General features: G+C 67.9%; 61 protein-coding genes and 3 pseudogenes. 32 read left to right on the forward strand and 32 right to left on the reverse strand.

Features of this window, described 5'->3' with window-relative positions:
* Positions 1 to 1,100: 1,100 nt before the first annotated feature.
* The 4 genes and pseudogenes from J2X36_RS22340 to J2X36_RS22360 all read left to right on the forward strand — a co-directional run bounded on the left by J2X36_RS22340 (position 1,101) and on the right by J2X36_RS22360 (position 6,022).
* Entirely contained in the window at positions 1,101 to 1,580 is a 480-nt protein-coding gene (locus J2X36_RS22340) for a MucR family transcriptional regulator (RefSeq protein WP_405029839.1), read from the forward strand.
* 1,322 nt (positions 1,581 to 2,902) lie between these two features.
* Positions 2,903 to 3,069 (forward strand): annotated as a pseudogene (locus tag J2X36_RS22350) (IS630 family transposase); the annotation flags it as partial.
* Positions 3,070 to 3,711: 642 nt separating this feature from the next.
* The gene (gene selB, locus J2X36_RS22355) at positions 3,712 to 5,616 is read left to right on the forward strand and encodes a selenocysteine-specific translation elongation factor (RefSeq protein WP_310353940.1); all 1,905 of its coding nucleotides are present in this window, start codon (positions 3,712 to 3,714) and stop codon (positions 5,614 to 5,616) included.
* Between the two features lie 154 nt (positions 5,617 to 5,770).
* Positions 5,771 to 6,022 (forward strand): hypothetical protein, encoded by a 252-nt coding sequence (locus tag J2X36_RS22360; protein WP_310353943.1) that lies wholly within the window; start codon positions 5,771 to 5,773, stop codon positions 6,020 to 6,022.
* 94 nt (positions 6,023 to 6,116) lie between these two features.
* On the opposite strand, the gene J2X36_RS22365 is transcribed toward J2X36_RS22360, so the two are convergent.
* Positions 6,117 to 6,359, reverse strand: a complete 243-nt coding sequence (locus J2X36_RS22365; RefSeq protein WP_132255608.1) for a hypothetical protein — start codon at positions 6,357 to 6,359, stop codon at positions 6,117 to 6,119.
* A gap of 201 nt (positions 6,360 to 6,560) precedes the next feature.
* Here J2X36_RS22365 and J2X36_RS22370 point away from each other — a divergent pair, with 201 nt between their 5' ends.
* Together J2X36_RS22370 and J2X36_RS22375 are read left to right on the forward strand one after the other, a co-directional pair.
* Positions 6,561 to 6,839, forward strand: a complete 279-nt coding sequence (locus J2X36_RS22370; RefSeq protein WP_132255607.1) for a hypothetical protein — start codon at positions 6,561 to 6,563, stop codon at positions 6,837 to 6,839.
* A gap of 186 nt (positions 6,840 to 7,025) precedes the next feature.
* On the forward strand, positions 7,026 to 7,571 hold the full coding sequence (locus tag J2X36_RS22375) for a PAS domain-containing protein (RefSeq protein WP_310353945.1): 546 nt from the start codon (positions 7,026 to 7,028) through the stop codon (positions 7,569 to 7,571).
* A 288-nt stretch (positions 7,572 to 7,859) separates the two neighbouring features.
* Here J2X36_RS22375 and J2X36_RS22380 read toward each other — a convergent pair whose 3' ends face one another.
* Together J2X36_RS22380 and J2X36_RS22385 are read right to left on the reverse strand one after the other, a co-directional pair.
* Entirely contained in the window at positions 7,860 to 8,039 is a 180-nt protein-coding gene (locus tag J2X36_RS22380) for a CsbD family protein (protein ID WP_132255605.1), read from the reverse strand.
* A gap of 85 nt (positions 8,040 to 8,124) precedes the next feature.
* Positions 8,125 to 8,999 (reverse strand): annotated as a pseudogene (locus J2X36_RS22385) (methyl-accepting chemotaxis protein); the annotation flags it as partial.
* Between the two features lie 194 nt (positions 9,000 to 9,193).
* Between J2X36_RS22385 and J2X36_RS22390 the strand changes: the two are divergent.
* The gene (locus J2X36_RS22390) at positions 9,194 to 10,456 is read left to right on the forward strand and encodes a diguanylate cyclase (RefSeq protein ID WP_310353947.1); all 1,263 of its coding nucleotides are present in this window, start codon (positions 9,194 to 9,196) and stop codon (positions 10,454 to 10,456) included.
* Between the two features lie 100 nt (positions 10,457 to 10,556).
* On the opposite strand, the gene J2X36_RS22395 is transcribed toward J2X36_RS22390, so the two are convergent.
* The 8 genes from J2X36_RS22395 to J2X36_RS22430 form a co-directional block, all read right to left on the reverse strand.
* Complete coding sequence (locus J2X36_RS22395) at positions 10,557 to 10,799, reverse strand: hypothetical protein (protein ID WP_132255603.1); 243 nt, start codon at positions 10,797 to 10,799, stop codon at positions 10,557 to 10,559.
* Between the two features lie 137 nt (positions 10,800 to 10,936).
* Complete coding sequence (locus tag J2X36_RS22400; RefSeq protein WP_310353950.1) at positions 10,937 to 11,665, reverse strand: sulfite exporter TauE/SafE family protein; 729 nt, start codon at positions 11,663 to 11,665, stop codon at positions 10,937 to 10,939.
* 90 nt (positions 11,666 to 11,755) lie between these two features.
* Positions 11,756 to 12,889 (reverse strand): branched-chain amino acid ABC transporter substrate-binding protein, encoded by a 1,134-nt coding sequence (locus J2X36_RS22405; protein WP_310353951.1) that lies wholly within the window; start codon positions 12,887 to 12,889, stop codon positions 11,756 to 11,758.
* A 50-nt stretch (positions 12,890 to 12,939) separates the two neighbouring features.
* Positions 12,940 to 13,305, reverse strand: coding sequence for a DUF6867 family protein (locus J2X36_RS22410; RefSeq protein WP_405029840.1), 366 nt, complete (start codon positions 13,303 to 13,305; stop codon positions 12,940 to 12,942).
* On the reverse strand, positions 13,302 to 14,111 hold the full coding sequence (locus J2X36_RS22415) for an ABC transporter ATP-binding protein (protein WP_132255601.1): 810 nt from the start codon (positions 14,109 to 14,111) through the stop codon (positions 13,302 to 13,304). The genes J2X36_RS22410 and J2X36_RS22415 overlap by 4 nt, the downstream gene beginning before the upstream one ends.
* Entirely contained in the window at positions 14,108 to 14,983 is an 876-nt protein-coding gene (locus J2X36_RS22420; RefSeq protein ID WP_310353953.1) for an ABC transporter ATP-binding protein, read from the reverse strand. Before J2X36_RS22420 ends, J2X36_RS22415 begins: the two co-directional genes overlap by 4 nt.
* The gene (gene livM / locus J2X36_RS22425) at positions 14,983 to 16,383 is read right to left on the reverse strand and encodes a high-affinity branched-chain amino acid ABC transporter permease LivM (protein WP_310353955.1); all 1,401 of its coding nucleotides are present in this window, start codon (positions 16,381 to 16,383) and stop codon (positions 14,983 to 14,985) included. Before livM ends, J2X36_RS22420 begins: the two co-directional genes overlap by 1 nt.
* 5 nt (positions 16,384 to 16,388) lie before the next feature.
* Positions 16,389 to 17,306 (reverse strand): branched-chain amino acid ABC transporter permease, encoded by a 918-nt coding sequence (locus J2X36_RS22430; RefSeq protein ID WP_132255598.1) that lies wholly within the window; start codon positions 17,304 to 17,306, stop codon positions 16,389 to 16,391.
* Positions 17,307 to 17,731: 425 nt separating this feature from the next.
* On the opposite strand from J2X36_RS22430, the gene J2X36_RS22435 reads away from it, so the two are divergent.
* Entirely contained in the window at positions 17,732 to 17,875 is a 144-nt protein-coding gene (locus J2X36_RS22435) for a hypothetical protein (protein ID WP_165937930.1), read from the forward strand.
* A gap of 61 nt (positions 17,876 to 17,936) precedes the next feature.
* Here J2X36_RS22435 and J2X36_RS22440 read toward each other — a convergent pair whose 3' ends face one another.
* On the reverse strand, positions 17,937 to 18,845 hold the full coding sequence (locus J2X36_RS22440) for a metallophosphoesterase (protein ID WP_132255597.1): 909 nt from the start codon (positions 18,843 to 18,845) through the stop codon (positions 17,937 to 17,939).
* An 84-nt stretch (positions 18,846 to 18,929) separates the two neighbouring features.
* A pseudogene (locus J2X36_RS22445) lies at positions 18,930 to 19,418 on the reverse strand (VIT family protein); the annotation flags it as partial.
* 324 nt (positions 19,419 to 19,742) lie between these two features.
* Here J2X36_RS22445 and J2X36_RS22450 point away from each other — a divergent pair.
* The 3 genes from J2X36_RS22450 (at position 19,743) to lpxK (ending at position 22,914) form a co-directional block, all read left to right on the forward strand.
* Entirely contained in the window at positions 19,743 to 20,483 is a 741-nt protein-coding gene (locus tag J2X36_RS22450) for a lysophospholipid acyltransferase family protein (RefSeq protein ID WP_310353959.1), read from the forward strand.
* A complete protein-coding gene (locus J2X36_RS22455) occupies positions 20,480 to 21,784 on the forward strand; it encodes a 3-deoxy-D-manno-octulosonic acid transferase (protein WP_310353961.1) in 1,305 nt (434 codons plus the stop codon). The genes J2X36_RS22450 and J2X36_RS22455 overlap by 4 nt, the downstream gene beginning before the upstream one ends.
* 143 nt (positions 21,785 to 21,927) lie before the next feature.
* On the forward strand, positions 21,928 to 22,914 hold the full coding sequence (gene lpxK / locus J2X36_RS22460) for a tetraacyldisaccharide 4'-kinase (RefSeq protein WP_310353963.1): 987 nt from the start codon (positions 21,928 to 21,930) through the stop codon (positions 22,912 to 22,914).
* On the opposite strand, the gene J2X36_RS22465 is transcribed toward lpxK, so the two are convergent.
* Positions 22,911 to 23,129 (reverse strand): DUF2093 domain-containing protein, encoded by a 219-nt coding sequence (locus tag J2X36_RS22465; RefSeq protein ID WP_132255611.1) that lies wholly within the window; start codon positions 23,127 to 23,129, stop codon positions 22,911 to 22,913. The genes lpxK and J2X36_RS22465 overlap by 4 nt on opposite strands.
* 161 nt (positions 23,130 to 23,290) lie before the next feature.
* On the opposite strand from J2X36_RS22465, the gene J2X36_RS22470 reads away from it, so the two are divergent.
* From J2X36_RS22470 to J2X36_RS22490, 5 genes are all read left to right on the forward strand, one after another.
* Complete coding sequence (locus tag J2X36_RS22470; protein WP_310353965.1) at positions 23,291 to 23,701, forward strand: cytidine deaminase; 411 nt, start codon at positions 23,291 to 23,293, stop codon at positions 23,699 to 23,701.
* Positions 23,688 to 24,515 carry a purine-nucleoside phosphorylase gene (locus J2X36_RS22475; RefSeq protein WP_310353968.1) on the forward strand — a complete coding sequence of 276 codons (828 nt, stop codon included), beginning with the start codon at positions 23,688 to 23,690 and terminating at the stop codon, positions 24,513 to 24,515. Before J2X36_RS22470 ends, J2X36_RS22475 begins: the two co-directional genes overlap by 14 nt.
* Before the next feature lie 10 nt (positions 24,516 to 24,525).
* A complete protein-coding gene (gene deoC, locus J2X36_RS22480; protein ID WP_405029841.1) occupies positions 24,526 to 25,290 on the forward strand; it encodes a deoxyribose-phosphate aldolase in 765 nt (254 codons plus the stop codon).
* Positions 25,287 to 26,579: a thymidine phosphorylase gene (deoA, locus tag J2X36_RS22485; protein ID WP_310353970.1), complete on the forward strand. Its 1,293-nt coding sequence runs from the start codon at positions 25,287 to 25,289 to the stop codon at positions 26,577 to 26,579. The genes deoC and deoA overlap by 4 nt, the downstream gene beginning before the upstream one ends.
* Positions 26,580 to 26,720: 141 nt before the next feature.
* A complete protein-coding gene (locus J2X36_RS22490; RefSeq protein WP_310353972.1) occupies positions 26,721 to 26,975 on the forward strand; it encodes a hypothetical protein in 255 nt (84 codons plus the stop codon).
* A gap of 144 nt (positions 26,976 to 27,119) precedes the next feature.
* Here the strand turns inward: J2X36_RS22490 and J2X36_RS22495 are convergent, their stop codons facing one another.
* From J2X36_RS22495 to dnaK, 3 genes are all read right to left on the reverse strand, one after another.
* On the reverse strand, positions 27,120 to 27,755 hold the full coding sequence (locus J2X36_RS22495) for a class I SAM-dependent methyltransferase (protein WP_132249746.1): 636 nt from the start codon (positions 27,753 to 27,755) through the stop codon (positions 27,120 to 27,122).
* 172 nt (positions 27,756 to 27,927) lie between these two features.
* Complete coding sequence (dnaJ, locus tag J2X36_RS22500; protein ID WP_132249748.1) at positions 27,928 to 29,073, reverse strand: molecular chaperone DnaJ; 1,146 nt, start codon at positions 29,071 to 29,073, stop codon at positions 27,928 to 27,930.
* 126 nt (positions 29,074 to 29,199) lie between these two features.
* Positions 29,200 to 31,113, reverse strand: coding sequence for a molecular chaperone DnaK (gene dnaK / locus J2X36_RS22505; RefSeq protein ID WP_310353979.1), 1,914 nt, complete (start codon positions 31,111 to 31,113; stop codon positions 29,200 to 29,202).
* A gap of 405 nt (positions 31,114 to 31,518) precedes the next feature.
* On the opposite strand from dnaK, the gene J2X36_RS22510 reads away from it, so the two are divergent.
* Positions 31,519 to 32,520 (forward strand): hypothetical protein, encoded by a 1,002-nt coding sequence (locus J2X36_RS22510; protein ID WP_310353982.1) that lies wholly within the window; start codon positions 31,519 to 31,521, stop codon positions 32,518 to 32,520.
* A gap of 3 nt (positions 32,521 to 32,523) precedes the next feature.
* On the opposite strand, the gene J2X36_RS22515 is transcribed toward J2X36_RS22510, so the two are convergent.
* Positions 32,524 to 32,940 carry a GNAT family acetyltransferase gene (locus J2X36_RS22515; protein ID WP_310353984.1) on the reverse strand — a complete coding sequence of 139 codons (417 nt, stop codon included), beginning with the start codon at positions 32,938 to 32,940 and terminating at the stop codon, positions 32,524 to 32,526.
* Between the two features lie 22 nt (positions 32,941 to 32,962).
* The gene (locus J2X36_RS22520; protein ID WP_132249756.1) at positions 32,963 to 33,565 is read right to left on the reverse strand and encodes a YqgE/AlgH family protein; all 603 of its coding nucleotides are present in this window, start codon (positions 33,563 to 33,565) and stop codon (positions 32,963 to 32,965) included.
* 183 nt (positions 33,566 to 33,748) lie between these two features.
* Here J2X36_RS22520 and J2X36_RS22525 point away from each other — a divergent pair, with 183 nt between their 5' ends.
* Positions 33,749 to 34,231 (forward strand): peroxiredoxin, encoded by a 483-nt coding sequence (locus tag J2X36_RS22525; RefSeq protein WP_132249758.1) that lies wholly within the window; start codon positions 33,749 to 33,751, stop codon positions 34,229 to 34,231.
* Positions 34,232 to 34,295: 64 nt separating this feature from the next.
* Here the strand turns inward: J2X36_RS22525 and rnhA are convergent, their stop codons facing one another.
* The 3 genes from rnhA to ispH form a co-directional block, all read right to left on the reverse strand.
* Positions 34,296 to 34,754: a ribonuclease HI gene (rnhA, locus tag J2X36_RS22530; protein WP_132249760.1), complete on the reverse strand. Its 459-nt coding sequence runs from the start codon at positions 34,752 to 34,754 to the stop codon at positions 34,296 to 34,298.
* A complete protein-coding gene (gene thrB / locus J2X36_RS22535) occupies positions 34,751 to 35,716 on the reverse strand; it encodes a homoserine kinase (RefSeq protein ID WP_310353991.1) in 966 nt (321 codons plus the stop codon). Before thrB ends, rnhA begins: the two co-directional genes overlap by 4 nt.
* A 113-nt stretch (positions 35,717 to 35,829) precedes the next feature.
* Complete coding sequence (gene ispH, locus J2X36_RS22540) at positions 35,830 to 36,840, reverse strand: 4-hydroxy-3-methylbut-2-enyl diphosphate reductase (RefSeq protein WP_132249764.1); 1,011 nt, start codon at positions 36,838 to 36,840, stop codon at positions 35,830 to 35,832.
* Between the two features lie 311 nt (positions 36,841 to 37,151).
* Here ispH and J2X36_RS22545 point away from each other — a divergent pair, with 311 nt between their 5' ends.
* From J2X36_RS22545 to J2X36_RS22570, 6 genes are all read left to right on the forward strand, one after another.
* Positions 37,152 to 38,375, forward strand: a complete 1,224-nt coding sequence (locus tag J2X36_RS22545) for a phage integrase central domain-containing protein (RefSeq protein WP_310353995.1) — start codon at positions 37,152 to 37,154, stop codon at positions 38,373 to 38,375.
* A gap of 99 nt (positions 38,376 to 38,474) precedes the next feature.
* Complete coding sequence (locus tag J2X36_RS22550; RefSeq protein ID WP_310353996.1) at positions 38,475 to 39,326, forward strand: hypothetical protein; 852 nt, start codon at positions 38,475 to 38,477, stop codon at positions 39,324 to 39,326.
* A 100-nt stretch (positions 39,327 to 39,426) separates the two neighbouring features.
* The gene (locus tag J2X36_RS22555) at positions 39,427 to 39,642 is read left to right on the forward strand and encodes a helix-turn-helix domain-containing protein (protein ID WP_310353998.1); all 216 of its coding nucleotides are present in this window, start codon (positions 39,427 to 39,429) and stop codon (positions 39,640 to 39,642) included.
* A gap of 247 nt (positions 39,643 to 39,889) precedes the next feature.
* A complete protein-coding gene (locus J2X36_RS22560; protein ID WP_310354000.1) occupies positions 39,890 to 40,123 on the forward strand; it encodes a transcriptional coactivator p15/PC4 family protein in 234 nt (77 codons plus the stop codon).
* Positions 40,120 to 40,410: a hypothetical protein gene (locus tag J2X36_RS22565; protein ID WP_310354001.1), complete on the forward strand. Its 291-nt coding sequence runs from the start codon at positions 40,120 to 40,122 to the stop codon at positions 40,408 to 40,410. The genes J2X36_RS22560 and J2X36_RS22565 overlap by 4 nt, the downstream gene beginning before the upstream one ends.
* Entirely contained in the window at positions 40,407 to 41,720 is a 1,314-nt protein-coding gene (locus J2X36_RS22570) for a helicase RepA family protein (RefSeq protein ID WP_310354003.1), read from the forward strand. Before J2X36_RS22565 ends, J2X36_RS22570 begins: the two co-directional genes overlap by 4 nt.
* A gap of 267 nt (positions 41,721 to 41,987) precedes the next feature.
* Here the strand turns inward: J2X36_RS22570 and J2X36_RS22575 are convergent, their stop codons facing one another.
* From J2X36_RS22575 to J2X36_RS22590, 4 genes are all read right to left on the reverse strand, one after another.
* Complete coding sequence (locus tag J2X36_RS22575) at positions 41,988 to 42,260, reverse strand: hypothetical protein (RefSeq protein ID WP_310354006.1); 273 nt, start codon at positions 42,258 to 42,260, stop codon at positions 41,988 to 41,990.
* A 259-nt stretch (positions 42,261 to 42,519) separates the two neighbouring features.
* Positions 42,520 to 42,762: a DUF6522 family protein gene (locus tag J2X36_RS22580; protein ID WP_310354009.1), complete on the reverse strand. Its 243-nt coding sequence runs from the start codon at positions 42,760 to 42,762 to the stop codon at positions 42,520 to 42,522.
* A gap of 39 nt (positions 42,763 to 42,801) precedes the next feature.
* On the reverse strand, positions 42,802 to 43,026 hold the full coding sequence (locus J2X36_RS22585; RefSeq protein WP_310354011.1) for a hypothetical protein: 225 nt from the start codon (positions 43,024 to 43,026) through the stop codon (positions 42,802 to 42,804).
* 24 nt (positions 43,027 to 43,050) lie between these two features.
* Positions 43,051 to 43,404 carry a DUF6522 family protein gene (locus J2X36_RS22590; protein ID WP_310354097.1) on the reverse strand — a complete coding sequence of 118 codons (354 nt, stop codon included), beginning with the start codon at positions 43,402 to 43,404 and terminating at the stop codon, positions 43,051 to 43,053.
* Between the two features lie 160 nt (positions 43,405 to 43,564).
* Between J2X36_RS22590 and J2X36_RS22595 the strand changes: the two genes are divergently transcribed.
* The 7 genes from J2X36_RS22595 to J2X36_RS22625 all read left to right on the forward strand — a co-directional run bounded on the left by J2X36_RS22595 (position 43,565) and on the right by J2X36_RS22625 (position 47,913).
* On the forward strand, positions 43,565 to 44,131 hold the full coding sequence (locus J2X36_RS22595) for a hypothetical protein (RefSeq protein ID WP_310354014.1): 567 nt from the start codon (positions 43,565 to 43,567) through the stop codon (positions 44,129 to 44,131).
* A gap of 68 nt (positions 44,132 to 44,199) precedes the next feature.
* Positions 44,200 to 44,628 (forward strand): DUF5681 domain-containing protein, encoded by a 429-nt coding sequence (locus J2X36_RS22600; protein ID WP_310354016.1) that lies wholly within the window; start codon positions 44,200 to 44,202, stop codon positions 44,626 to 44,628.
* Positions 44,625 to 45,233: a hypothetical protein gene (locus J2X36_RS22605; protein ID WP_310354018.1), complete on the forward strand. Its 609-nt coding sequence runs from the start codon at positions 44,625 to 44,627 to the stop codon at positions 45,231 to 45,233. The genes J2X36_RS22600 and J2X36_RS22605 overlap by 4 nt, the downstream gene beginning before the upstream one ends.
* Positions 45,230 to 45,460 (forward strand): hypothetical protein, encoded by a 231-nt coding sequence (locus J2X36_RS22610; protein WP_310354020.1) that lies wholly within the window; start codon positions 45,230 to 45,232, stop codon positions 45,458 to 45,460. Before J2X36_RS22605 ends, J2X36_RS22610 begins: the two co-directional genes overlap by 4 nt.
* Positions 45,457 to 45,708 (forward strand): hypothetical protein, encoded by a 252-nt coding sequence (locus J2X36_RS22615; RefSeq protein WP_310354022.1) that lies wholly within the window; start codon positions 45,457 to 45,459, stop codon positions 45,706 to 45,708. The genes J2X36_RS22610 and J2X36_RS22615 overlap by 4 nt, the downstream gene beginning before the upstream one ends.
* A 149-nt stretch (positions 45,709 to 45,857) precedes the next feature.
* Positions 45,858 to 46,241: a VanZ family protein gene (locus J2X36_RS22620; protein ID WP_310354025.1), complete on the forward strand. Its 384-nt coding sequence runs from the start codon at positions 45,858 to 45,860 to the stop codon at positions 46,239 to 46,241.
* A 190-nt stretch (positions 46,242 to 46,431) separates the two neighbouring features.
* The gene (locus tag J2X36_RS22625) at positions 46,432 to 47,913 is read left to right on the forward strand and encodes a PAS domain-containing methyl-accepting chemotaxis protein (protein ID WP_310354026.1); all 1,482 of its coding nucleotides are present in this window, start codon (positions 46,432 to 46,434) and stop codon (positions 47,911 to 47,913) included.
* Positions 47,914 to 48,061: 148 nt separating this feature from the next.
* Here the strand turns inward: J2X36_RS22625 and J2X36_RS22630 are convergent, their stop codons facing one another.
* The gene (locus J2X36_RS22630; RefSeq protein WP_310354028.1) at positions 48,062 to 48,631 is read right to left on the reverse strand and encodes a DUF6894 family protein; all 570 of its coding nucleotides are present in this window, start codon (positions 48,629 to 48,631) and stop codon (positions 48,062 to 48,064) included.
* On the opposite strand from J2X36_RS22630, the gene J2X36_RS22635 reads away from it, so the two are divergent.
* A complete protein-coding gene (locus tag J2X36_RS22635) occupies positions 48,630 to 49,379 on the forward strand; it encodes a Crp/Fnr family transcriptional regulator (protein ID WP_310354030.1) in 750 nt (249 codons plus the stop codon). The two genes, J2X36_RS22630 and J2X36_RS22635, sit on opposite strands and share 2 nt — an antisense overlap.
* A gap of 230 nt (positions 49,380 to 49,609) precedes the next feature.
* Here the strand turns inward: J2X36_RS22635 and J2X36_RS22640 are convergent, their stop codons facing one another.
* From J2X36_RS22640 to J2X36_RS22660, 5 genes are all read right to left on the reverse strand, one after another.
* Positions 49,610 to 49,810 carry a hypothetical protein gene (locus J2X36_RS22640; RefSeq protein WP_310354033.1) on the reverse strand — a complete coding sequence of 67 codons (201 nt, stop codon included), beginning with the start codon at positions 49,808 to 49,810 and terminating at the stop codon, positions 49,610 to 49,612.
* A gap of 264 nt (positions 49,811 to 50,074) precedes the next feature.
* Positions 50,075 to 50,317: a DUF6894 family protein gene (locus J2X36_RS22645; protein ID WP_310354035.1), complete on the reverse strand. Its 243-nt coding sequence runs from the start codon at positions 50,315 to 50,317 to the stop codon at positions 50,075 to 50,077.
* Positions 50,318 to 50,454: 137 nt separating this feature from the next.
* Positions 50,455 to 51,219, reverse strand: coding sequence for a Crp/Fnr family transcriptional regulator (locus tag J2X36_RS22650; RefSeq protein WP_310354037.1), 765 nt, complete (start codon positions 51,217 to 51,219; stop codon positions 50,455 to 50,457).
* Positions 51,220 to 51,339: 120 nt separating this feature from the next.
* Complete coding sequence (locus J2X36_RS22655) at positions 51,340 to 51,726, reverse strand: hypothetical protein (protein ID WP_310354039.1); 387 nt, start codon at positions 51,724 to 51,726, stop codon at positions 51,340 to 51,342.
* 535 nt (positions 51,727 to 52,261) lie between these two features.
* Entirely contained in the window at positions 52,262 to 52,528 is a 267-nt protein-coding gene (locus J2X36_RS22660) for a hypothetical protein (RefSeq protein ID WP_310354041.1), read from the reverse strand.
* Positions 52,529 to 53,436: the final 908 nt, after the last annotated feature.

Raw genomic sequence — 53,436 nt, forward strand, 5'->3', positions numbered from 1 at the left:
GGCCGGCCGCTGAGCCCGCTAAGCCGGAGCCTCTGCTCGGGTCTCGCACCCTCTAACCCCGGCCTCAGACCCCGTTACTCGGACAGGCTCCTAGCTGTCGAAAACATCGAATGTCTCGATGATGGTAGACTCTTGTCGGAGGTAAAATGGGTCTTTGCACAAGCGCAATCGTTGCTTGGAGACCGCGCTTTTGTTGCGGTGGCGTTCTGAAAAATGAGGTTGGCCTTGGGGGTCACTGGTCTGTTGAGGCGGGCTTTGGACCCTGTGCCCTTGGAACGCCTGCGGCTGTTCTGGAGAGCACAGAAGTGGTCCGAGCCTGGGTCACGGGACGTTTCCGCGGAGAGCAGAGTTGCTTGAGCTTCGTCAGCGTGTCCTGGCCGACGCAGCCTATACCCTGCACGATAGACACCTGAGCTAACCAGCCTTCGCACGATCGCGCGGACTGCGCCCAGTCCCGGCGGCCGATATATGATCCCGAGAGCCTTCGCGCATCGCCTCCGGCCTCACAGAAACTGATGCATTGTCTTGGACGGCGCGGGGATGCTCGACGGGCGGGAAGATGCGCTCTAAGCCGCAAGCCACGCCGTACAGCACCGGATCAGAAGTTGGCCCGTCGATGGGGGGACAATCGCTGACTTCTCGCATCGCACTCTCGTTTTACAATCGGCACCCTCGCCAAACGCCGCCAGTTGCCTGGCAGCAAGCGATTGCTCTTAATCCTTGTTAATTATGCGAGATGAAAATTGTTTCAGATGCCGTGTTGTCATTTTTGTTGACCAGGCAACCATCCGTCTCTCCCACATGAGCGCGCCGCAGCTTCAGGATCTTGGTGCCGCCGCTTGCGATGGAGATGGGGCGGTGGCTAGGCAGCCATCATTCGCTTGGAGTTCGCTGCCACATGCTCGCTGTAGCGGTTGACCAGCGTCTCACAGGAGCCACCCGTCATCAGCGTGCGACGGCCCCTCAGTCGCCAGAAAGCCTGCACTCGCCCCGAGACCTTGGCGATCTGTACAAGGACCGAGAACCGTCACCTGCCGAACAGTTGACATATGAACCACCTGCAATCATGTGTGCGCCCTTCATGTAGACCGGAGACAAACGTGCAGGACGAGGGTGGAATTTTTCGTAGCGATCTAGTGGAGATGACGGCCGAGATCGTTTCAGCTTACATTGCGCGCAATCACGTTGCCGTCAGCGACATGCCTGCACTCATCGTCAGCGTTCATTCTACGCTTAATAGCCTCACCAGCGGTGCCGCCGTTTCCGCTGTAGCAGAGGAGGTCGAGAAGCCGACGCCGGCTCAGGTCCGCAAGTCGATCACGCCGGACGCGCTGATCTCGTTCATCGACGGCAAGCCCTACAAGACGCTCAAGCGCCATCTTTCGACCCACGGGCTCGACCCCTACAGCTACCGCCAGCGCTACGGCCTGCCCAACGACTACCCGATGGTGGCCGCGGCTTACGCCGCCCAGCGCTCGGAGCTTGCGAAAGCGATCGGTCTGGGACGGCCCGGCTCATTGGCCGATGCATCCGCTGAGGCTGGCCAAGCCACAGAAGGCCGTGGGCGCAAAAACGCCTGAGGCTCCGAGATTAGCAGCCATGATCGTGGTCTGGATGCAAATCCCGGCATGAGCCCAAGGATGTGGCCTACGGAACATGTCGCCGGACGTTTTCCTGTGGAACAGCGTGCCCCACCGCCGCAGTCGATGCTCCGACCGGTCGTGAATCATGGGGCATCGCTGGCACAGCGCATAGAGATTGCCGTTCTCGTCGTTGCTCGTGTCATGACCCCAATGGGCGGTCGCGAGCACGGCTCGCGTCATGTGGGCGAGCCAGATCGGCCGACCGGCCCTTGCAGAAGGGTGGTAAGCTCAACGCTCGCTCCTAAGCATTTTTGCCTATGACAGCCTGCATGCCGGCGGCGCAGCGCGGAGATATGCAATCCATGGAAAGGCATAATTTCCACTCTCATGCCTGTCATTTCAGTTTGCTTGTCTTATTGTAAATACCGTACATATATTATTTGATTTGTACTATTATTTGTTTGGGACTGCGTGCCGCTTTTGATGAATAAATAGCAGTGCAGATGCGAGCGTCCTCAGGGTGGGCTGGGTGCCGCAGATGTCATCGTGCGAGTTGCTGGCCTGTTCCGGGCTGAATGCGGGCAGGCACATAGAGGCTATGCCCTGTGCGAGCGTCCGAGATCCGCCTTTGAGCGGTGACGCTGAAGACAAAATCGGGAGCAGGAGGCCTAACAACGCCGCCAATTGCACACTTCAGCATGAGAGCCGGGTGCTCAGGAGACTTTCCCTCTGAGAAAAACATGGAGGTGAGGCCGTGCGAAACATTGCCATGATCATCGGCGCACTTGTGCTGGCCACCGCCGCGTTCTGGTCGGTCATTCTGACAAGCCCACCGACTTCACATGCTGCGATGGTCTCCCCTCCTGCCCAAGCAGAGACCTCGACAGCTGACCATTGCGTCCCGTTCAGCGCTTGCCCGTAGAGGGACAAAGGGGCGTTTTGCAACGAGACAGGTCATAGATTGGGGCCAACGGCTGTTCTCAGTCGTCATCTCCCCTCTGCCCGCAGCTTTCGCGGGCTCCACTCCAGTTCGCTGACGCCTCCGTCTCGAAGGAGCAAAATGGAGTGCGTGCTCCGCGCGCAGAGACCGAGTTCGCTCAACCCCCGCATCCTTGCTCCCGCAGCGCTCCTCCACGTAGTCGATCTCACGAGCCTCGTGGCGCGCTTCGTCCCCATGCGTGACCCGGACGCACGCGTACCAGGCACCCCGACCCGTCCGGTAGCGCGCCGCAACTCCGCTTCCGCCCCTGCCGCCTCGCAGTAGGGCCGCTCACTCACGTACAGCCGTGCGCAGCGGCGCAACTCGTACGCCAAGCCCTTTCCAGCGGCACGGGATCACCTGGGAAAGGGGGCGACGCACGCAGCCGAGCAGGAGCGCGCCGACGTAAGGGCTGCCCGCGAGGCTTGGTTCGAGGCCCAGCCCGAGCTCGACCCGGACCGGCTGGTGTCCCTCGACGAGACGGCCGCAGCCACCAACCTGGCGCGCGCCGAGCCGCGCGCGATCTCGAGAGAACCGGGATCCATTGGTCCGTCAGTTGGAAGACGCAGATGGACGCGAACTCCAAGCCGCTCAATCTGCCGGCCTCCTAGTTATTGGAGGAGGGTCTCCCTCCGCCGAGGGATCTGCCAGAGCCGGAGCCGATCCGACCACGAAGGATCGCTCCGGCTCGGGAATGATCCGCTCCGGCGCTGGTTTCGTTCCTTCGTGGCCGATGCTCTCCCATTCCGAGGCGGACCAACCTTTTCCAGGCTTCCGGTCGGACTGGCCGCCGGTGCAATTGCAGGCGGCGGAGAGGTGTCAGAAGTGGGATCTCAGAAACGGAAAGCACTGGAACGGCCGAGGCTCCCACGTTCCGGCAACCCTTTGAAATGGATGACTTTATGGAGTCCCCTTGGGAGCGCCAGTTGGCTCGATGCCGCTGGGTCGGCCCACGCTTCCGATATCCCTCCGCCGCTCGTCGCCGAGACCCGCCGCCTGAGCGCGTGCCTCGCTTTGGATGCCCATGCGCCCTCGCTGGCTGCCACGGCGGCCCCGATTGCGGCACGGTGAGAGGCGGACGCCGCTTCGCGGGCGCGGGCTCTGCGGTTACGAAGGCGGAGCTTCGAGGTTGATCGCGACGGCGGCGCTGTGACCGAAACTCTCCTCATCGGCGTGATCGGCCATGTCGATCACGGCAAGACCTCCCTCGTCCGCGCGCTCACCGGAACGGATACGGATCGGCTCGCCGAGGAGAAGGCGCGCGGCGTGTCGATCGTGCCGGGCTTCGCCGTGCTGCGCGTGGCCAATGGGACGGTCGGCACGATCGATCTCGTCGATCTTCCGGGCCACGAACGTTTCGTCCGCGCCATGATCTCCGGCGCGACGGGCATGCGCGCCGTGCTCCTGGTGGTCGACGCGCGGGAGGGCATCAAGCCGCAGACCGTCGAGCATCTCGACATCGCCCGGCTGATCGGCGTCCGTCGCGGCGTCGTGGCCCTGACGAAGTGCGACCTCGTCGGCGTGGACATGCTCGCGGCCTGTGCGGAGGAGGTCGGCGCGGTCGCGGCGCGGGCGGGCATCGAGGATGCCCGCGTCGTGCCGACCTCGACCCTGACGGGCTCGGGGATCGGCGAGCTGTCGGCCGCGCTCGCCGAACTCCTCGCGGCCGCCCCCCAGGCGGCCGACGACGGACTTCCCTACCTGCCGATCGACCGCGTCTTTCCGCGCCCCGGCTTCGGCGTCGTCGTCACCGGCACCCTTCGGCGGGGGCGGCTGAGTGTCGGCGACCGGGTCGAGATCGTGCCGGGCGGGCGGGCAGCGACGGTGCGCAGCCTGCAGATTCACGGTGAGACGGTGCGCAGCGCCGAGCCGGGGCGGCGCACGGCCGTGGCGCTCCGCGGCGTCGAACTGGCCGAGATGTCCCGCGGACTGGCTCTGTCCGCGCCGGGCATGGTGCCGGCCGGGCGTTGGATCGACGTGGCGCTGAGCGCGGTCGCCGGGGCCAAGCCGCTCGTTGGCGGGACGACCTGCCGCCTCCTCTTCGGCACGAGCGAGGTGGCGGCGCGGTTGCGGCTCCTCGACCGGGACGTGCTGGAGCCCGGCGACACGGCGCTGGCACAGCTTCACGCGGATGCCGATATCGCCGTGCCGGCGCGCGAGCCTTTCATCCTGCGGCTCGACTCGCCCGCGGCCACGATCGCGGGCGGGCGCGTCCTCGATCCCTGCTCGCGCCGCCGCAAGCGGCACGATCCCCGCACCCTGTCGGAACTGGCCGGGATCGCGGAGGGGCGGCCGCGGGAGATCCTGGCGGCGCGCCTCGCCCGGAATGCCGCCGCAGGCACCCCCTTGATCGACCTCGCGCGAATCGTGGCCGTCGCGCCGGACCGGGTCCGGCGCGCCCTCGCCGATCTCGGCGCCCGCGAGATCGGGGACCGCTTCATCGGCGGGGACGCCTTCGAGGCCCTGCGCGTGGGGCTCCTCGCGGCGCTCGATTCGCATCACCGCGCACACCCGATCGATCCCGGCCTCCCTCTCGACCGGCTCGCCCACGCCGTCCGGCAGGACGAAGGCACGGTTACGGCGGCCTTGAAGGACCTCGTCGCGACGCGCGACGTCGCCCAGGCCGGCGCGCTCTACCGGCGTGCCGCATTCGACCCGGCCCGCAACGAGACGGAGCAGGTGCGCGCCCTCGAAGCCCTGTTCCGGAAGGGCGGCCTAACCCCGCCGGACGAGGCCGAGGCGGTCGGCCGCGATCTCCGCCGCGGGCAAGCCCTGACGTATCTCCTCTCCTCCGGAGCCCTGGTCCGGACGATCGACCGGGTCCAGAAGCGCTCGATCCTGTTCCACCGGGACGCGATCGCGCGCGGCAAGGCGGTGCTCGCCGAGCGCTTCGCGCGGGACGAGGCCGGCTTCCTGGCCAAGGAGGCCGGCGCGGCGCTGGGCATCTCCCGGAAATTCTCGATCCCGCTCCTCGAGCACCTCGACGCGATCCGCTTCACGCGGCGGCTGGGCGACCGTCGGGTTCTCGTCCCGGCTCAGGAGGAGGCGCGCTGAACGCGCCGCGCCCCGGCTCCGCCGGTGGTCGGGCGGCCGGATCCCCTCACAAGTCCCTCATGAGATCGCCCGGTCGTCCCGCTCGATTCCTCATGCGACCCGGCCCAGCTTGGGCTCGCGGTTCCCGGAGGATCGCGCGGAGCCCCTGCACCCGATGCCGACCCCTGCCGCAATCGCCGTCCGACCCGCTCTCGAAGTCGCCGCCACCGAGGCCGATGCCGGCGGCGTGACGCGCTTCCTCGTCGCCCAGGATCCCGAGGGACATTGGATCGCCGTCGAGATTCACGGGCGTTCCGGCGGCCTGTTCCGCGATCGGCAAGCTGCGCTCGCCTACGCGGAGGACGAGACGGACCATCGGCCCGATGCCGTTCTCCTCTCCCGCGAGCGCATCGCGCTTCAGCTATGAAGCTCAGGGCCGGCGGCCCGGAGGGGCCGATGCCGGCTCTGCTCGGCCGCGCCGATCAACCGGGCCGTTTCACGGCGCTGCCGAGCCCGATCGGTCACTGCGCCTGACCCTGCCCCTGCTGCTGGCCCTGAGACCCGCCCTGCTGCTGGTCCTTCTTGTTGGCGCGGTGATGCCCCACGGCGCAGCCCGCGGCCGCGCCCATCTTCCCGTGGCCGGCCATGCTGCCGGCCGCCCCGCCGACGACGGCACCCTTGATGCAGCCCTTGGCCTGCGCGGCCGGGCCGCCGGCGAGGACGGAGAGCGCGAGCGCGGCGCCGAGCGTGATCATGGCCTTCATGGTGGCCTCCTTGCTTTGTCACAGGTCACGATCAACCGGGGGCGCCGGCCGGTGTTCCGGCAGGCTCTCTGGCTCCGGGCAGGCGCGCCGGAAGGCGGCCCGGCGCCTCGTCCGGTGCCCGGCCGATCCTGTGCCGGAACGCCGCATCCCGCCTCGCGTTGCCGTCAGCGTGTTCAGCGCCAACCCCAGGGAGACGCCCCGATGAAGATCTTGACGCTCGCCATCGCCGCAACCCTCGCGCTCGGCTCGGCCGCCATCGCCGCCGAGGGCGGCTCATCCGGCACCAGCCGGTCCGGCACGATGAACAGCACGGGCCCGCAAGATGCGGGCGCGGGCTCCTCGCCGGGCGCCGCGGGAAGCGGACCCTCCACCGGCGACAAGAGCCGTTCGGGCACGGCCAACAGCACGGGCGCGAACGATGCCGGATCGGGCTCCACGCCCGGCGCCGCGGGCAAGGGCAGCAGTCACGGCGCCCATTGACCTCGGCCAGCCGGGCCGGAGCGCGGGCACTCCCCCTCGGGCGCCCCGCTCCGGCCCGTGCGGTTCCCGACCAACAGGGCATCTGTGCCGCCCCTCACGGCCTCCCCCCGGCTGCCGCATATTTTTCGTTGCAGATGTGTGCAGATGCACGCAAAGGTTGGAAATTCTCGCAGCCGACCTCGAACGATGATCTTCACCACCAACCACGCCGGCACGCTTGCCTATCTGAGCCCGGGCTGGGCCGAGATCACCGGCCAGGATGCCGAGGCGGCCGCCAATTACGGTTGGGTGCAGGCGGTCCATCTCGAGGATCGGGAGACCGTGCGCGCGGTGGTGTCGCGCGCCATCGCCGAGCAGCGGGAATTCAGTGTCCGCTATCGCCTGATCGACACGGCAGGCCGTCCCGTCTGCGTCGCCGCGGCCGCAATGCCGCGCCACGAGCCGCATGCCCACACCTTCCTGGGATTCCTCGGATCGGTGAGCGAGATCGTCGAGCGGAGGCCCACCGCATCGGCCGACGGTCTCGTCGGCCGGCTCGCTCCGCTCCCGCCGGGGATCCGCCGCGTTCCGACCTCGTTCCAGGAGACGGCAGCGGAGCACATCCTCGCCGCCCAGGCGCATACCCTGCAGGCGAGCAGCGGGTCGACGCGCAGGGCGCTCGAACTCGCCGCCTTCGAGGTCGGCCGCCAGCTCGCGCAGGAGTGCGGCGTCGCGAGCATCGAGCTGCACTGAGCCCGGGCGGCTTCAGGATTCGTTGACCATGTCCGGATCGCCCCCTCCCTGAGAGGGCTTCGATGTTCGCCCGGGCGCGTGGTGCCGGCGGTAGGAGCGGTCTCCGCCAGCTGCACACCGAGCACGGACGCCATGCGCCGTGTTTCGAGACCCGAGACCGCTGCCGCCCTTCTGACCCTCTCCTCTACGCCTGCGTGAGCGGGGTCTTCGTGACGGCCTTCGCGCTGGTGTCGCTCGGGTATTGAGGAGCCCCTCGCGCGCCGTGCGCGAGGGGCCGAATGGCTGGGCTTACTTGCCCTTGAGGGTGTCCTTCACGCTGCCGACGATGTTCTGGACCTTGCCCTTCACCTGATCGGCGATGCCCTCGTTCTTGAGCTTCTCGTCGCCCGTCAGGCGGCCGGCCCCTTCCTTGACCTTGCCGCCGAGATTGGTTGCAGAGCCTTCGACGCGATCCTGATCGACAGCCATGGAATCCTCCAGAGGTTGAGCTGCGGCGCGCACGGCGCCCGTGGCAAGCGAACGAAGGGGACGGCTCGACGGTTCCGGTCGCGCCTCAGGCCGCCCGGACGTTCTGGAGGAAGCGCCCGACCTCCGTGCCGAGCTGCTCGGAGAGGCGGGACAGATCGGAGGCCGAGGCGAGAACCTGGGCGGCGGCTGCGCCCGACTCCTCGGCCGCCCCCGCCACGCCCGCGATCTTCGAGGTGATCTCGCTCGTCCCCGTAGAGGCCTGCCCGACGTTGCGCACGATCTCGTGCGTCGCCGCCCCCTGCTCCTCGACCGCCGCCGCGATCGTCGCGGCAACCGCGTTGATTTCCAGGATCCGGCCCGTAATCCCGCCGATGGCCGAGACCGCCTGCCCGGCCGCCGACTATATCTGTGCGATCTGCCCCACGATCTCGTCGCTCGCCCCGGCGGTCTGGGACGCGAGCTCCTTCACCTCGCTCGCCACGACCGCGAAGCCCCGCCCCGCCTCGCCGGCGCGGGCCGCCTCGAACGTCGCGTTCAGCGCCAGCAGGTTCGTCTGGCCCGCGATCGCGGAGATCAGGCCGACCACGTTGTCGATCCGCGCGGAGGCCTGGCTGAGATCGTTGACGAGGCTCGCCGTCTGGTCGGATTCGACCACGGCGAGCTTGGCGATGTCGGCCGAGCCCAACACCTGCCGGCCGATCGCGGCGACGGAGGTGCCGAGCTCCTCGGCGGCGGCCGCAACCGTATGGACGTTGGCGGAGGCGTGCTCCGCCGCGGCGGCTACGGTCGTCGACTGGGACGACGTCTCGGTCGCCGTCATGGTCTGCGCCGCGGCCTGCAGCTCGGTGGCGGAGGAGGAGACGAGGCCGACGATGCCCCGACGGCGCTCTCGAACCAGTCGGCCATTTTCAGCATGGATCGGCGTCGCTCGACGGCGGCCGCCTCATCGGCGATGCGGCGACGATACGCGTGGAGAGGATCCTTCCCGCGCGGACGGCCGCGCTCACACCTGAACATGACGAGCGGGGCTCGATGATTGGACTCGGTTCCGGCGGCCCGCTCCCGCAGGTTGTGTGTTCTTGCCGTTCTTTACCGCTGGTGAGGGAACGGAAGCGTAGAATGCCGGCGCAGCAGAAGGTCGAGCCATCCGTCGCATGCATGCGCTGATTGAGGCCGGCCTGAACCGGCGCTGGTACGAACTCCGCCTCCCGGAGGGGCTGGAGGGACGCTACCACGCCGAGGTCGAGGCGCCGGCCGGGTGGTACCTCCAGTCTTGGATGCTGATCTTCATCGCGTTCAACCTTCTATCCCTGAAGGTCGATCTCGACGCCTTCGGCGCGGACGCCATGGCCGTGCCCGCCGGCCTCACCCTCGGCGTCTTCGTGCCGCTGGCCCTCGGCTCGATCGCCCTGCTGCGCGGGCGCCCCTCCGCGCGCCTGCAGGCCGGGACGGTGCTTGTGACGGGGCTCGCCGACATGGCGGTGGTGCTGAACAGCGCCCGGATCGCGCCGGCCGAGCACGCGCACACCTACCTCATCCTCGCCGCCATCGTGCCCCTGGTCGTGGGGATGATCGCGCCGCTGTCCTTCCGGCACAGCCTCGCCTTCTGCGGCGCCAGCTTCGCGCTCTACGTGACCTCCATCCTCAGCCTGGGCCTGGGCGGGACGGGCGGCAGCGGCGTCCCCCTCCTCGTGGCGAGCCTGATCCTGGTGCCGCTCAAGCTCGCCTATTCGCGGGAATGGGAGACCAAGCGCAGCTTCCTCCTCGGCCTGCGCGAGAGGGCGCAGTCCGGAGCCCTGGCCGAGGCGAATGCCCGGCTCACGATCCTCTCCGAGACCGACCCGCTGACCGGCGTGGCGAACCGGCGCCTGTTCACGGAGCGCCTGGAGAGCGCCTGGCGCGACGACGGGCCGGAGAACGGCTGGCTCTGCCTCCTCCTCGTCGACATCGACCGCTTCAAGCTCCTCAACGACACCGCCGGCCATGCGGCCGGCGATGCCTGCCTGGTCCGTGTGGCGGAGGCCCTGCGCGGGCCGGTCGCGGCGCGGGGCGGCCTGATCGCCCGCTACGGCGGCGAGGAGTTCGTCTCCCTTCTGCCCGGCGTCGGGGAGGCCGAGGCCCGCGAGATCGGGGAGCGCATGCGCCGCGCCGTCGCCGGCCTGTCGATCCCGCATCCCGGGCTCGGGACGCACGGCTTCGTCACGGTGAGCGTCGGCGCGACGGCCGCGCGAATTGCGGACGGGCTCGAGCCGGGTGCGCTTCTGAAGGCCGCCGACGAGGCCCTCTACCGCGCGAAGGAGGGCGGCCGCGATCGGGTCGAGACCGCCCGGGCCCTGCCGCTGCCCGGCACCCGGGCCTCGTCGCGGAGCGCGGTGGCGGCAACGCGCCTCGTCAGCGTCGCGGGGCGTGCGGCGTAGTGCAGCCTCAAGCGACGCAGGGTGCGGCTCGCGCGGCGGCCCCGCGCCGAATCAGTCGGCCAGGGCAGGTTTCCTGCGCCAGAGGACCGGGCAGAATCCGCTAGCTAGCCGCGTCGTCGTGTTGTGCGAAGACGGTGGCCTCCAGCTGGCCGCGCTCTTCCAGGGCGCGAATGGCGTGGTGGCGGCTCAACCCCTCGAAGAGTTCCACGGCCGAGGGGCGGCCATCCTGCGCCATATAGGCCGCGAGCCGCGCGTAATCGGTGGCGAGCCGCTCGTCGCGCGCCGCCGCCCGGGCCAAGCCCGACACGGTGACCTGAAATTCGGAAAGCTGATTCTGGGGCACGGCCGTCACGCTGTCTGGGGCCGAAGCCCCCTCTCGCCGCACGAGTTTGCCGAAGCGCGGCCGGAAGGCAATGCCCCAGGCGCCGGGACCCTTGGCCGCGCACGAAACCGGGATGAATCGTACATCCTCCAGTATCGTCAGCCGGAGAGAAGACCACTCCAGATCATGCTGAGACCGGCAAGGAGCATCAGCCCGTCCATCAGGAGCCGGAATCGCTCGGGCGACAGGCTCAGCACGAAGGGCTTGGCGAGGAACGCGCCTGCCATCAGCGAGGCACCGACCACGAGCCCCTTCGCCAGTTCCTCCGTCGGCAGCGCGCCCGCCCCCTGGAAGGTCAGCGTCTTGCTCGCGTAGACGGCGAAGGAGCCTGCGGCCTCGGTGCCGATGAAGGCGCCCTTCGACAGCCCGTAGGCCACGAAGAGCGGCACCGAGATCGGCCCCGTCGAGACCACGATGCCGGTCAGAAAGCCGATCACGGCCCCGCCGAGCGCGAGATGCGCGAGGTTCAGGCGCACGAGATGCCGGGCGAGCCAGTGCCGGGCCGGAATCATCGCGAGCAGGAAGGCGCCGATGGCGAGGTCGACGGCGCGCGCGGGCAGGACGAGCAGCGTCCGCGCGCCCGCCACGGCGGCGAGCGCGCCCGGCACCGCGTAGGCCGCGAAGGCCCGCCGGTCCACGGCCTGCCACCACGCGAGCACCCGCGAGACGTTCGCCATCACGGCGGCCACGGCCATGATCGGCACGGCCGCCTTCGGCCCGTAGACGGCAGCGAGCACCGGCACGAGCATGATCGAGGAGCCGGTGCCGACGATGCCGCTGACGACGCCCGCGACGAGACCGACGGCGAGAACGAAGAGAACCCCCATCCGGACTTTCCGCCCGCTATCGGCCTCTCACGGGCATTCCGGAGCCCGACCGCCGACGTCTCGCCCGGAGGTCCTGCTCACCCCTCGCCCCTACTGCGTCACCTCGTTGCCGCTGTAGTCGATGGCACCGGCGGCGTTCTTCTTCCAGACGTACATCACGTAGTCCGGCCGGGTGATGTCGCCCTTCTTGTCGTAGGCGATCTCGCCGATCACGGTCTGGGTCGGCTTGCCCTGGTGGAGATAGTCGGCGAGCGTCTTGCCATCCGTCGAGCCCGTCGCCTCGATCGCCTTGGCCAGGATCTGGACCGCCGCGTAGGAATAGAGCGTGTAGGCTTCCGGATCGATCCCCTTCGCCTTGAAGGCCGCCACCACGTCCTTGGCGTCCGGGTTCTTGCGGGCATCGGGGGAGAAGGTCATCAGCGTGCCCTCGGCTCCGGGGCCGGCGATCTGCACGAACTCCTTGTCGGTGATACCGTCGCCGCCCATCAGCGTCGCCCGCAGGCCCTGGTCGCGCATCTGGCGGATCAGGAGCCCGGCCTCCGTGTGGATGCCGCCGAAATAGACGATGTCGATGCCCGCCTGCTTCAATTTCGAGACGAGGGCAGTGAAGTCCTTCTCGCCGGGATTGATGCCCTCGTAGACGGCGTCCTTGCCGCCCTTGGCGCGGAAGACCTTGCGGGTCTCGTCGGCGAGGCCCTTGCCGTAGGGGGTCTTGTCGTGGACGAAGGCGACCTTCTTGGCCGCGAAGTGCTTGGCGAGGTACTCGCCCGCCACCGCGCCCTGCTGGTCGTCGCGGCCGCAGGTGCGGAAGGTGTTCCAGTTTCCGCGCTCGGTGAACTTCACCGCCGTCGAGGCCGGGGTGATCTGGATGATGCCGGCATCTTGGTAGACGTCGGAGGCCGGGATCGAGACGCCGGAATTGAAGTCGCCCACCACCATGGTGACGCCCTCGGAGGCGAGCTTGTTGGCGACCGAGACGCCCTGCTTGGGGTCGGAGGCGTCGTCGCCGCTCGAGAGCTCGAACTTCTTGCCCTTGATGCCGCCGGCCCGGTTGATGTCCTCGACCGCCTGCACGGCGCCGTTGCGGATCTGCGCCCCGAAGGCGGCGGAGCCGCCCGTGATCGGGCTCGCGACGCCGATCTTGATCTGGGCCGCCGCTCCCGAGAGAGGCGCCCCCGAGACCAGAAAGCCGAGCGCGAGGCCCGCCAGCACCATCGTCCTCATCTCACGTCCCCTTCCTGTCGTCGGAGCCCCGGAGGGCGAGAACCGGTATCCTACGGCATCTCCGCACGCGGGCGCTCCCGCCATGTGAGCGGCGAGGTGCGCTCGTAGAGCCAGCGGTACTGGGTGGTCATCTGCCGGGTTCGGGTGACCCGGAAGGCGACGGCCCCGATCATCAGCACGACCGCGGCGTCGGCGAGATAGCGGGGGCCGGAGGCGAGCGTGCCCTCGAACAGAGCGAAGTGGATGAAGCGCACGGCGCCTGCGACCGCCAGCAGCGCCGGCACGCTCTGCCAGAACGGGCGCCAGGTCCGGGCGATGCCGCGCGCCGTCATCCAGGCGGCCCAGCCGCCCATCACCACGGTGACGAGAAGGAACAGGAGGGGCGAGCCCTCGAAGAGGCCGGCCGGCACGCTCACGCCTTCGCCTCCGCGATCGTCGACGCCTCGACGATGCCGCCCTCCAGGTAGGCCGCCTTGACGGCCGGGTCGTCGAGGAGGGCGCGGCCGCTGCCGCTCAGGGTGACGCGACCGTTGACGAGGACGTAGCCCCGATGGGCGAGCTTGAGGGCGTGGTAGGCGTTCTGCTCCACGAGGAAGATCGTCATCCCCGCCTCCCGGTTGAGGTCGCGGATCGCCCCGAAGATCTGCTTCACGACGAGGGGTGCAAGCCCGAGCGAGGGCTCGTCGAGGAGGAGGAGGCGCGGCCGGCTCATCAGGGCGCGGGCGATGGCGAGCATCTGCTGCTCGCCGCCCGACATGGTGCCGGCGCGCTGCTGCAGGCGCTCCTTCAGGCGCGGGAACAGGGTGCAGACCCGCTCCAGATCCTCGGCGAAATGGCGCCCGCCGTGGAGGCTCGCGCCCATCTGCAGGTTTTCCTGCACGCTCATGCGGGGGAAGACGCGCCGCCCCTCCGGCGACTGGGCGATGCCGAGCCGCGCGATGGCGTGCGTCGGCAACCGGGTGATGTCCTGCCCGGCGAAGCGGATGCGGCCGGTGCGGGCCTGGGGCGCGCCGAAAATGGTCATCATCAGGGTCGACTTGCCGGCGCCGTTGGCGCCGATCAGCGTGACGATCTCGCCCTCGCCGACCGCGATGTCGACGTCGCGCAGGGCGGCGACGCTGCCGTAATAGGCCGAGACGCCCTCGACCGCGAGGAGGGGGGCCGCAGCCGCCTGCCGGGCGCGGGTCTCCTCGACGAGGACGTTGATGCCGGCGACGCTCATGCCCCGGCCTCCGCGTTCGGAAGGACGAGCCCGACCTCCGCCTCGACCGCCTCCACCTCCTCGTCCTCGACGCCGAGATAGGCGGCCACCACCCGCGGGTCGGCGCGTACGGCGCCGGGGGTGCCGTCGGCGATCTTCACGCCGTAATCGAGCACCACGACGTGGTCGGAGATCTCCATGACCACCGACATGTCGTGCTCGATGAGGAGGACGGAGGTGCCGTCGTCGCGGATGCGGCGCAGGAGCTCGGTCAGCTCGGCCGATTCCCGCGGGTTGAGGCCGGCGGCCGGCTCGTCGAGGCAGAGCAGGACCGGCTCCGTGCACATCGCCCGCGCGATCTCGAGGCGTCGCTGCGCCCCGTAGGGCAGGTCTCCGGCGGGGTCGTCGGCACGGGCGATGAGCCCGATCCGCTCGAGCCAGAGGCGGGCCCGCTCGATCGCGGCGCGCTCCGCCGCCCGGTAGCCGCCGAGACCGAGGAGGCCGAGGACGGTGAAACCTGAGGCGCGCATGAGCGGCGCGTGCTGCGCCACGAGCAGGTTCTCCAGCACGGTCATGCCCGAGAACAGGCGGATGTTCTGGAAGGTGCGGGCGACCCGCGCGCGCCGGTTCACGGCGTGGTTCGGCAGCCGCTCCAGGAGATGGCGGGCGCCGTCCGCATGCGCCAGCGTCAGGCGCCCCTCGGTCGGCTTGTAGAAGCCGGTGATGCAGTTGAAGACCGTGGTCTTGCCGGCCCCGTTCGGGCCGATCAGCGCGGTGATGTCGCCGCGGAAGACCTCGAAGGAGAGGTCGTCGACGGCGAGCAGGCCGCCGAAGCGCATCGAGAGGTGCTCGACGCTGAGAACGGCCTCGCGCGGCCCGGTCAGGCCCGTCATCAGCCGTGGCCCTCGCGCACGAGGGCGCCCGAGACGGCGCGGCGCTCCTTCAGGGCGACGGAGGGCATCCGCACCGAGATCAGTCCGCGCGGGCGCCACACCATCATGGCGACCATGGCGAGGCCGAACAGGAGGAGGCGGTACTCGTTCGGATCGAAGCCCTCGCCGAACACCGCCTTCAGGAAGCCGAGGTTGCGCAGGAGCTCCGGCCCGCCCACCATCGCGACGGCGGCGATCGCGACGCCGATCTGGCTGCCCATGCCGCCGAGCACCACGATCGCCAGGATGATCGCGCTCTCCAAGAAGTTGAAGCTCTCGGGGCTGATGAAGCCCTGGCGCACGGCGAAGAACGAGCCCGCGAAGCCGCCGAACATGGCCCCCAGCGCGAAGGCGGTGAGCTTCGTCGTCGTCGTGTTGATGCCGAGCGAGCGGCAGGCGATCTCGTCCTCGCGCAGGGCCTCCCAGGCCCGGCCGATCGGCAGGCGCCGCAGGCGCAGCGTCACCCCGTTGGTGACGAGCGCCAGCGCCAGGATCAGGTAGTAGAGGAAGACGTTGCGGTGCATCGCGTCGAAGCTCAGCCCGAACGTCGCCGCGAAGCCGTTCGGCCCGGCCGTGAAGGGGATCCCGAAAAAGGTCGCCCGCGGAATCGAGGAGATGCCGGCCGAGCCGCCGGTGAGGTCGACCCAGTTGATCAGGACGAGGCGGATGATCTCGCCGAAGGCCAGCGTCACGATGGCGAGGTAGTCGCCGCGCAGGCGCAGGACGGGAAAGCCCAGCAGCATGCCCCAGAGCCCGGCGGCGAGCCCGGCGAGCGGCAGGCAGAGCCAGAAGGACAGGCCGAAGGTGGTGGCGAGGAGCGCGTAGGTATAGGCGCCGACCGCGTAGAAGGCGACGTAGCCGAGGTCGAGCAGGCCCGCGAGCCCGACCACGATGTTGAGCCCCCAGCCGAGCATTACGTAGGTGAGGATCAGGATGCCGAGGTCGATCCAGTAGCGCGCGGGCCCGAGCCCGCCGCTCGCGAGCGCGGCGACGAGGGGCAGGGCCACGGCCGCACCGAGGAAGAGGGGCAGCGCGAGGGAGGGGATCCGCTGGCCGGCATTCGGCGTCGCGTCGACGGCCTCGGTCGCCTGCCGCGGCGAGGGCGTGAGTGCGCGCCGCGCGTCCCGCCGCATCAGGATCAGGCGCTGGGCGACGCGGACGCAGAAGATCGCCGCGCAGAGGCCCGCGACGAGACCCCAGCGCGGGGTGAGGTCGAGGGCGCTCGTCTGGCTGAGGTCGGTCCGATAGCTCACGATCGGGATGCAGAGCCCGAGCGTGACGAGGGCGTAGAGCCCCGCGTCCCGCAGGACCTCCGCGAGATCGGAGCCCCGCACCGTACCGTCCCGCCTCGTGCCGGCCATGCCGCTCAGACCTTCTCGACCTCGGCCCGGCCGAGGATGCCCGAGGGCATGAAGATCAGGACGATGGCGAGGATCGAGAAGGCGGCGACGTCCTTGTACTCGATCGAGAAATAGGCGGACCAGAAGGTCTCGATGAGGCCGATGATGAGGCCGCCGAGAACGGCGCCAGGCAGGGAGCCGATGCCGCCGAGGACGGCCGCGGTGAACGCCTTCACCCCGGGCACGAACCCGTCCGAGAAGGAGACGACGCCGTAATAGAGCAGGTAGAGGACGCCCGCGACGGCCGCGAGCGCCGCGCCGAGGACGAAGGTCAGCGAGATGGTCCGGTCGACGTCGATGCCGAGCAGAGCGGCCATGCGCCGGTCCTGCTCGCAGGCGCGCTGCGCACGGCCGAAGGCGGTGCGCTGGACGAGATACCAGAAGCCGGCCAGCAGGATCACGGTCACGGCCATGATCAGGCACTGCTTGTAGGAGAGGGTCACGGCGTAGCCGTCGCGCTCGAACAGGGTGAAGCCGCCGTTCAGCATCGGGGGCGTCGGCTTGTTGCGCGCGCCCTGCGCCACCTGCACGAAATTCGACAGGAAGATCGAGACCCCGATCGCGGAGATCAGAGGGGCGAGCCGGAAGGAGCCGCGCAGGGGCCGGTAGGCGACGCGCTCGATCGCCCAACCCCAGAGGGCGGTGAGCGGCATCGTGACCAGAAGCACGACGATCAGCGCGAGCGGCACCGAGGCGATCCCGAGCCAGGTGGTGAGGATGAGGAAGCCGATCAGCGCGATGAAGGTCGAGACCATGAAGACGTCGCCGTGGGCGAAGTTCACCATCCCGATGATGCCGAAGACCATCGTGTAGCCGATCGCGATCAGACCGTAGATCGCCCCGAGCGTGAGCCCGTTGATCAGCTGCTGTACAAACACATCCATTCGGCGCTGTCTCGCGTCGTTCCGGGCCTGAAGGCGGCAGCCTCCCCGAGCGCGGGAGCCAGGGCAAGTCCCGTACCGGTCGCCGTCGCCGGCGCACCGCGGATCCCTTTCCCGGCCCCGTTCCCGGCCGCCTGGGCCGGACCATAGCGGATCGGTCGGCAAAATGCGCGTGGTGATTGCCGCCCGTCCTGCGCCGCAGCACGCGGCGGGCGGCTCCGCTTTTCTCTTGTTAATTCAGTCGAGGCGCCGAAGCGTGGCGGGCTCCGGGCGACACCTCCATTTCGCAGTGCAGCGGAAATACTTACGTAGAACGTACTGCGGAGGTCTTGCGCCGGATGAACGGCCGGTTAACGTCAGGCGCATCGTAACCGCGTTCGACGATCAACCTCCAAGGCAGGGTGGCTCCCATGTCCGAGATGATTCGTGTGAAACCGACCCAGGACGGCACCTACACCGTTTACCGCGGGCCCACCGCCCTCATCGCCGGGCTGACGCGCCTCCAAGCCGAGCGCTACGAGGCCACGATCGCCCGTCAGCGCCGCGACGCCCTGCTGCCTCCGGAGGCGTGAAAGCCCGGACCTGGCACCCACAGCAATATCCCCTCCCCGCACGGGGCGGGGACATCCTCGGCTACCCTGCGAGATTGATCGGCCCCAGATCCTCGACCTGTCCGCTGCCGTTCAGGCCGCGGCTCGTCGCGGTGATGCGGTGGCGCCCGCCCTCGCGCGTGACGGCGTAGAGGTAATAGGCAGCGCGGCGGGCCGGGAGGTCCGCGTGCGTGCCAACCCGCGCCGAGGCCGAGGGGCCGCCGACGACCGGCACGCTCAGACCACCCGGTCCCGGAACCCGCGCGACGCTGCCGATATGGTTGTGGCCGTGCAGGATCAGCTCCGCGCCGGCCCGGCCGATCATCGCCGTGAAGGCCGCCGCGTCCTTGAGGTCTCGGCCCGGCGCGGCGCCACCCGGATGCGGCGGGTGGTGGATCATCACCACGCGGCAGGGCCGCTCGGGCTCGCTGCCGAGGGCGACGAGCAACGCTTCCGCGGCCGCGACTTGCGCCTCTCCGAGCCGCCCGCTCGCGACGAAGGGCTTCGTCGGGATCGCCGAGGAGAGGCCGACGAGGGCGAGCGGACCGCGCCGCCGCAGATAGGGGAAGCATCCGCTCCGCCCCGCATCGTCCGCCGTCCAGGGTCCGCAGGTCCCGAGCAGCCCGTCGAGGGAGCCGCGGACATAGGCATCATGATTGCCGGGCACGAAGCTGACGCGCTCGGGCGCGCCGAGCGCCTCGAGGAAGACGCGGGCCGTCTCCCACTCGCTCGGCAGGCCGATGTTGCAGAGATCGCCCGTGCAGGCGACATGGTCGGGCGCCTGCGTCCTCATATCCGCGACGAGGGCCGCTAGGACCTCCATGTCGTGGCTGCGCGAGCGCCCGCGCCGCCAGTTGGCGTAGCCCGTGGCCCGCTTGCTGAAGAGCTGCCGCAGCCGCGGCCGCGCCAGCGGGCCGACATGCGGGTCGGTGAGATGGGCGAGACGGAACATGGGGCCGGACGATCACCGCGCGCATCGCGCGGGCTCCGCATCGCGGCTCGGGCCAGCCGCGTCAAGCGCGGCGGGCCGCCGATGTCAGGCACTCCCGATCACGACACCCGCCAGCAGCACGAGCGCCCCGCCGATGACGACCTGCAGGGAAGCCCGCCAGAAGGGCGTCGCCATGTAGCGGGTCCGGATCGCGGAGATCACCAGAAGTTCCAGTACCACCACCGCCAGGGCGAGCCCCGTCGCGAGGAGGAAGGCGTTCGGCCAGGAATCGGGGATCGCATAGGGCAGCGTGTGGCCGAGCCCACCGAGCGCCGTCGCGGCACCGCAGACCGCACCGCGGATCGTGGGCGAGCCGCGCCCCGTCACCTGCCCATCATCCGACAGAGCCTCGGTGAAGCCCATGCTGATTCCGGCACCGACCGAGGCCGCGAGGCCGACGAGGAAGGTGGCGCCGTTGCTGTGCGTGGCGAAGGCGGCCGCGAAGATCGGCGCCAGCGTCGAGGCGGAGCCGTCGATCAGACCTGCCAGCGCCGGCTGGACATATTGCAGGACGAAGCTGCGGTGGCGCTCGTCGGCGGCATCGGGTGCGGCAGGGCTCTGCACGGCGATCGGCATCGTCTAGTCCTTTTTGGATTGATTCCAATCTATAGTTTGGAATCAATCCAAACAAGTCGGACGCCGCTTTTTCGCCCCCTCGCACGCCTAGAACCCACGGCTCTGTGAAGGCCGACGGGTGGCGTTCCGGTTGCCGCTCGGAGGGGATCGGAGCTAGACAGCCGCCTACCCGGACAGCCTGTCCTCAAGCCCGGCGCCCCCGACCCGGTGGAGCCGGTCCGACGTTCAGGTCAGGATCCCGGCAGCGCCATCGGGCGTATGCCGGGCTTTCAGAAGCAGGACATGAGCCTCGTCAAACGCATCAGCCGGTTGCCGGCCGTCCAGGGCGCGTTGGGCCACCTCGCCGCCGATTACCTGCGGCTCGTGCGGGCCACGAACCGCTTCACCGTGGTTCCCGCCGAGGACACCGACGCGTGGATCGACCGGCTCACGCCCTTCATCGCCGGCATGTGGCACGGCCAGCACATCATGGTCCCCTACCTGCGCCGGCCGCAGGATCGCGTCGCGACGATCATCTCCCGCAACCCGGACGGCAACATCAACACGATCGCCCTGGAGCGACTCGGCATCCGCGTGATGCGGGCCTCGGGCGCGCGCGGTCGCGTCGTGCGCGACGCGCGGGCCAAGGGCGGTGCCGAGGGTCTGCGCGCCATGCTGCGGGCGCTGAAGAACGGCGAATCCGTCGCCTTCAGCGCCGACGTCCCGAAGGTCTCCCGCCGCTGCGACGCGGGCATCATCACGCTCGCCCGCTTCTCGGGCCGGCCGATCGTGCCCGTCGCCGTGGTGACCAGCCGGCATCTGCGCTTCAATTCCTGGGACCGCGCCTGCCTCGGGCTGCCCTTCGGGCGGGGCGCGATGGTGTTAGGCGAGCCGATCCCGGTTCCCCGCGAGGCCGATGCCGAGACCTTCGAGGGCTTGCGGCGGCGGGTCGAGGCGGAGATGAACCGCGTTCACGACCATGCCTACGGCCTCGTCGGACGGCCGGACCGGGTCGGCCTTCCCTCCTGGGGGTTGCCGGCGTGAGGGCGCCCCCCCTCACCCTCGCCCTGCGGGCCTACCGGGCCGGGCTCTACCTCGGCGAGCCGGCCCTGGCGGGCCTCCTCGCCGTCAGGGCGCGCCGCGGCAAGGAAGATCCGGGCCGGCTTCCGGAGCGGCGGGGCCTGCCCGGCCGGGCGCGCCCGGTCGGATCCCTCGTCTGGATGCACGGGGCCAGCATCGGCGAGGCGCTCTCCCTCGTCGGGCTCGTCGACGGGATGATCCGGCGTGGCTTCTCGGTCCTCGTCACGACGGGCACCAAGACCGCGGCGGAACTCATCGGCAGCCGCCTGCCGCCGGGCGCCGTGCACCAGTACATGCCCCTCGACGCACCCCGATGGATCGAGCGCTTCCTCGACCATTGGCAGCCCGACCTCGCCCTCGTGGCCGAATCCGAGATCTGGCCGAACACCATCCTGGCGCTGCACGCCCGCGCGATCCCGCTGCTCCTCGTCAACGGCCGGATGTCGGAGCGCTCGTTCAAGGGATGGGAGCGCTCGCCGCGCACGGCGCAGGCGCTCCTGGCCCGCATCGCCATCTGCCTCGCGCAGACCAAGGAGGATGCGGAGCGCTTCGCCCGCCTCGGCGCACCGCGGGTCAGCGTTGCCGGGAACCTCAAATACGACGCGGCCGTGCCGCCGGCCGACCGGCAGCAGATCGCCTATCTCAGCGACATGATCGGCGAGCGGCCGGTCTGGGTCGCGGCGAGCACGCATGCGGGCGAGGACGCCCTGGTGGCGCGCACCCACGCCGCCCTGAAGGACCGCCTGCCGCGGCTCCTCACGATCATCGTGCCGCGCCACCCCCAGCGGGGGGAGGAGGCGGCGGCCTGCGCCGCGGCGGAGGGGCTGCGCACGGCCCGGCGGGCGGCCGGCGGGCGCCCGCACCCCTCGGTCGAGGTCTACGTCGCGGACACGGTCGGGGAGCTCGGCCTGTTCTACCGCCTCAGCCCGCTCGTCTATCTCGGCGGCTCGCTGGTTCCGCATGGCGGCCAGAACCCGATCGAGCCCGTGCGCCTCGACACCGCGGTGGTGCACGGCCCCCACACGCACAATTTCGCGCAGGTCTACCGCGCCCTCGACGAGGCGGGCGGCGCGGTCGCCGTCGCGGACGGGGCGGAACTCTCGGCCACGGTCGGCGAGCTTCTGGAGGATGAGCACCGCATCCGCGCGATCGCGGCCTCCGGCCAGCGGGCGCTGCGCCCCTTCGAGGGCGCGGTCGAGCGAACCCTCGCGGTGCTCGACCCCTTCATCGCGCAGATGAAGCTCGCGGCGCTGAACCCCTCCTGATACCCTCGCCGTGTGATGGACGGGTCGGCTGGAAGCGCAATGAGACACGCGGCGCGGACGCCTGCGGAGGCGGCGCTGCGCGCTGACCGGGGACTCTCCGGAAGCGCGGGCGCTTCGACCGGGCCGCGGCCGGCTCTCGCCTGATGCGGCCACCCGGCTTCTGGTCCGCCGATCCCGGCCACCCGGCGGCGCGGCTCCTCGCTCCCCTCGGGCGCGCCTACGGGGCGCTTACCGCCGCGCGCATGGACCGTCCGGGCGAGCGGCCCCCCTGCCCCGTCCTCTGCGTCGGCAACTTCACCCTCGGCGGCGCCGGCAAGACGCCGACCGCACTCGCCCTCGCCGCCCTGCTCACCGAGATGGGCTTGCGTCCCGCCTTCCTCAGCCGAGGCTACGGCGGGCGCCTCGCCGGCCCGGTCGCGGTGGACCCGGCTCGACACGGGGCGGCGGAGGTGGGCGACGAGCCGCTCCTCCTCGCCCGCCTCGCCCCGACCATCGTCGCCCGGAACCGGCCGGCGGGGGCGCGCGCCTGCCTCGCGGCGGGCGCCGATTTCATCGTGATGGATGACGGCCTGCAGAACCCGAGCCTCGCCAAGGACCTGGCGCTCGCCGTGGTCGATGCCGGCGCCGGCATCGGCAACGGCCTGCCCTTCCCGGCCGGCCCCCTCCGGGCGCCCCTCGACCGGCAGTGGCGCCATGTCGGCGGGCTCGTGCTCGTCGGCGCGGGCGCGGCCGGCGAGCCCCTGGCGCGAGAGGCGGAGCGGCGGGGCCTGCCGGTGCACCGGGCTACCCTGGCGACCCCGGGCGATGGCTTCGCCGGCCGGCGCGTCTACGCCTTCGCCGGGATCGGTCGCCCCGGGAAATTCTTCGACAGCCTGTGCGCGGCGGGCGCGGAGATCGCGGGGCGACGCGCCTTCCCCGATCACCATCCCTACGAGGCGGCCGATCTCGCGGCCCTGGAGGAGACCGCGCGGAGGCTCGGGGCCGACCTCGTCACCACCGAGAAGGATGCGGTCCGCCTGCCGCCGGATGTCCGGGCGCGGGTGCGCACGCTGCCGGTGTCGCTGCGTCTTGCCGATCCGGCGCCCCTGCGGCGGCAACTCGCCGGGCTCGTCGGCGCGCGCCGAGCCTAGCGCGCGCCCGCCTCCCTCAGGCGCTGCATGGCGGCGTCCGGGGTCGAGTAGGCTTCCTGCCGCTCGACGCTCCAGTAGCGGAGGGCGTCGAGGTGGATCGGCTCGCCGGTCACCGCGCAGCGCACGTAGCTGCCCGGCTTGATCACCCGCATGGTGCCGTCGCCGTATTCTACCACCGCCTCGCCGCTCGCCCCGCGCTCGTAACGGCCCAGCATCCCGCTCTCCCGGTTCGCGACATCACTCGTCCCGCTCATAGGAGCCTCGCCGGCCCTTGTCGATCTCGCCCCTCGACGGGCCGGCTGCCCGGTGCCAATGATCGCGGTATGTGTGCTGAGACGATGGAGCGGGACGAGCCTTGGGACGGGGGCCTCCTCGCATGAGCCCGGCGATCGAGGACCTGTTCGAGGCGGCGTCGGCCGCTCGGGCGCTGGCGCACGCGCCCTACTCGGGCTTCGCGGTGGGCGCTGCGCTGCGCGACGAGACCGGCGCGGTCCATGCCGGCTGCAACGTCGAGAACGCGGCCTACCCGGTCGGGACCTGCGCGGAGGCCGGGGCGATCGCCGCGATGGTCGCGGGCGGCGGGCGACGGATCCGGGCCATCCTGGTGCTCGGCGCGGGAAGTACCCTCGTGACGCCCTGCGGCGCCTGCCGCCAGCGCATCCGCGAGTTCGCGGAGGGCGCGACGCCGGTCCACGTCGCCGGGCCGGAGGGCCTGCGCCGCAGCTTCAGCCTCGACGAACTCCTGCCCGCCTCCTTCGGCCCGGAGAACCTCGGTGACGCGCGCTGAGCCCGACGGGGACCGCGCCCTCGCGGCGCTGAGCGCGGCGGGGTTCGCCGGCCCCTGTTCCTGCGCGATCGTGACCGGCACCGGGCTCGGCCTCGTGGCCGAGAGCCTCGCGGAGCGCGAGAGCCTGCCCTACGCCGCGATCCCCGGCTTCCCCGAGCCCGGCGTCAGCGGCCATGGCGGCACCCTGCACCGGGGCCGCCTCGGCGGGCGGCCCGTGCTGGTGCTGGAGGGCCGCGCCCACGCCTACGAGCGGGGTGATGCGGCCGCCATGCGCGGCGCGATCGGCACGATCGCGGCGCTCGGGGCCGGCGCGCTCCTCCTCACCAACGCCTCCGGCTCGCTGATGCCCGAAGCGGGACCCGGCAGCCTCGTCATGCTCGCCGACCACCTCAACCTCTCCGGGCTCAACCCCCTGATCGGCGAGGCGAGCGAGGCGCGCTTCGTGCCGATGACGGAGGCCTACGACCCCGCCCTGCGGGACCTGCTGCGCGCGGCCGCGCGGACGTCCGGGCTTACCTTGCACGAGGGCGTCTACGCGTGGTTCTCCGGCCCGAGCTTCGAGACGCCGGCCGAGGTGCGCATGGCCGGCCGTCTCGGCGCCGATCTCGTCGGCATGTCGACGGTGCCGGAGGTGATCCTCGCCCGCTTCTTCGGCCTGCGCGTCGCCGCCCTCTCGGTGGTGACGAACCGGGCCGCGGGCATCGGGGGCGGCGACCCGCATCACGCCGAGACGAAGCAGGCGGCGGCGGGCGCGGCCGCGGATCTCGCGCGGCTGATCACGGCCTTCGTCGAGCGCCTCGAACCGCTGCCGTGAGGGTGACACCATGACGGACGACAGCATGACAGAGCCGACGCCCGACGAGGCGGAGATCGCCCGGCGCGCCCTCCCGCTCCTCGATCTCACGAATCTCGCCGACATCTGCACGACGAGCCACATCGAGGCGCTCTGCCGCGACGCCCGCGCCGGCGGCGTCGCGGCCGTCTGCGTCTGGCCGCAATTCGTCGGCGAGGCCGCACGCGCGCTGAAGGCCACGCCGGTCCGGGTCGCCACCGTCGTCAACTTCCCGGCCGGCGGCGAGGATGTCGAGCGCGCGGTCGAGGATGCGGCCGAGGCGATCGCGGACGGCGCCCACGAGATTGACCTCGTCCTGCCCTACCGGGCCGTCCTCCGGGGCGACGCGCAAGCCGCGCGCAGCCTCGTCGAGGCGGTGCGCGACGTTTGCCACAAGACCTGCCTCAAGGTGATCCTGGAGACCGGCGCCCTCGGCGAGCCGGAGCGGATCACGGAAGCCTCCCACCTCGCGATCGAGGCCGGCGCCGATTTCCTGAAGACCTCGACGGGCAAGATCCCGGTCTCGGCGACGCCGAAGGCGGCCGAGGCGATGCTCGGCGCGATCCGAGCCCGGGCGGGCGGGCGGCGCGTCGGCCTCAAGGTCTCGGGCGGCCTCCGCAGCGTTGCGGATGCCGCCACCTATCTCGTTCTCGCCGACCGCGTCATGGGGCCGGGCTGGGCGGAGCCGGCGACCTTCCGGCTCGGGGCGAGCAGCCTCTACGGCGAACTCACCGCGGCCCTGGCTCGCGCCTCGTGACGCTTCCGCAGGAGACCATCCGGCGCAAGCGCGACGGGCTCGCCCTGACGGAGGCGGAGATCGCGTCCTTCATCGCGGGGATCACGGACGAGACCGTCACAGAGGGACAGGCCGCGTCCTTCGCGATGGCGGTGTTCTTCCGCGGCCTGACGCTTCCCGAGCGCGTGGCGCTGACCCGGGCGATGACCGATTCCGGCGCGGTGCTCGCCTGGGACCTGCCCGGCCCTGTCCTCGACAAGCACTCGACCGGCGGCATCGGCGATACGGTCAGCCTCGCTCTCGCTCCAATGGTCGCGGCCTGCGGCGGCTACGTGCCGATGATCTCCGGCCGCGGGCTCGGCCATACCGGCGGCACCCTCGACAAGCTCGCGAGCATCCCGGGCTACGATGTGGCGCCGGGGCTGGAGCGCTTCCAGGCGGTCACGCGGTCGGTCGGCTGCGCCATCATCGGGCAGACGGGCGATCTCGCCCCCGCGGATGGCAGGCTCTACGCGATCCGGGACGTCACCGGCACGGTCGAATCCCTCGACCTGATCACCGCCTCGATCCTCTCGAAGAAGCTCGCGGCCGGGCTCGGCGGCCTCGTGATGGACGTGAAGGTCGGCTCGGGCGCCTTCATGGCGGAGCGCGATGCGGCCCGGGCACTGGCCGGGAGCATCGTCACGGTGGCGAACGGGGCCGGCCTGCCGACCCGCGCCCTCATCACCGACATGGACGCGCCGCTGGCCTCCGCGGCCGGCAACGCGGTCGAGGTCGCCTACGCGATCGACTATCTGACCGGGCGCCGCCGCGAGCCACGCTTCCACGCGGTGTCGCTGGCGCTCGGCGCCGAGATGCTGGTGCTCGGTGACCTCTGCGCCGACGCGGGCGAGGCCGCGGCGCGGCTGCAGGATGCCCTCGCCTCGGGGCGCGCGGCGGAGATCTTCGCCCGGATGGTCGCCAAGCTCGGGGGACCGGCGGATCTGCTGGAGCGGCCCGAACGGCACCTGCCGCGGGCACCGGTCGTCCGAGAGGTCCGCGCCGGGGGCGTCGTCGCCGGTGTGGCGACCCGCGAGATCGGGCTCGCCGTGATCGGCCTCGGGGGAGGCCGGACCCGGCCCGGGGACGGGATCGATCCGGCGGTCGGCTTCACCGATCTGGCGCGGCCCGGAACGGCCGACGGCCTCCTCGGGATCGTGCACGCCCGCGACGCGGCGGCGGCGGATGCGGCGGAGGCGGCTCTGCGCGCGGCCTACAGGCTGGGAGCAGCGCCGTCAGCGGGGCCGGCCGTGCTGGAGCGGGTGGGATAGGACCCCTATGGAGCCGGCCTGACGATGCAGAGGGTGCGCTGGGAATGGAGGGGCGGACCGGCGTCCGCCGGCGCACGGCCCCTCCCCGCGAGGGGGAGGGGACATGCAGTCCGGCCCGAGGCCTTACCAGCGATAATGCCGGTGATGGTGCCGGTGGTGGCGGTGATGATGGTGGCGCCAGCCATGGTGGCGGTGACCCCAGCCGTGATGGCGATGGCCCCAGCCGTGGTGGTGATGGCCCCAGCCGTGGTGATGGCCACCGCGGACTTGGATCAGCGCGCCGTCGGCCTCGCCGGCGACGGCCGGTGCGGGGGCGAGCGGCGCGGCCTGCGCGAGGGGGGCACCGAGGACGAGGCCGCCGGCGAGGGCGAGGGCGGCGGCGAGGCCGCGGCCTGACCAGCGCGAGCTCAGGGACATGAACGATCTCCTGCTTCCGGTGGGCCGGCGTTGATGCCGGTTGGTGCAGAACTAGGCACTTCGGCCTGAATGCCCACTGACGGAGATCGCAACACTTCGTTGCAATTCGTGACGTCGCGCCCCTCAGGGCCGGCGATAGACCCACACGCGGGCGGGCGGCAGGTTGAGCCAGACCCGGTTCGAGCGGCTCGCCGTGTAGCTTCCCGCCTCGCAGCGGGCCGGGATCGGCGGCACGACGGCGTAGGTGAATTGCACGAACGGCGCTCCGGGCTGCATCAGATCATGGGCGCAGTTCAGGAGGTCGAGGCGCTGCTCCAGGGGCTTCGTGAAGAGCGGCAGGCTCGAGATCGTGGCGGCAGCGGGCCTCTGCAGGATGCCGCCCACCGTCTGACGGATGTTATAGGCGTCACCCTGGATCACGCTGACGCCGGGGAAGCGGCGCCGGAGCAGTTCACAGAAGCCGGGGTTGAATTCAACGAGGACGAGGCGCTCCGGCGCGATGCCCCGCCGGATCAGGGCCTCGGTGACCGGCCCGGTCCCCGGACCGAGTTCCACGACCGGTCCGTCGATCCGCGGATCGACGTAGGAGGCCATGGTGCGGGCCAGCATCTTACCGGAGGGCGTCACGGCGCCCGTCACGAGGGGCCGCTCGAACCACGAGCGCAGGAATCGCGCCTCGTCCTCCAGCGGATCGCGCCGCTCGCGCACCACACCGGTTGCAACCATGGCTTTCGCCCTGGAACGACGTAACGGCGGCAAGACCGAAGTCCCTCGAATTGGCAGGCGTGTGAACAGGCTAGACGACGAAAGCCCGACCGCAGTCAAGCCGCGCCGTGCGCATGGCGCACAGGCGGCCGCCCGGCGGAGTGCCGGACGCACCCCGCTGCAAAGTCCATAACCGGGCCGTGGCTGGATTGGATCCCGGCTGCTCTCACTGCCGGGCCGCGCCGCTGAGGCCGCCCAGGAAGTCCCGAACCTTCGAGAAGAATCCGGCGCTCTCGGGGTGGTTCTCGTCGGAGGCGGTCTGGTCGAATTCCTGCAGGAGTTCGCGCTGGCGCTTGGTCAGGTTCTGCGGGGTCTCGACGAAGACCTGGATATAGAGATCGCCGACGTCCCGCGAGCGCAGGACCGGCATGCCCTTGGCCTTGATGCGGAACTGCTTGGCCGTCTGCGTGCCCGCCGGGATGCGCACCTGCGTCTGCGAACCGTCGATCACGGGAACTGTGATCTCGCCGGACAGGGCCGCGGTCACCATCGAGATCGGGACGCGGCAGAACAGGTCCGCCCCGTCGCGCTGGAAGAACTCGTGCGGCCTGATCGACAGGAAGACATAAAGGTCGCCGGCCGGGCCGCCGCGCATGCCGCTCTCGCCCTCGCCGGCGAGCCGGATCCGCAGGCCGTCGTCGACGCCCGCCGGCACGTTGATCGAGAGGGTGCGCTCGCGGCTGACACGGCCCGCGCCCGAACAGTTCGGGCAGGGATCATCGATCACCTCGCCGCGCCCATGGCAGTTCGGGCAGGTTCGCTCGATGGCGAAGAACCCCTGCGCCGCCCGGACCCGGCCGTAGCCCGCGCAGGTCGGGCAGGGGCGCGGCTTCGAGCCGGCCTTGGCGCCGGAGCCCGCGCAGACATCGCAGGTCACGGTGGTCGGGATCTTGATGGTCTCGGTCTTGCCGGTGAAGGCTTCCTCCAGCGAGATCTCCAGGTTGTAGCGCAGGTCCGCGCCGCGCTCGCGCCCGGGCTGGCCGCTGCGCCCGCGCGCGCCGCCCCGGCCATCCCCGAAGAAGTTCTCGAAGATGTCCGACATGAAGTCGCCGAACTCGTTGCCGAACCCGGGGCCGCCCCCGCCCTGGCTGAAGGCGGCGTGGCCGAACCGATCGTAGGCCGCGCGCTTCTGGCCGTCGGACAGGCACTGATAGGCCTCGTTGATCTCCTTGAACTTGATCTCGGCTTCCTTGTCGCCCGGGTTTCGGTCCGGGTGAAAGGTCATGGCGAGCTTGCGGAAAGCCACCTTCATCTCGCCGTCGCTGGCGGTCTTCGAGACGCCCAGAATCTCGTAGTAATCCCGCTTCGACATACGTGAGGCCCCAAGGTCCTTCATAAGCCGATCCCCGAGCCTTCCGCCCGGGGACCTCGCCGTCACCGAATCAAATGTTGACGAAGATTACGGGACCGGATCGCTCCGGTCCCGTGCACGCGCGCATCAGGCGCGCTTCTTCTGGTCCTTGTCGTCGACTTCCTGGAAGTCGGCGTCGATGACGTCGTCCTTCTTCTCGGCGCCGGCCTCCGGCCCCCCCTCGGGACCGCCGGCCTGGCTCGCGGCGTACATCGCCTCGCCGAGCTTCATCGAGGCCTGCATCAGGTCGGTGGTGCGGGCCTTGATGGTCTCGACATCCTCACCCTCGAGCGCGGTGCGAAGCGCCGTGATCGCGGTGTCGATGGCGCCCCGATCGGCCTCCGAGACCTTGTCGCCGAAATCCTTCACCGACTTCTCGGTGGAGTGGATCAGGCTCTCGCCCTGGTTCCTCACCTCGACGAGCTCGCGACGCTTCTTGTCGGCCTCGGCATTCGCCTCGGCGTCCTTGACCATCCGGTCGATATCCGCGTCGGAGAGGCCGCCCGAGGCCTGGATGCGGATCTGGTGCTCCTTGTTCGTCGCCTTGTCCTTGGCCGTCACGTTGACGATGCCGTTGGCGTCGATATCGAAGGTCACCTCGATCTGCGGCATGCCGCGGGGTGCGGGCGGGATACCGACGAGATCGAACTGGCCGAGCAGCTTGTTGTCGGCCGCCATCTCGCGCTCACCCTGGAAGACCCGGATGGTGACCGCGTTCTGATTGTCCTCGGCCGTCGAGAAGACCTGGGACTTCTTCGTCGGGATCGTGGTGTTGCGGTCGATGAGCCGCGTGAACACGCCGCCCAGCGTCTCGATGCCGAGCGAGAGCGGGGTGACGTCGAGGAGCAGCACGTCCTTGACGTCGCCCTGGAGCACGCCGGCCTGGACGGCCGCGCCGATCGCCACGACCTCGTCCGGGTTGACGCCCTTGTGGGGCTCCTTCCCGAAGAAGGCCTTCACCACCTCCTGTACCTTCGGCATGCGGGTCTGACCGCCGACGAGCACGACCTCGTCGATCTCGTTGGCCGAGACGCCGGCATCCTTGAGCGCCTTGCGGCAGGGCTCGATCGTGCGCTGCACGAGGTCGTCCACGAGGCTCTCGAACTTGGCGCGCGAGAGCTTCAGCGCGAGGTGCTTCGGCCCGGTGGCGTCGGCCGTGATGTAGGGCAGGTTGATCTCGGTCTGCGTCGCGGAGGAGAGCTCGATCTTGGCCTTCTCGGCGGCCTCCTTGAGGCGCTGGAGGGCGAGCTTGTCCTTCGTCAGGTCGATGCCCTGCTCGCGCTTGAACTCGCTCGTCAGGTACTCGACCACGCGGTTATCGAAATCCTCGCCGCCGAGGAAGGTGTCACCATTCGTCGACTTCACCTCGAACACGCCGTCGCCGATCTCGAGGATCGAGACGTCGAAGGTGCCGCCGCCGAGGTCGTAGACCGCGATCGTGCCGGTCTTCTTCTTGTCGAGGCCGTAGGCGAGCGCCGCGGCGGTCGGCTCGTTGATGATGCGCAGCACCTCAAGGCCGGCGATCTTGCCGGCATCCTTGGTGGCCTGGCGCTGGGCGTCGTTGAAGTAGGCCGGGACCGTGATGACCGCCTGCGTGACGGGCTGGCCCAGGTACGACTCGGCCGTCTCCTTCATCTTCTGCAGGGTGAAGGCGGAGATCTGCGAGGGCGAGTACTTCTTGCCGTCTGCCTCGACCCAGGCGTCGCCGTTGTCGCCCTTGACGATCTTGTAGGGCACGAGGCCCTTGTCCTTCTGCGTCATCGGATCGTCGTAGGTACGGCCGATGAGGCGCTTGATGGCGAAGAAGGTTCGCTCCGGATTGGTCACGGCCTGCCGCTTGGCGGGCTGGCCGACGAGGCGCTCCCCATCGTCGGTGAAGGCGACGATGGAAGGGGTGGTGCGGGCGCCTTCCGCATTCTCGATGACCTTGGGTTGCGTGCCTTCCATGACGGCCACGCAGGAATTGGTGGTGCCCAAGTCGATGCCGATGACTTTACCCATGGTGGGATCCCTCTGTTGTTCTGATCAAGCAGACCGCCGAGCCCCGAAGCAGCTCGGCCCATGGCGGTGTGGAATGGAATTGTGAGGTGGGGACGAGGGCCGGACGACCGGCCGGAGACGGCCGGATCCGGCGCTTAATCCCGCGCCTCGCCGGATATAAGAAGGTCAAAGCGGGCTCGCAAGGCAAAGTCCGACGATCGCTGCGAACTCAGCTATGTCCTTGCCGATGTTGGGTTAAGCTGCGGGCCGTGCGGTACCGTCGCCACCCGTGGGGCCCAGATTTTGTTGCGCCGCTGCCACGCCCGCGCCATCGATCGCGTGCTAGACTTGATCTTGACGAGACGGACCTGCCGCCCGATGCCGGCGGGGCGGTGTTCATTGCAAGTCCCAGGCCCGAAAGACCCGATGCGTCCGACCCGCGTTCTCCTCGCTCCCCTCCTCGCGCTCGCGAGCCTCTCTGCCCTCGCCGAGGAGGCGGCTGCGCAGAACTTCTTCGAGGAGCTGTTCGGGATCGGACGCGCCGCGCGCCCGCCGGTGCCGCCGCGCGGGGTGCCGAACGCCCCGCCGGCCCAGCCCGGCGCGGTGCCGCCCGGGGCGCCGGGCGTGCCGGGAGCCCCGGTCGATCCAAATGCCGAGGCGCAGAAGCCTGCCGCGCCCGCGCCGACGCGCCCGGTCGTGCTGAAGGCGCCCGCCGACGACAACGTGGTCGGACAGGACCTCCTGCTGAACGGCCTGAACGGGACCCTCAAGATGGAGCGGGCGGGCGCCAACATGACGGCGCGCCTCACGCTGCCGGGCACCAAGGTCTCGCAGCCGACGGAATCCTGCTCGGTCCCGCTCTCGGGCGGCCAGCCGGTCACCCTGACCTCGGCGGGCAAGCCCGAGGGCGTGGCCCGGTTCGAAGCCGCGGCGGCCGAGTGCCCCCTGCGCTTCGAGGTGCTGGAGGGCAGCGTGCTCGTCACCCCGCTCGGCGGGAATCCGGTCTGCACCTTCTCCGCGGCCGATTGCGCGACGACGCCGGCCGGCCTGTGGGGGCCGGGCGCGGCGGGCCTGATCCCCCGTTCGGCCGAGTTCGACACCGGCCGCGGCGTGGCCGACAAGGCCGTGCGCGAGAACTACAAGGTGATGACGCAGCGCGCCCGCCGCGAGGACGTGCGCCCGATCGTGACCGAGCAGGCGGCCTTCTCCTCGGACCGCGAGCAGGTCTGCCGGACCTACGCCCGCGAAGGCTCGCACGGCTTCTGCCACCTGCGCTTCTCGGAAGCCCGCGCGCTGGCCCTCGCCGCCCGCCTCGGCGCGAACAGCGCCGCCCCGACCGCCGCCGTGGCGCCGCGCCCGCGGCGCAAGCCCGTCGTCGACGGCATGAACCCGGATGCCGGCGGCGCGCCGCAATCGGTGGCGGAATAGGGCTCAGTCGGAACCGGGCTCCTCCTCGCCGATCCATTTCTGCAGGCAGACGGTGCGGGACTCGCCGAAGCCGAGATGGGCGTAGAAGTCCTGCACCGCGGCATTGTCGGCCCGCACGAGCAGCTGCATCTTCCAGACGCCGCGGGCCACGAGCCAGCGTTCCGCCGCGGCCATGATGGCGCGGCCGTAGCCCTGGCCCCGGCAGCCTGGATCGACGGCGACGTAGTAAACCCAGCCCCGGTGGCCGTCCTCGCCGACCATGCAGGTCGCCAGGATCCGGCCCTCGGCCTCGGCGACGAGCACGGCCGCATGGGCGCCGCGGCGGGCCAAGGCGAGATCCTTGCGCGGATCGTTCCAGGGCCGGGACACGCCGGCCGCATGCCATAGGCCGATGACCGCCTCGGCGTCGGCATCGCGCATCGGCCGGATCACGGGCGCCGTCTCAGGCCCGGCCGGCGCTCAGGGAGAGCATCGCGGGATCGATGCCGTTGCTGCGCAAAGCCCGCTCGTACTTGGTCTCGAGAGTGGGGTGGAAGATCAGCTCTGGATCGGCCGGGCAGTTGAGCCAGCCATTCGCCATGATCTCGCTCTCGAGCTGGCCGGCCTGCCAGCCGGCATAGCCGAGCGCCAGCACCGCGCTCGCCGGGCCGTCGCCGTTTGCGATGGCGCGCAGGATCTCGACCGTGGCGGTGAGGCAGATGCCGTCGTCGATCATCAGCGTCGACTGGTCGATATGGAAATCGTCCGTGTGGAGGACGAAGCCGCGCTTGCCCTCGACGGGGCCGCCCATCAGCACCGGCATGTGCCCGACCCGCTCGCGCAGGCGGATCGCGTCGGCGGCGGGTGCCACGTCGAGCTGCACCAGCAGGTCCGGCATGCTCAGGTCGCTCACCGGCTTGTTGACGATGATGCCCATCGCGCCGTCCGCGGAATGGGCGCAGACGTAGATGACGGAGCGGGCGAAGCGGCTGTCCGCCAGTCCCGGCATGGCAACCAGGAACTGACCGTCGAGATACGCGCTGCCACCGTGCCGGGGAGTGTGCATGGCCCTATGCTACGCCCCCTCACCCCGTTGTCCAGCGGACAAAGCGCCCGAGCTGATGCCATCGTGCGGTCCGGTGCGGATCGCCTCGACAGGGGGAGACCGCCACGCTAGACGGGCGGCACCCCGAACCCGGCCGAGCCGGCGGATGCGCGGCCCCGACGACCCGATCGAGGAGAACAGCGGATGACGATTCAGGTTGGCGATCACCTGCCCCAGGCGACCTTCCGCGTGAACGGCCCGGACGGTCCGCAGGCCAAGACCACGGACGACGTGTTCAAGGGCCGCCGCGTGGTGCTCGTCGGCGTGCCGGGCGCCTTCACGCCGAGCTGCCACCGCAACCACCTGCCGGGCTTCGTGCAGAACCTCTCCGAGATCAAGGCCCGCGGCATCGACGCCGTCGCCGTCACCGCCGTCAACGACGTGTTCGTGCTCGACGCCTGGGCGAAGGCCTCCGGCGCCGAGGGCATCGAGTTCCTGGCGGACGGCAACGCCGATTTCGCCAAGGCCACCGGCCTCGACATGGACGGGACCGGTTTCGGCCTCGGCACCCGCTCGAAGCGCTACGCGGCCCTGATCGAGGACGGCGTCGTGCGCGTCCTCAACATCGAGGAATCGCCCTCGAAGGCCGAGGCGTCCGGCGCCGAGGCGCTGCTGAAGGTGATCTGACGGCGAGCGTCCGGACGACAAACCGTCAAGGCCCTCTTCCGGCTCGGGAGCCGCGCTCCCGGGCTCATGCCCCCACCTTGAACGGCGCCATCGCCGCCACCGCGAGGGCGTCGACCCGGTTGTTCAGCGGGTCGGCGGCGTGACCCTTGACCCAGTGCCACTGGACATCGTGGCGCTCGCGGGCAGCGTCGATGCGGCGCCACAGATCCTCGTTCTTCACGGGCTTCCTGTCGGCGGTGCGCCAGCCCCGCGCCTTCCAGCCGTGGATCCACTCGGTGATGCCCTGGCGCAGATACTGGGAATCCGTAAACAGGTCGACGCGGCAGGGGCGCTTGAGCACCTCCAGCGCCTCGATCGCGGCGAGGATCTCCATGCGGTTGTTGGTGGTGTGGGCCTCGCCGCCCGAGAGCTCGCGCTCCGTGTCGCCGTAGATCAGGATCGCGCCCCAACCGCCGGGCCCCGGATTTCCGGAGCAGGCCCCATCCGTATAGATCGTGACCCGCCTGCCGGGGGATGCGCTCACGGTGCCCAACCGTAGTCGCGGGCATGGCTCGCGCTGCGGTGGAAGGTCAGGCGCCGATCATACTCGCGCGGGTCCTTCGGCTGGACCAGCGCGCCCGCGGGCACGTTGAGCCAGTCGACGAGACGGGTGAGCATGAAGCGCAGGGCCGCCCCCCGGGCGAGGATCGGCAGCGCCTCGACCTCGGCCGGCTCCAGCCGCCGCACCGCCTCGTAACCGGCGATGAGCGCGGCGGCCATGTCCCGGTGGAAGGTGCCGTCGGCCTCGAAGCACCACGCATTCAGGCAGATGGCGAGGTCGTAGGCGAAGGCGTCCGTGCAGGCGAAGTAGAAGTCGATCAGGCCGGACAGGTCGTCGCCGATGAAGAACACGTTGTCGGTGAAGAGATCGGCGTGGACGACGCCGCCGGGCAGGCCGCGGGGCCAGCCGGCCTCCAGCACCGCGAGATCCTCCCGCGTGCGCTCGGCCAAGCCCGGCGAGACCGTGTCGGCCTGGGCCTCGGCCTGTGCGAAGAGTGGGCGCCACGCGCCGACCGAGAGGCTGTTCTCCCGCCGCATGCCGAAATCGGCGCCCGCCGCGTGGAGGCGCGCCAGCGCGCCGCCGAGGGCCCGGCAATGATCCGCGCCCGGATGCTTGACCGAGACGCCTTCGAGGAAGCTGACGATGACGGCGGGCCGCCCGCACAGGCGCCCGAGGGCCGTGCCGGCACGGTTGCGGACCGGCTGCGGGCAGGCGAGGCCGCGCGCGGCCAGATGCTCCATCAGGTTGAGGAAGAAGGGCAGGTCCGCCTCGCGGACCCGCTTCTCGTAGAGGGTGAGGATGTAGGAGCCCTGCGTCGTGTGCAGGAAGAAATTGGTGTTCTCCACCCCCTCGGCGATGCCCTTGTAGGAGAGCAGGCCGCCGATGTCGTAGGCGGAGAGGAAGGCGGTCAGCGCCTCGTCGGAGACCTCGGTGTAGACGGCCACGTGTCGCGCTCGGGATGTCTCTGGTTTTCAGACGCGGGCCGGGAACACGGCAAAGGGGCGCCCCGCGGGCGCCCCTGCCGAAATCCTCGGATCGGTCGGAGCGGGCTGCTTCCCTACTCCGCGGCCTCGCTGCGCAACTCGCGCGGCAGCGGGAAGGACATGTCCTCGACCACCGTCGAGACCGTGTCGACCGTCACCTCGTAGCGGGCGGCGAAGGCGTCGATGATCTCCTCCACCAGCACCTCCGGTGCCGAGGCACCCGCGGTGAGGCCGAGCTTGCGCACGTTCGTGAAGGCCGGCCAGTCGATCTCCTCGGCGCGCAGGACGAGACGGGTGATGGGGCAGCCGACCCGCTCGGCGACCTCGCGCAGGCGCTGCGAATTCGAGGAGTTCGAGGAACCGACAACAATCAGCGCGTCGACGAGCGGCGCGATCTGCTTCACCGATTCCTGGCGGTTCGTCGTCGCGTAGCAGATGTCGTCCTTGTGCGGCCCGGTGATGTTCGGAAACTTCGCCTTCAGGGCCTCGACGATGTGGCGGGTATCGTCCACCGAGAGCGTCGTCTGCGTCACCCAGGCGAGGTTGTTCGGATTGTCCGGGGTCAGGGCAGCGATCTGTTCGAGGTCCTCGACGAGGGTGATCGACCCCTTGGGCAGCTGGCCCATCGTGCCCACGACCTCCGGATGACCCGAATGGCCGACGAGCAGCACGTGGCGCCCGCGCTTGTGGTGGATCTCGGCCTCGCGGTGGACCTTCGTCACCAGCGGGCAGGTCGCGTCGATGGTCGTCAGGCCGCGGGCATCGGCGTTGGCCGGCACCGTCTTGGCGACGCCGTGCGCGGAGAAGATCACCGGGGCGTTCCCGTCCGGAACCTCGTCGAGTTCGCGGACGAAGACCGCGCCCTTCCGCTTCAGGCTCTCGACCACGTACTTGTTGTGGACGATCTCGTGCCGGACGTAGACCGGCGGCCCGTAGATGGCGAGCGCACGCTCGACCACGTCGATCGCGCGCACCACGCCGGCGCAGAAGCCGCGGGGGGCTGCGAGGAGGATCTCGAGGGGCGGCTTGGCCCCCGTGGCGGCGGCCGCGTCCGAGGCGGAGAGATTCGTGTTGTCGGCGCTCATGATCCAGCGGATGTGGCGAGGTGGGGGCTGCCCTGTCAACCGTGCGGCCGGTCGAAACCGCCGAGGCAGGGGCGTCCCATATCACATTTGGCGGCTTTGTTGACCCGTGAGGCACGGGAGAGCGCCGTGGCGTCGGCGTGGATGACTGGCGGAGGGAGCGTCCGCCAAATTATCGGCTGCTGACGTCTGTGATCGTCCGCCTGCCCATTGTTATCATTGGGATATCCGAGTTGCGGCAGCTTCCGAGGTCCGCAGTTGTTTGCTACGATCCACGCCGAATGTTGGGGTAAAAGTTGGGGTGGGCCTAGCCGATGGCGCGAACGGTGAAGAAGCTGAGTGCACGCTCCGTCGCTACCCTAAGCAAGCCAGGGCGTCACTCGGACGGGGAAGGCCTCTACCTCGTCGTAGATGCCAGCGGTGCCAAGCGGTGGCTCTTCCTGTTCCGCTGGCAGGGCAAGTTGAAGGAGATGGGGCTCGGCGGCCTCGCCACTGTCTCGTTAGCTGACGCGCGGGAGAAGGCTGCGGCAGCACGCCGCACCCTGAGCGCTGGGCAAAACCCAATCGAAGTGAGGCGCACTGCCAAGGAGGAGCGAGAGGGCGCTGTCACCTTCGGCGCCTTTGCTGACGAGGTAGTGGAAAGCCTGAAGAGCGGCTTCCGCAACGATAAGCACAAGGCGCAGTGGACCTCGACCCTCAACACCTATGCTGCGCCGCTGCGGAGCATCCCGGTCGAGGCGATCGGCACGGACGACGTGCTTCGTGTGCTCACCCCAATATGGCAGACGAAGAACGAGACCGCATCGCGACTGCGCGGTCGCATCGAACGCATCCTCGACGCTGCCAAAGCCAAAGATCTGAGGACGGGTGAAAACCCAGCCCGCTGGCGCGGGCACCTCGACAAGCTGTTGCCGGCTCGCCGCAAGCTCACGCGCGGGCACCATGCCGCTATGCCGTTCGAGGATGTGCCGGCTTTCATCGCGGATCTGCGCGAGCGTGAGGCGGTCGCCGCGATGGCTCTGGAGTTCTGCCTCCTGAATGCCTCCCGCTCCGGTGAGGTGCTGGGTGCTCGCTGGAGCGAGATTGATCGCAAGACGAAGACTTGGACCCTCCCACCCGAACGGATGAAGGGCGGCCTTGAACACCGTGTGCCGCTGACAGAGCGCACGCTAGCGATTTTGGATCGTGCCGAGGCGATCCGCACGAGCGAGTACGTCTTCCCTGGCTACAAGCGCGACCGACCGCTGTCAGTGATGGCGATGGAGATGATGTTGCGGCGGATGAAGGTGGACGTGACGGTCCACGGCTTCCGCTCGTCGTTCCGTGACTGGGCAGGCGAGCGCACGGCGTTTCCGCGCGAGATTGCCGAGACTGCGTTGGCGCACGTGGTGGGCGACGAGACGGAGCGTGCCTATCGACGCGGTGATGCACTGGAACGCCGCCGCAAGATGATGGCGGCTTGGGCTGCCTTCATTGGAAAGGGCAGACCCGTGGACATCCGGACCAACGTGGTCGCCCTGCGTCAGCAGTCGGCCTAGTTTCCCTGTTGGCGCGGCTAGGTTTGGCCGCCGAAGAGCCCGGACCGCACCGGGCCTGCCGCGCCATCCTCATTGCGGAAGCTCCAATGCGGAGGAGCGATGAGCCGATTTATTCCGGCAGATCATATTGGGCTGGAGCGAGGCGTGCTTCAGGTTGCAGAATGGTCCAATGCAGAGATTTGGCATGGCATACCGAACGAAGAGGTTCAACTATGGAACCGTCTAGGTCGTTCAATGTATGCTCAAGGTTTGGAATTTAAGATCGATCAATTTTCTGGAGCAGAACGAAAGGGCTTCTTCGAGCGCTATCTATCCTATCTTAGCGCTGAAGACGAAGTAAGGAAAGCTTTGCATGCCGGTTACCTGACAGCTTATGTGCTGGCGGAGGGACATTCTGTTACTGTTGATCGTGAGTTCTGGGGCACAGAAGCGGGCATACTTCCTTTCGGCGATGGCATGATCAACATCGCAGGCGCGGTTTGGCCAGATCGAGTTCTTAACCTTGGGATTGTCCGAACTATCGTATTCATGCGCGAAGCCGACTTGGCTAAGCGGTTTGTAAAGACTGCCGCCTCTTCGAAAGAAATTCTGGATGATAGCGCGGCAAATGCGGCAGTCAAAACTCCTATCTCGACCGAGTTAACACGCCGAGAAGCTGCCACTGATCAACCCGTTTCAGGCTCTGAAATTAACACGAGAGTGGGTTCCACAAGGCTCGGGCGCAAGCCAACATACGATTGGCCAGACGTTCAGGAATTTGTCCGCAAGACACTTGAGCACCATGGCTTGCCGTCCGCTGATGATCCTGACTTGCCTGATCAAGCCGCTCTTGAGCGCCGAATAATGCAGCATTGTTTACAGCGGTATGGCCGGGAGCCTGCCATCTCCAACGTAAGGCCAAAGCTGGCTAAGTGGTTGAAGGAGTTCAAAGAAACTCAGGTCAGAAACTAATTTCTGACCCTTTACTGCCCATTCTGACCGACAGGCATTGTGCTTTCCATCAAGCTGCTTCGCATCCGAGCAAGTCCGCTCGGTTCGGCGGAGAAATGCAGTGCCTCAGCACAACACATCCGAGCCCGACGCTCCCCTCGCACTCGGCGTCATCGAAGCTGCCCGTGCCGCCGGCATCGGCCGCTCAACTGTCTTCGAGGAGATCAACGCGGGCCGCCTGAAGGCGCGCAAAGCTGGCCGTCGTACCCTCATCCTGCGCGATGATCTCGCGGCCTGGCTCGCAGCCTTGCCGCAGCGTCAGAAAGTTGCCGCCTAAACGAAACCGCCGGCCCCAAGCGGGAACCGGCGGCGGATCATTAGGTAGGCACTTCAGCACCGCCTTATCTAGTGCATTCGCGCGTTGCGCGCCACCGCTTTCTCGGCCGGCACCTCAACAGAAGGTGCCACATGCTCGACATCGACATCACCACCGAACGCCGCATCCGCTGGCTCGTCTACCGCCTCGGCATCAGTGCCGATCGCGCTCGCCTGCTTGCAGGTCTCGCCTACGGGGAGGCGCGCGTATGACCGAGCCCCGAACCTACTGCAGCATCCGCAAGGGCAACTCGGAGGAGATCCGAGTTCGCCTCGCAGAGTACCGCGGCGCCGCGTTCGTGGACATCAGGGCGTTTGCGCCCGTGCGCCACAAAGGCGGCGAACCGGTCCCAACGCGAAATGGTGTCTGCATTTCCCGACTGCGACTGCGCGAGTTGATTGCGGGCTTGCAGGCCATCGAGCGTGAGGGGAGTGGCCGATGAACGCCCCCCTCACCAGCAGCCGCTTCCAGGCCGTGGAGGACATCCCCCACGGCTCCCCCGAGATGACGCGCGAGTGCCTCGCCGATCTCCTCTGGCAGATCAGCACCCGCGCGACCATCGCCCTCAACAGCTTGGACTTGGGCGATGACTTCGGCCTGACGCGCTCCATGAAGTGCCTCGCCGCTGAGGTCGATACGGCCCTCGGGCTCCTCGTGCAGATCAAGGCCGAGGCTATCCGAGAGCGAGAGCGCCAGCAGGCCCGCAACCCTGAAAAGGTGTCCGCATGAGAGCAGAACCCGGCCGCTTTGGCGGGCACCTGTCCGATCTGCACAGCATGGAGACCGAGCACGACGGCGGTCGGGACCCTGCCAACGTGCATCCTTTCGCGTGGCGGCCCTTCGCCCCCACAGAGGATGCCGAGCTGGCCGGCTTCGACCGTGGACAGGAAGAGCGGGAACGCATCTGCGCAACGCCCTTCGTGTTGCGCGACCCGCGCCAGATCCCGCCGCGCCGCTGGATCTACGGACGCCATTTCATCCGCCGGTATGTCACCCTCACAACTTCCCCCGGCGGCTTCGGCAAGACGAGCCTGTTGCTGTGCGAGGCCGTGGCAATGGCGACCGGGCGTCCGCTTCTCGGCATCCGAGTGCCTGAGCCCCTGCGCGTCTGGGTCTGGAATGGCGAGGACCCGCGGGACGAAATCGAGCGCCGTCTCGCAGCGATCTGCCTGCATTACGGGATCAAGCCACGAGAGCTCAATGGCCGGCTGTTCATTGACAGCGGGCGCGACACGCCCATCAAGGTCGCGGCTCGGCAGCGCGACGCCACGGTGATCGCGCGGCCTGTCGTGGATGATTTGGTGCACGAGATCCGCGAGCGCCGGATCGACCAACTCATCATCGACCCCTTCGTCTCGTGTCACGACGTGCCCGAGAACGACAACAGCGCCGTGGATGCGGTCGCGAAGGCGTGGGGCGGGGTGGCCGAGGCCGGGAACTGCGGCGTGGAGCTCGTCCACCATGTTCGCAAGGCTGGGGCCGGGCAAACGGCCTACACCGTGGAAGATGCCCGCGGCGGCTCGGCCCTGATCGGTGCTGTCCGGTCAGCTCGCGTCCTCAACGGTATGTCGCCCGAGGAGGCAGCACAGGCCGGCATCGAGGCCGAGAAGCGGCGCCAGTATTTCCGCGTCGATGACGGCAAGGCGAACATGCAGCCGCCGGCCGAGGGCGCAGCGTGGCATCAACTCGTCAGCGTGTCGCTCGGAAACGAGACCCCGGAGGCGCCCGGCGATTTCGTCGGCGTGGTGACCCCGTGGACGCTTCCGGGTCTGTCCGACGTAATCCAGCCGGGCGACCTCCGCAGAGTGCAAGACATCATTGCGAGCGGCCAATGGGCCGACGACGTTCGCGCGAACAACTGGGCCGGCAAAGCCATCGCGCAGGTGCTTGGCCTCGATGCGAGCGAGCCCACCGAGCGTAAGCGGCTCTCAAAGCTGCTGAGCATGTGGAAGAAGAACGGCAGCCTCGGAACCGAGACCCGGCACAACACGCGGACGGGCCGGGATCAGACCATGATCGTGGTCGGGGAACTCGCCTGATGCCCTTCCACACTTCCACACTCGGACTGTGGCGAACCGTGGAAACCGTGGACCGCCACCACCACCACCACACTCCGTATGGGGTGTGGGGTGTGGTGGTGGAAATCGTGGTGGCTTCGCGAACCGTGGACCGTGGAGCCTGCGGACTGACCGTCATCACGGACGAGGAGGCACAGGCGTGATCTCCTCTGCCGACCAGTTCGGCCCGTGGGCCCCGAACCTTGAACCCGGCGAGCGGCTGGCCCGGCTCCGGAGCACGGGGGCGATCTACGCTACTTTAGCCAAAGCCATTTCAACGATCCGCGCCATGTCCTTACCGACCTCTGCGTCGTCGCCAAGGAGGTGGCGCCCCAAGGCAATCACCTGCACCACCTCACGACTGGTGCATTCCTGCCGTGCCACGACTTCCAAATCCCGCAGGTACTCGATCACCGGCTCGCGAACCCATCCATCCTTGCCGAGCGCTGGCTCGACCTTGGACCTGACAAGAGCAGCCACCGACAGCCAAAATTCGTCCGGCTCCGCACGGTCTGCAGTCATAGGGTGCGCCCCCTTTGAACTTGGCTGGGGTGTTTCGGCTTCTGGAGGGCTGCCGTCATTCACAAAGGTGCACCTAAGCTCTGCTTCTGGTGCTGAGCCGCGCGCCGCTTTGGACATGGAACGGACGGCCGCCGGTCTCTCCAGCCTCGCGGATGCCACCGAGGCCCTGCGCCGTCTCGCCTCTAGCGACCGCCGGCATGTGGTGGCGACAAACCGTCTCAAGCTCACAGTGGAACGTCGTGACCGATGTGCCCTCGGGTCACAGGCGGCGTTCGCTGACGAGGCAGCCCGCATCATCAAAGATGCCCTGCCAAGCCGCTTTCCGTGTCCGAACCGTCACGCGCCAACAGCCCTCGTCGCTGTCTCTCCCGGCCTCGATGCGACTGCTGACAAGCCCAAGGCGCATTTCGTGGCGGAGGTGCCCAGGATTGATCCCCAGCCTCGAAGCAAGCTGCTCCGGGTCAATCACCCAGTCCCCGTGTGTGTCTTTCTCGAAGTGCATGCCTTGGCCCTCCACGGGACCGGCGGCAGATACCAACTGTCACGCTTGCTGCGCAGTCTCGGCCAGCACGTGCCTCTCGGCCTTACGAACGACAGAGGCTGGATCACACCCTCGCTGATGCGCCAGCAGGAGCAGATCGGTAATCAAATCAACGATCTCGCAGGAGAACACACTGTCCGCCAAGCGCCGCTCTGCACCCTCGGCAGAGATGTAGGCATCAAGGGCAGTCTGCGCGAGCTTCGTACGGCTGACTTCCACCGTCATGAGCAGGCTCCTCGGAACTCCGGCCTACCAGGTCATGCCATCCGGCGGTTGATCCGCCGAAAAGCGACACTCGTTGATCAGGCGCCCTTGTTCGTCGAACACGCCCCGCCAAGCTGTCTCACGACATCGAACCGTAACGCGAGATCGCCCTTCGTTCCGGCCGTGCCCTGTCTCAACCCGAGTGTGCACGAGACCGAGGTTCATCTCGTCTCGCAGCAGCCGCAATGTGATGCCGAGCTTGGCCGCAAGCTCGTCTGGATCTGCGATCCACTCGCCGCGTGTGTCGCGCTCGAAGCGCATTGGGCCGCCCTCCATCAGCTCGGCAGGAGGAGCGGGCTGAGACTGAGTGTAGCACAGACAGAGAAGTCTCGTGACCATTGCGCCCCAGACAGGGCCCGCACGGCCGTGATCTCGAATGAAGCTAACGACGGCGTGGACGAGATGCACCGTGCCGAGCGCAAACCTGACGCCCTGCTCCGATCCGCCGCGGTCCTGCACCGCTTAGCACCCATCGACCACCGGCATGTGCTAGCGAATTTTGCTGCCCTTCATCAGCACGCCTGAAAAGGAACGGTTATTGACCCGCGCCAAGCAAACGCCACCCGCACTCACAGAGAACCTGACGGAGCTTCGCGCCAAGGTTCTACGCCAGCCGATCCAGGCCATTCACACTGCAGCGATCTGGGGAGCAGGCCGCGACAATGCTGTGGAGGCCATCGCTACTGTTCGGCAGGACTTCCCCGATCTGCACCCGGCCGGCATCGGGCACGATCCCTCGTACGGCTGGAACTGGGAGCCGCACCAGCTTGAACGCGAGCGAGACGGCATGACTGGACGCGGGCTAGTGGCGGCATTCGAGCGCGCTGCGCGCTTTCTCAGCTTTGCGAGCCCCTTTGCGCAGACTGCTATCAACCGCGAGCGGACCAGTCATTCTTGGATGTCTGTGGCCGAGCGGGTCACGGGCGGCAATGTGCCGAACGGCATGTTCCTCGTGGCAGCCTACGCTCTTGGTTTTCGCGTCCGGCAGGCTCCCGGAACTCCTTACGCTTTCATCAATCTCGGCGAGGGAGCCGTTGATCTGGATCCACAGAGAGGTGCCGCATGACCTGCACTGTCACGGGCCTGTGGGACATGGCTGTTCCCTGGGTGTAATTTACAGCCACAAAACGGGAAATGCAGACGATGAGGGGACCAGGAAAGCAATTTGAGAAGGGCCAGACCGGCAATCCAGCTGGCCGTCCAAAGGGCGCCCGCAACCGCGCGACGTTGGCACTAGAGCAGCTTCTGGACGGCGAGGGCGAGCAGATCACACGGAAGGCCATCGAGCTCGCCAAGGATGGTGACGGTGCTGCGTTGCGCCTCTGCATGGACCGCCTGCTGCCGGCCCGGAAGGACCGCACTGTCAGCTTCGAGCTACCGCCTATCGAGACGACGGCGGACCTGCCCCGCGCCACCAGCGCCCTGCTGCAGGCCGTAGCCGCGGGCGACCTCACGCCCGCCGAAGCATCGGACATCGGCAAGGCCGTGGACGCCCATGTCCGCGCCATCGAGGCCGCCGACCTTCACCAGCGACTTCTCCGGATTGAGGCGAACCAGCAATGACGATCCTCAGCCTGTCCCGTCGCCTTGAGAAGGTGGAGGCCAAGCGCCCGCCGGGCACATCCATCTTCATCGCTTGGGGCCGGACCCTTGAGGAGGCCGAGGGCGAGATTGCCCTGCGCCAGCGCGCCGGCACGATCCGCCATGGCGAGAGCGCCGTGGCCCTCCTCTGGCCGGATCCCGAGCCACTGCCCGCCTCCCGCCGTGTGCTGTTCGACGGAGGCCGCGGGCGCGAACCGAAAATCACCGACCGGGAGCTTGCCTTGCTGGTCGCAGCCTTCCGGGCCGAGGCCGTAGACCGCGAGCGCGCCACCGCCATCGAGGTCGGCGAGGACGTGTCCGACCTGGACGAGACGGACTTCTACATCCGGTCCCTTCGCCGCGAGAGCCGCAACCTGGAGCAGGATCTGCGTCTCCTCTGTATCGAGGAGAACCCGCGGCCGGAGGTCCACTACGCCCACACCAATGGGCGCGAACCATCGAAGTGGTGCACCTGCGCGACCTGCCAGTCCGGCGAGACCCACCCGCGGACGGCCTACGAGCAGCACGCCGCTCGGCAGGCCGCATGGCTCGCTCGCTACCTGCCTGGGGAGGCGCTGTTCGCATGAACCGCAACCTTGAGACCCGTCTGCGGAAGATTGAGGAGCGGCAGAAGCCGGAGAATGAATTCGGCCACCTCGGCTTCGGCCCCTGCCTGACAATCCTCGCGGAGAGTGACGAGGACGAGGCACAGCAGCTCGCCGCGCTTGAGGCCGCTGGGCAGTACGGGCCCGGTCAGTTCGTCATCTCACGCCGCATTGTCGATCCGCCCGCCTACCGGAGGCCGACCGCATGACCATCGCCAACCTGTCGAAGCGCTTGGAGAAGATCGAGGCGGCGCGTCACATCGGGCAGCCCATCAAGATCATCGCGAACTACCCTGTGGGGGACGAGGACGCCCGCGACGCCCTGATGAACTGGCGCCAGTGGGTGGCGGACGGCCGGGCATCCGTGAAGGGCAAGGTGCTCTGGCTGATGCAGCCGCCGCTCACGGTCGAGGAGTGGACGGCGCGCTACACGCCAACGGACGGGCACCTGCATTGAACCGTTCCACTGGGTTTTCAGACGTTCCCCGGCTGCGCGTCCCGGAAGCCCGAGACCACCTCTTGGAACAAAAGCCTCCGCCGGCTCGCATGATGACCAAACGCGGGCCCTGGAGGGCGTCCTGGCACCGAGGCTGCTACGAGGCGGCCATGTCGCTGAAAACCGTCGCCTCTTGTCTCAGAATGCTCCGCATAGCCGGCTGGCTGTGTGTCGGTCTGCTGGTCTGGCTGTCCTGGATCCCAAGGGAGTGGGAGATGCGGACGGGTCTAGCGGGCCAGATTGAGCACACCGTCGCCTACTGCGGCGCAGCAGCCATCTTCGCCGTCGCCTATCAGGAGCCGCAGCGCTGGCGGATGGCGGCCGGGTTCGTTGTCCTGGCGGCCGTCCTAGAGGTAGGTCAGCTCTGGGTTCCGGGCCGGACCTCACAGTTCATCGACTTCGCGGCGAGCAGCGCAGGTGCCGTGGCCGGCGTTCTGATCGGCCGTGTTGCTATTGAGGCTTTCGTTAGTTGGGTGATGCGCTCAAGCCGCTGAGTGCGCCAGATCCGATGCGGTGCGCCGAATAGGATCTAAACTCCGAGCAGCATTAACAGTTTAGCATCCATTTCCGATCACCCTGCGGATTAACCTAGGTCGCCGTTTGTGCCAACCGGCTCTCATCCTGAAGCTCTCAAAGTCAGGTGCGAGTTCCAGTGCCCGCGGAGCCGCCCATCGGAGCCGCAGCATGTTCGGCAAACAAAGCACACTCGCACGCGAAGCTATCGCCAAGCTTGAAGCCCTCGACAAGGCACAAGCTATCATCGAGTTCAGCCTCGACGGCACCGTGCTCACGGCCAACGAGAACTTCCTCACGGTCGTCGGCTACTCCCTGGTTGAGATCCAGGGCAAGCACCACAGCCTGTTCGTCGAGCCCGCCTACAAGGAGAGCGCCGAGTACCGCGACTTCTGGGCCAAGCTGCGCCGGGGCGAGTACCAGGCCGCCCGCTACAAGCGCATCGCCAAAGGCGGCCGCGAGGTCTGGATCAGAGCATCCTACAACCCTGTCCTTGACCGGGCGGGAAAGCCCTACAAGATCGTCAAGTTCGCCTCAGACATCACGCGACTGGTCGCCGAAGAGGCAGAGCGGCAGGGGCAGATCGCGGCTATTCACAAGTCGCAGGCGGTGATCTCTTTCAGCCTCGACGGGGTGGTGCTCGACGCCAACGAGAACTTCCTCAAAGCCATGGGCTACACGCTGCCCGAGATCGTCGGTCAGCCCCACCGCAAGTTCGTGGACGCGGACTACGCCAGCAGCCCGGAGTACAGCGCGTTCTGGGCCAAGCTGCGCCAGGGCGAGTACGTGGCCGGGCAGTTCAAGCGCATCGCGAAGGGAGGCCGTGAGGTCTGGATCGAGGCGAGCTACAACCCCATCCTCGATGCGAGCGGGCAGCCCTACAAGGTCGTGAAGTTCGCCACCGACATCACCGCACAGATGAAGCTTCTGGCTGACCTGAAGCGGCTGATCGAGCAGAACTTCGGCGAGATCGACAGCGCCATCCTGCGCTCCAACCAAGAAGCTAGCGAGGCCACGCAGGCGGCCGGCAGCACGGCCGACAACGTTCAGACCATGGCGGCAGCCTCTGAGGAGCTTGCCGCCTCGGTAGCTGAGATTTCGCAGAGCATGGCCAAGTCACGCGCTGCGACCGACGAGGCGCACGGTCAGGTGAGCGGCGCGGCTGAGTTCACGCAGAAGCTGGCGCAGGCTGCGACCGCGATGAGTGGCATTGTTGGTCTGATCCAGAACATCGCCGGGCAGATCAACCTGCTGGCGCTGAACGCCACCATCGAGAGTGCGCGCGCGGGTGAGGCGGGCCGTGGCTTTGCGGTTGTGGCGCAGGAGGTGAAGAGCTTGGCCGGCCAAGCTGCACGCGCGACCGAGCAGATTGCGGGTGAGATCGACAACGTTCAGGCGGTGTCGCAGCAGGTTGTGGGCGCGCTTGCGACGATCCAGGGCTCGGTCGAGCGGATGCGCGACCACGTCATCAGCGCAGCAGCGGCTGTTGAGGAGCAGAGCGTGGTCACGCGCGACATGTCGGGTAACATGCAGGATGCGGCGAGCGCGGTTGGCGCGATTGCGCAGAACATCCTGGCGATCTCAGGCTCGGTCGGCAGCGTCTCGCAGGCTGTGGCCACCACGAAGGATGCAGCCCGCGTCCTGGCGCGCTGATATCAGCAAGCTGAAAAAGGGCCTCCATAAAATCCAGCCAGCGAGTGGGCACCTCGGGCCTTCTAAGGTCCGTTAGAGCAAGACCTATTGGAACACCGCGGCCACCCCGGGGATGCATCAGCTGGCAGCTCGTAAAAGCGTCCGCCGATCAGGTCCGACGCTGAGAAGTGCCGTGGGAGCTGACCTCTTGGGCATGGGCCAGAAGCTCGCGCAGGTTCTGAAGCTCCGCCAGCAAGGCCGCGCGCTCCTCACCAAGGGCCTCGATCAGCCGGGCAGCCCTCTCCATCTCGGCGGTCGCCTTCCGCCGCTGGGCGAGCAAAGCCGGATGAGATGGCCGGCGGCCCTTGTCGAGGATCTCCGTGAACGGCACCTCCAGGAGAGCCCGACCCGCGCTGTCGGCGATCTCGAAGCGGCAGCGTCGCGGATCGACCTTCTTGCCCGACAGATCGGCCGCCATCGTCGGGATCGCCTGGCACGCGTCGAGGTAGGCTGCCTCGATCCCGATCAGCTCCAGCCCGATGTCGTCGCGTTCCAAACCGGCCGGTGTGCGTAGGTGGAAGTAGAACCAGGGCATCGGCCACTCGCGCTTGCTGCACTCCAGATCAGCTGGAGAGCGCACAAACGTTTGCCGCACGATGGCCGATTGACACTCACCTGTGTGAAGCTCCGACCGCGTTCGCGCCGCTACGCTGCCGATGTCCGCCCGGGAGGCAGGCATGCCGCACCACCTCATCCGCAAGCTGGGGCAGTTCACCCGCCTCTCACCCGAAGACAAGCAGGCGCTTGAGGTCGCGAGCCAGAAGGTGCGCCTCTTCGAAGCTCACCAGGACATTATCAGCGAGGGCGATGAGCCCGAGCACGTCAACCTGATCCTGGAGGGATGGGCCTGCCGCTACAAGCAGCTGGAGGACGGGCGCCGGCAGATCATCTCGTTCTTCGTGCCCGGCGATCTGTGCGACCCGCACGTCTTCGTCCTGCGCGAGATGGACCACTCGATCGGCACCCTCACGCGGGTGCGGCTAGCCGAGATCCCGCGCGACGCCATCCTTGACCTCACCGATCGGCATCCACGGATCACCCGGGCGCTCTGGTGGGAGATGCTGGTCCAGGTGGCCGTTCAGCGGGAGTGGACGGTCAACCTCGGCCAGCGCAACGGCCTGGAGCGGATCGCGCATGTTCTGTGCGAGCTGTTCATTCGCTTGCGGGTGGTCGGGCTGACCAACGACTACACCTGCCTCGTGCCTGTCACGCAGGTCGATCTCGGTGACGCAACGGGCATGTCGAACGTGCACGTCAACCGGATGCTGCAGGAGCTGCGCGGCAGTGGGTTGATCATCCTGAAGGGGCGCCAGCTGACGATCCCGGATCTGGAGGCGCTACAGCGCGTGGCACTGTTCAACACGAACTACCTGCACCTCGATCGCGACGGGCGCCACCTCGATACGAACGGGCCGGATCAGCCTTAGGCGTGAGGATCGGCGGCACCGGCAGCTCATCCTGGAAGCCTTGGGCGACCAACGATCCTGAAGCAGGCTCCGGCGGACGCTCCATAACACCCAGCCGGCGAATGGCTGCTGCGATCACCGAACCGGGATCTGCAACGCTGCCGGGCTCGTATCGCGCGTACTGCTCCTGGTTGCGCCTGTGCGACCGCCCTCCCGCGGGCGGGCTACTGGTCTCAGATCCCTGAGGTAAGCTACGCGTTTATTTTTTTGATGAGGCTTTCCAGTTCGTCCAGGGCGGCGCCGATCATGTCGGCTTGAGCCTTGATTTTTTCAGCATTCAACCCCGCAGCGGCATCCGACGACCACCAGATGCCGCTGTCGGCCGAGCGGAGCATGTCGGTCAAGCGCTGGTGCTGAAGCGCTAGAGCGTCTAATGCGGTCTGATTGTCCACGGCGCTGTCTCCTGCTTGGCGCCGAGCATATGCCAGCGCCAAAGGATGCGCGAGCGAGCGGAGCCGACCAGATCCCTGCCGCCTACTCGTCGGCCTTCTACGTCAGGTTCCCGGCGGGCGTGGTCGGCGTGAGGTGGAAGTGCTTGCACTTGCCCGTGACGACTTCCGCCAGCCCATCAATCGCATCGACGATGCCGTGGTCCGCTGGGTAAACCGGTGAGTGGATCAAAGATCTTGCAGGGGAGGGGCGACCTCATCTGCCCATCAGGCCGCGTCGAGCCATGTAGTCGACATGCTGACAGTCGCCGTGAGCACGACATCATCGCTCTCGTCGCGCACCGTCGCACCAAGACGGCTGTGCATGTGTTCAAGCGGACGTTCCCTCGCCACGTCGCACAGCAGCCTCAGCGCGTACTCGCTCACCGCGTCCGGACCCACACACTCCTGCCCGCGGGTGTCGCGCGACGAGAACTTGCTGTTGTGAAGGTCGAAGAAGTAGCGTGCCATGTCGCTCTCCGCAGGTCGTCGGCGGGAGCACACGCATCTCTCAGCGGCTGATTGCCAGGGCTCGGATCAGCGGTGAAGCCATCCTAGACCCTGCTCAGCCACATAGCCACGCAATTCGCCTGAGCAGGCTGTCATCCTCAAGCCTCTCGGCTTCGGCGCAGAAGATGCAGGTAGTTCGGATTGAAGTGGGCGAAGGCTTGCAGTCGGGCAACATCCGGAACCGTGAGGATGCTCTTGCTCAGAACGATCAAGCCATCCGCGCGCAGCTGCTGCAGGGTGCGGTTCATGTGCACGTCCGAGATCCCCAGCGCGTCGGCCAGCTCGTTCTGCGTCAGCGGAAGATAGCAGCTGTTTGGTGCCGCAAGTCCGACAGCCTGGAGCCGCACCAGCAGTTCGCAGAAGAGGTGGGCTGTCTGGGCTTCTGAGGAACGCTGGCCCATGCCGGTGAGCCATTCCCGCAGGATGCCCTCATCGACCAGCGTCGCCCACCACAAGGCGCGGGTGATGCGGGGATGGTTCAGGGTCAGTTCCGCAATGCTCTCGCTTGAGATCGCCACCATGGTGCACCGGCTCAGCGTGCAGATGCTGTGATCCATGAGGCCGAGGATGGCGACGTGCAGATCGCAGAAGTCGCCCGGGATCAAGAAAGCCAGGATCTGGCGCTTGCCGTCCGGCAGGACTTTGTAGCGGCAGGCCAGTCCGCTCATGACGAGGTGGACCACCTCCGGCCGCTCACCTTCACGAATGAGGTCCTGCCGTGCCTCGACGTCACGTGTTCGAGTGCACAATTCCTCCAGCGTAGCTCTGTCCGTATCGGAGAGAACGGCACCGCGTTCGAGCTTCAGGATCAGCGGATTTGACGCTGGCCGAAGTGGTGGTGAGCCATTGGCGAACTCGGACATCCACCAGCTAGATAGTCAAACGATGCGAGGGTCAAATCGCCAGTCGGGCGCTCAAGTGAGCCTGCAGAGCCCAGCCGCGCCTCTTGTCCGATGTTGAAGGCACGCCGCGCCTCATCAAGGTCATGCAGTTCGTCCGACGTCAAACCAGACACTCTCCAGGACATTGGAGCGCCAGTCTGCACGGGCTGGGGCCAACTGGACGATGTGCATGATGGCTTCATCGAGCGCATCGAGCCCACCAGTCGCATAGATGTCCTCCCCGAGCCGGTGCAACTCTGCCCAATAAGCTGTATCGACCGAGTTGACGAAATGGCAGCTGAAGTCCGGACCTAGTTTCGTTCTCCCGGGCTCCTTCCAGGTGGTGAGGATCCCGCCGGCGCTCACAGCACTGAAGATGGAACCTGCGGCTTCGCCATCTGCGATGGTGTTCAGCAACGCGTCGGTTGCGTCTTCAGCCAAGGCTGCCCGATCGCGTCGCAGGACTGCGTATTCCAAGTTGCCCGCCATGTGCGATCCTTATGCGAGCTGATGAGCAAGCTCTTCATCCTGGCGCGAGCGCGTTGCTGCATCGAAACCGCGTGCCGAGCACCATGCGGCGAAGGCACGCTGGCGCGCCTCGTATGCTAAGCGCAGAGCGCTGCCCGGCTCACCCTGCCCGCTTTGTTTGCTCGCCACTCAAGAACTCCCCAGTGACACCAGATGTTACAGTGGCAAGAGGGCCATGTGTTATTCGAGCGATGGTAATTCATAGTTCTATCTTCGTGGCGCCTTGAGCTTGGCCCACTTCTCGGCCCTGTACACTCTCGTCCAGCCACAATACGCGTTCGTGCACGCAGGTCTTTGCCTACCAGCGTAAGTCCATACCCATGATGAAGTATGTTGCGCCGAGGCCAGCCAACAAGGTCGCGACAAAAGTTTGGTTGAGGCGGTCATCAAGCCACGACGTTAAGTAACTGTTTGTCATTGACGTCACCAATGGACGGAAATCTCTGCTGAATGATATGCAGTGCGGAGCCTAGATCCTCCGTCTCACGCTGATAGATTAGTTGAGTTCGTGGCCGCGAGGGGCATACATCCTGCGCAACTCTTCCGGCGAAATAGTCCGATCACCGACCTGGATCCAAGGCAGCCGCTCGTCTGATCGCGGAACGTTCATGGCATAACGAAATGCATCGCTGAAATGGGGCCAATCCTCTGTGCCCTGAGCCACGTCTACTGACTTCACCGTGAATGATGCGGCGTCGGGGATAAGCCCCTCAGGAAGCCAAATTAGAATTGCAGGGGCTTCCTGATCAAGTTCGCTGCTCATAGCTCATTCCCATCCGTGAGTTATTAGAATTACTACTCGGGATTTTTTGGACTGTAAATAATCTACACTTGACGAAAATATCTGATCATCGATTATATGTGAAGCCAATTATTATAAGAACGACATTCGAAAGTTGCCCCGAAATTTGGAACGACACACCGAGATACCGTGGGCCCAACCGTTTCCCGGGATGCAGTGTTCTTCGATGCTTTGGGATTTGCTGGGCTCGGGCTTTGAGCCAATTCGTCGCCAGAGTAGGCGGGCGCTACTCCATGCTGGTGCTCCTCAAGTGAGTTGGTCAGCCCATCTCGGCCTTCAAGGTCACCACGAGGCGCGACCTTTGCAGCATTCGCGGGCGTGTCACTGCCTTGCGCGAGCGCGATCGGAGGAGCCAAGCTTAGCATGAGGCTGGTCAAAACAGGAACGATCGTGGCGCGCATGGCGTCCTCCAGCTGTCCTTAAGCAGACCTATCCCCACAATACGTTGATAGTCCGGCGCGTTATGCGAAGAAATAATTTACTTGAACATCATATCGTGTATTTTTGAAGTGATTCAAGGACCAATTAAAATAATACTACTTGTATCATTTGTTATTATTTTGGTGTGGACCGACCTCAGCTTCAAATGAATGCAACCGTACCGATCGGTTCGCGACGATGTTGCACGCCAAGAGGATCAAGCCTCATGATAAAGGTGCCCAGCATCGGCGCCGCATTTGGGCACGATGTTCAATGCACCATGGTTGGCACGCTTCTTAGCTGGGCTCCCGCCGACGCGGGCAGAACAATCTGCTCGTGCTTCAAAGGCCAAGGCCGCCTACCTTGGGCGCTCACGAAATTGCGTTCAGCACCCCAGAATAGCTAAGTTTATAGGAACAAAAATGAAGATGTAGATCTTAGTTCGGTGC

It is taken from the genome of Methylobacterium sp. BE186 (assembly GCF_031457035.1).
Lineage (GTDB): Bacteria > Pseudomonadota > Alphaproteobacteria > Rhizobiales > Beijerinckiaceae > Methylobacterium > Methylobacterium segetis.

Excerpts from the sequence above, each read along its gene's own strand:
- J2X36_RS22625 (WP_310354026.1), top strand. The coding sequence starts at position 46,432 with ATGTTCGGCAAACAAAGCACACTCGCACGCGAAGCTATCGCCAAGCTT.
- J2X36_RS22405 (WP_310353951.1), bottom strand. The coding sequence starts at position 12,889 with ATGAGGACGATGGTGCTGGCGGGCCTCGCGCTCGGCTTTCTGGTCTCG.
- J2X36_RS22545 (WP_310353995.1), top strand. The coding sequence starts at position 37,152 with ATGGCGCGAACGGTGAAGAAGCTGAGTGCACGCTCCGTCGCTACCCTA.
- dnaK (WP_310353979.1), bottom strand. The coding sequence starts at position 31,113 with ATGGGTAAAGTCATCGGCATCGACTTGGGCACCACCAATTCCTGCGTG.
- J2X36_RS22440 (WP_132255597.1), bottom strand. The coding sequence starts at position 18,845 with ATGTTCCGTCTCGCCCATCTCACCGACCCGCATGTCGGCCCGCTGGCG.
- J2X36_RS22470 (WP_310353965.1), top strand. The coding sequence starts at position 23,291 with ATGAGCCCGGCGATCGAGGACCTGTTCGAGGCGGCGTCGGCCGCTCGG.
- J2X36_RS22375 (WP_310353945.1), top strand. The coding sequence starts at position 7,026 with ATGATCTTCACCACCAACCACGCCGGCACGCTTGCCTATCTGAGCCCG.
- J2X36_RS22415 (WP_132255601.1), bottom strand. The coding sequence starts at position 14,111 with ATGAGCGTCGCCGGCATCAACGTCCTCGTCGAGGAGACCCGCGCCCGG.
- J2X36_RS22630 (WP_310354028.1), bottom strand. The coding sequence starts at position 48,631 with ATGCCTGCCTCCCGGGCGGACATCGGCAGCGTAGCGGCGCGAACGCGG.
- J2X36_RS22520 (WP_132249756.1), bottom strand. The coding sequence starts at position 33,565 with ATGCACACTCCCCGGCACGGTGGCAGCGCGTATCTCGACGGTCAGTTC.
- J2X36_RS22590 (WP_310354097.1), bottom strand. The coding sequence starts at position 43,404 with ATGGTCACGAGACTTCTCTGTCTGTGCTACACTCAGTCTCAGCCCGCT.
- J2X36_RS22580 (WP_310354009.1), bottom strand. The coding sequence starts at position 42,762 with ATGCACTTCGAGAAAGACACACACGGGGACTGGGTGATTGACCCGGAG.
- J2X36_RS22660 (WP_310354041.1), bottom strand. The coding sequence starts at position 52,528 with ATGAGCAGCGAACTTGATCAGGAAGCCCCTGCAATTCTAATTTGGCTT.
- J2X36_RS22635 (WP_310354030.1), top strand. The coding sequence starts at position 48,630 with ATGCCGCACCACCTCATCCGCAAGCTGGGGCAGTTCACCCGCCTCTCA.
- livM (WP_310353955.1), bottom strand. The coding sequence starts at position 16,383 with ATGGCCGGCACGAGGCGGGACGGTACGGTGCGGGGCTCCGATCTCGCG.
- J2X36_RS22380 (WP_132255605.1), bottom strand. The coding sequence starts at position 8,039 with ATGGCTGTCGATCAGGATCGCGTCGAAGGCTCTGCAACCAATCTCGGC.
- J2X36_RS22560 (WP_310354000.1), top strand. The coding sequence starts at position 39,890 with ATGACCGAGCCCCGAACCTACTGCAGCATCCGCAAGGGCAACTCGGAG.
- J2X36_RS22605 (WP_310354018.1), top strand. The coding sequence starts at position 44,625 with ATGACGATCCTCAGCCTGTCCCGTCGCCTTGAGAAGGTGGAGGCCAAG.
- dnaJ (WP_132249748.1), bottom strand. The coding sequence starts at position 29,073 with ATGTCGAAGCGGGATTACTACGAGATTCTGGGCGTCTCGAAGACCGCC.
- J2X36_RS22565 (WP_310354001.1), top strand. The coding sequence starts at position 40,120 with ATGAACGCCCCCCTCACCAGCAGCCGCTTCCAGGCCGTGGAGGACATC.
- J2X36_RS22465 (WP_132255611.1), bottom strand. The coding sequence starts at position 23,129 with ATGCTGGGCCGTTACGAGCGCGGGGCGAGCGGCGAGGCGGTGGTAGAA.
- J2X36_RS22390 (WP_310353947.1), top strand. The coding sequence starts at position 9,194 with ATGCATGCGCTGATTGAGGCCGGCCTGAACCGGCGCTGGTACGAACTC.
- J2X36_RS22430 (WP_132255598.1), bottom strand. The coding sequence starts at position 17,306 with ATGGATGTGTTTGTACAGCAGCTGATCAACGGGCTCACGCTCGGGGCG.
- J2X36_RS22600 (WP_310354016.1), top strand. The coding sequence starts at position 44,200 with ATGCAGACGATGAGGGGACCAGGAAAGCAATTTGAGAAGGGCCAGACC.
- J2X36_RS22525 (WP_132249758.1), top strand. The coding sequence starts at position 33,749 with ATGACGATTCAGGTTGGCGATCACCTGCCCCAGGCGACCTTCCGCGTG.
- J2X36_RS22650 (WP_310354037.1), bottom strand. The coding sequence starts at position 51,219 with ATGTCCGAGTTCGCCAATGGCTCACCACCACTTCGGCCAGCGTCAAAT.
- J2X36_RS22360 (WP_310353943.1), top strand. The coding sequence starts at position 5,771 with ATGCCGACCCCTGCCGCAATCGCCGTCCGACCCGCTCTCGAAGTCGCC.
- J2X36_RS22620 (WP_310354025.1), top strand. The coding sequence starts at position 45,858 with ATGTCGCTGAAAACCGTCGCCTCTTGTCTCAGAATGCTCCGCATAGCC.
- J2X36_RS22550 (WP_310353996.1), top strand. The coding sequence starts at position 38,475 with ATGAGCCGATTTATTCCGGCAGATCATATTGGGCTGGAGCGAGGCGTG.
- J2X36_RS22575 (WP_310354006.1), bottom strand. The coding sequence starts at position 42,260 with ATGACTGCAGACCGTGCGGAGCCGGACGAATTTTGGCTGTCGGTGGCT.
- ispH (WP_132249764.1), bottom strand. The coding sequence starts at position 36,840 with ATGAGCGCCGACAACACGAATCTCTCCGCCTCGGACGCGGCCGCCGCC.
- J2X36_RS22585 (WP_310354011.1), bottom strand. The coding sequence starts at position 43,026 with ATGACGGTGGAAGTCAGCCGTACGAAGCTCGCGCAGACTGCCCTTGAT.
- J2X36_RS22515 (WP_310353984.1), bottom strand. The coding sequence starts at position 32,940 with ATGCGCGATGCCGACGCCGAGGCGGTCATCGGCCTATGGCATGCGGCC.
- J2X36_RS22570 (WP_310354003.1), top strand. The coding sequence starts at position 40,407 with ATGAGAGCAGAACCCGGCCGCTTTGGCGGGCACCTGTCCGATCTGCAC.
- J2X36_RS22365 (WP_132255608.1), bottom strand. The coding sequence starts at position 6,359 with ATGAAGGCCATGATCACGCTCGGCGCCGCGCTCGCGCTCTCCGTCCTC.
- J2X36_RS22610 (WP_310354020.1), top strand. The coding sequence starts at position 45,230 with ATGAACCGCAACCTTGAGACCCGTCTGCGGAAGATTGAGGAGCGGCAG.
- J2X36_RS22370 (WP_132255607.1), top strand. The coding sequence starts at position 6,561 with ATGAAGATCTTGACGCTCGCCATCGCCGCAACCCTCGCGCTCGGCTCG.
- J2X36_RS22655 (WP_310354039.1), bottom strand. The coding sequence starts at position 51,726 with ATGGCGGGCAACTTGGAATACGCAGTCCTGCGACGCGATCGGGCAGCC.
- J2X36_RS22450 (WP_310353959.1), top strand. The coding sequence starts at position 19,743 with ATGAGCCTCGTCAAACGCATCAGCCGGTTGCCGGCCGTCCAGGGCGCG.
- J2X36_RS22420 (WP_310353953.1), bottom strand. The coding sequence starts at position 14,983 with ATGACGGGCCTGACCGGGCCGCGCGAGGCCGTTCTCAGCGTCGAGCAC.
- lpxK (WP_310353963.1), top strand. The coding sequence starts at position 21,928 with ATGCGGCCACCCGGCTTCTGGTCCGCCGATCCCGGCCACCCGGCGGCG.
- J2X36_RS22510 (WP_310353982.1), top strand. The coding sequence starts at position 31,519 with ATGCGTCCGACCCGCGTTCTCCTCGCTCCCCTCCTCGCGCTCGCGAGC.
- J2X36_RS22400 (WP_310353950.1), bottom strand. The coding sequence starts at position 11,665 with ATGGGGGTTCTCTTCGTTCTCGCCGTCGGTCTCGTCGCGGGCGTCGTC.
- deoC (WP_405029841.1), top strand. The coding sequence starts at position 24,526 with ATGACGGACGACAGCATGACAGAGCCGACGCCCGACGAGGCGGAGATC.
- J2X36_RS22615 (WP_310354022.1), top strand. The coding sequence starts at position 45,457 with ATGACCATCGCCAACCTGTCGAAGCGCTTGGAGAAGATCGAGGCGGCG.
- J2X36_RS22645 (WP_310354035.1), bottom strand. The coding sequence starts at position 50,317 with ATGGCACGCTACTTCTTCGACCTTCACAACAGCAAGTTCTCGTCGCGC.